Source organism: Streptomyces sp. NPDC017940 (assembly GCF_044328435.1).
In the GTDB taxonomy this organism is placed as follows: domain Bacteria; phylum Actinomycetota; class Actinomycetes; order Streptomycetales; family Streptomycetaceae; genus Streptomyces.
The window spans coordinates 356,965-414,635 of sequence record NZ_JBIRHJ010000003.1; the positions used below are offsets into that span (position 1 = coordinate 356,965).

The window sequence follows — 57,671 nt, forward strand, 5'->3', positions numbered from 1 at the left end:
CCCGGGCGGGGGAGACCGGACCCTCCCGCCCGCCGCCCCGCGGTCGGCCGGCGCGGGCCGGGCGCCGACCGGGCACCGGGGGGTACCCCCCGCGGGGCCCCGCCCGTTCCGCGTTCGGCTCCGGGGCCTAGCCCGGGTTCGTCTCGATCACGCCCACGCGCTCCGCGGGCGTCCTGCCCTGCAACGCCTTGCCCATCGCCTGGGCGACGTCCGTCGGCTGCACGGGGGTCTTCTTGCCGTTGGCGCGCTGCACGAGCACGCCGTCGAAGATGTTGCCGTACAGCTTCTTGAGCTCGACGAGGTCGTACGTCTGTGACAGCTTGCCGCCGCCCACGACCTTCACGCCGAGCACCTTCGGCAGCGACCTCGAGGGGCCGAACGGGATCTCCGCGCCGCCCGCCTTGATGGTGACGTTGGCGGACATCGCGGGCTTGGCGAAGCGCTTCATGAAGTCGTCGACCTCGGCGTCGGAGACGGTCGGCCTCCGGTCCGTGACGGGCACCGCGACGGTGCCCGCGCTGCCCGTCTCGACCTGCTTCTCGTACGCATCGGCGATCGCCGTCGCCGCCTTGTCGGCGTCGATGCCCTTGCCCGCCTTGCCGTAGACGGGGACGGCCTTGCCGGGCACGAACTTGACCGTGCCCTCCTTGGCCGTGCCGGAGCCGCCCGCGGAGCGCTCGAGGGCCGCCGCCAGCTTCTCCTCGTCCACCGGCATCTCGGGCTCGACGACGCGCTCGCCGCCGAAGAGGCTACCGATCACCGAGACCGGGTTGTAGTCGCTGCCCGCGGCGGCGCGCACGGTGGCCTGACTGTCCAGGGTGAGGCCCGCCTGGTCGGGCTTCAGGGTGACCTGGTCGCCGCCCACCGTCAGCTTCAGCGGCTTGTTCACGCGCTCGCCGAGGGCCGCGTCGAGCTTCTTCACGGCCTCGTCGCGGGTGCCGCCGCCGATGTCGACACCGAGGACGGTGGTGCCCTTCGGCACGTCGGCGTGGTTCATCAACAGGCCCGCGCCGTAGGCCCCGCAGCCGATGACGACGGCCACACCGGCCAGCAGGACCAGTTTGTTGCGGCCTTTCTTCTTCTTGGGCGCGGGGGCGGCAGCCACCTTCGGCTGTACGGGCTCGGGCAGCTTGGGCGGTGTGTGCGGGCCCGGCTCGTCCAGGTGCGTGCCCGGCGCGAACGGGGAGTTCTGCGCGGGCGGTACGACCGGGATGCCGCTGGTGAGCGTGTCACCGGAGACGTTTGTGCCGGGGCCGCCGGAGCCACCCGCCCCGGGACCGCCGGACGCGGGCGGGCGCACGCCGCCGGGGCCGGGCATCGGGCTCTGCGGGGTGAGGATGGCGGTGTCATCGCTCAGGCGGCCGGGGCCACCGGGGCCGCCCGGGCCGCCCGGACCGTGGGGACCGCCCGGACCACCGGGGACGCCGGGACCACCAGGACCGCCCGGACCGCCGGGACCGCCGGGACCACCCAGCGGGTCCACCTCGCCGGGATAGGTGCCCGAGCCGTCGCCGAAGCCCTCGGAGCCCTCGGGGTAGCCGCTCTGTCCCCCAGGTGCCCCGGGTCCTCCCGGGTTCCCGGGCCCGCCTTGAGGACCGGGCCCGCCCTGAGCCCCGGGCGGCGGCATCGGGCCGTCACCGGTCACCGGCCCCCCGGTGGGCCCCGCGGGCCCGGAGGAGCCGTACTCGCCCTCGCCGCCGGAGAAGTACGGCAGGTCACCGCGCTGCGGTTCCCCGCCGTGCGGCCCACCGGTACCGAGGGGCCCGGCGGCGACGGCACCCGACACGTCGTACGCGCCCGTGCCACCGCTTCCGCTGCCCGACGACGGGGCGCCCCCGCCCTTGGGCGCGGCGCCCTTGCGCGGCGCGAACCAGTCGCTGGTCGCCTCGTCGCCCTCGTCGCCCCCGGCCGAACCCTGCGGCGGCGCGGCGGAACCGGCGTCCGGTGCGGCGGGTGCCGAGGGCCTCGGCGCGGCGGAGCCGCCCGCGGCCGAAGGACCGGAGTAAGAGGTGCCCGCGCCGCCGATGCTGCTGCTCGGACCCGCGTTCCCGGCACCGTCCGCACGCCGGTCGTCGGCGTCTCTGTCGCCTCTCCCGCCGTCGGAGTCGCCCACCGGCGTGCGCATGACGACCGGCGGGATGGGCCGCGACCCGGGGATGTTGATCCGGATACGGGTCGTCAGCGTGGTCTCGGTCTTCGGTTCGCCGGACCGCTCGCCGCCGGCACCGGGGCCGGCGCCGTCCGGGCCGCCCTCGGGCGTGCCGCCCTGTGCGGGCGAGCCGTAGGGCGGCGTCCCCGAGGGGTACGCGGCTCCCGCGCGCCCCTGGGGACCGGAGGACGAACTGTCAGTTTCACGACTCAAGGCAGGTTCTCCTGGTTGGCTCCACCGCCCGTCTCGACCACTCGGGCGGCTCGGCGGCGCGCACCACCATACTGGCCGCCGCCCACGGACTTGCCGTGACCGGCGTCAAACCCGTGCGGGACACGGGTTCAAGTGGTACGTCACTTGCCAAGTCGGGCGTCGGACGCGCCCGGTTGCGGTGACTGCCCGAGGGTGGCACACATCACAGCGACGCCCATACCGCCCAGCAGGAAGACGTACGAGCCGACCCCGGCACCGAACACGAAGTCGCCCTCCGGGCGCGTCGCGGTCAGGAACATCACGGCGACGAGCCAGCCCGCGGCGGGCGCCACGGCTCCCCCGCGGGTGCCGGTGGCCCGCGAGCCGCCGTAGAAGGCCCCGGCGGAACCGGCGAGCGCGAGCAGCAACCCGCCGGGCGTCCAGGCCTGTTGGATGAGCGCCCCCGCCACCCCGACGACCGCGCCGAGCACGAACAGGCCCGCGTAGGCCGCGAGGCGGGCGGCGTTGAGGGGCTGCGCGAGGAAGCTTCCCGCGCCCGCGGGCGTACGGGTACCACCGGCGGGCGCAGCCGTACCACCCACCGCTCTGCCGGACTTCACCACCTTTTCGGACCTCTCAGCCTTCTGGTGCTTACCGGACTTTTCAATCTTTCCGGTCTTACCGGATGCTGCGGCGGGCGTTCCCCCGGACGTGGCTCGGTTTGGCCGAGAAGATCCCTTCGACTGCGCCGACGCCCTGGACCGCGCGCTCACTTCGCGCCCTCCGTCTCGACGCCCGCCATGTCGAGCCCGGCGCCCGGCCCTACGTCCAGACCCGCGAACAGATCCCTCTCGCGCCCACCGTCCACCGTGCCCGCCTCGCCTCTCACCAGTTCGTAGTACTCCACGTCGAAGATCGGCTGTGCCAGGCCGTTGGACAGCGCGAACAGCGGCTCGTGGACCTCGATCTGGGTCGCGTGGGCCCGCATCGCCGCCGCCTTGGCCGCGCCGTACGCCCGCCCGTCGATCTCCGTCGTGACGCGCGCGTCGTCGGTCAGACCCGGTACGTCGCCCACCGCGGCGGCGGCCGTGAACGGCGAGTCCGCCAGCGCGTCCGCGAGACGCAGGAAGGCCGCCTCGACCGCCGAGCGCGGCGCGCGGTTCCAGTAGACCTTGGCGACGGCGTGCGCCTCGCCGAGATCGGCGCCGAACCCCGGATCGGCCGCGAGGTCCACGGCGCGCATGGCGACCCGGTGGGCCTGGATGTGGTCGGGGTGGCCGTAGCCGCCGTCCGGGTCATAGGTGACCAGGACCTGCGGGCGCACCTCGCGGAGCACCGCGACGAGGTGCGCGGCCGCCTCGTCGATGTCGGCGGACCAGAAGGCCCCGCTCCTGCGGTTCTGCTCGGTGCCCATCATCCCGGAGTCGCGGTAGCGGCCGGGACCGCCGAGGAAGCGGTGGTCGGCGACGCCGAGCTCCCGCATGGCGGCGCCGAGCTCACCGACGCGGTGCGGGCCGAGCGCGTCCTCGCGGTCGGCGGCCAGGTGCGCGAGGGCGGGCGGGACGACCTCGCCCTCCTCGCCGAGCGTGCAGGTCACCACCGTGACTCGGGCGCCCTCGGCCGCGTACCTGGCCATGGTCGCGCCATTGTTGATCGACTCGTCGTCGGGGTGCGCGTGCACGAGCAGCAGGCGCCGGGCGGGCTGTTCCGTCATGGGAACAGCCTACGAGCCCGGCGCGCGTCTCCCGCCGGGCCGACGCCCCCGTACCACCCGCGCCCCCGTCTTCTCCCCTGCCGCTCCCCGGCGGCTCCTCGGTGCCGTCAGAAGTTGATGTCCTCGATGACCCCCGCGAGGTTCGTCGACAGTTCGTCGATGGTCGGCGCGAGCGACGAACTGGCGAGATAGAAACCGAGCAGCGCGCACACGATCGCGTGGATCGTCTTGAGCCCCTGTTTCCGCACCATCATGACCACGATGATCGCCAGCAGCAGCACCACCGATACCGAGACTGCCACGCGGTTCACCTCCCATTCCCATGACCCGACAACGTTCCGACCAACTGCCCCCGAGTCGCCCCGGGGCCGCCCCCTGCGTCCGGCCGACGGGACCCAACTCGCCGTGCCTGCAAGGTCATACCCACCAAGTGCTACGGATCATAACTATGTGTCGGGCCACATGAGTCGGAGCACCGCAGCACAAGGGGCGCATGAGCCATAGGCTCGGGGAATGACCACCGAGACCCCCGGAACCGACGGGCACCCCGAAGGCCCCGCGCAGCGGCTTTCCTTCCCGCGTCAGCACGCGAGGACACAGCGCTTCTCCCTGGGCGCGCCCCGCGCCTTCACCGCGGCCCCCGACGGCTCCCGAGTCGTTTTCGTACGCTCCGCGTCCGGCGCCGACAGGACCGGGGTGCTGTGGGTCCTCGACCTCACGGACGGGGGCGCGGTCGAACGTGTGGCCGCCGACCCGCGGACGCTTCTCGGCGGTGCCGTCGAGCGGCTCTCGGCGGCGGAGCGGGCGCGGCGCGAGCGCACCCGCGAGGGCGGCTCGGGCATCGTCGGCTACGCCACCGACGCGGCCGTCGAGCTGGCGGCCTTCGCTCTTTCCGGCAAGCTGTTCGCCGCGGAGCTGCGTGCGGGCACGGCGCGCGAACTGCCCGCGCCCGCCCCCGTGATAGATCCGCGCCCCTCTCCGGACGGCCGCCACATCGCGTACGTGTCCCGGGGCGCCCTGCGCGTCGTGGCCGCCGACGGCGGCGACGACCGGGCGCTCGCGGCACCGGACGCGGTGGAGGCGGACACGGTGACCTACGGCCTCGCGGAGTTCATCGCGGCCGAGGAGATGCACCGCACCCGGGGTTTCTGGTGGTCGCCCGAGTCCGACCGCCTCCTGGTCGCGCGGGTCGACGACGCCCCCGTACAGCGCTGGTGGATCGCGGATCCGGCGCATCCGGACCGGGAGCCGACACCGGTCGCCTACCCGGCCGCGGGCACCGCCAACGCGGACGTGCGGCTGTTCGTGGTGGGCCTGGACGGGGTGCGCACGGAGGTCGTGTGGGACCGGGCCAGATATCCGTATCTGGCGCGGGTGCACTGGTCCTCGAGCGGCGCTCCCCTGCTCCTGGTGCAGGCGAGGGACCAGCGCAGCGCGCTGTACCTGGCGGTGGACCCGGAGAACGGCTCGACGCGGATGGTGCACGCCGACGAGGACGACGACTGGCTGGAACTCCATCCCGGTGTGCCCTGCTGGTCGCCGAGCGGACGCCTCGTCCGGATCGCGGACGAGGGCGGCGCGCGGGTCCTCGCCTGGGGCGACCGGCCCCTGACGGGACCGCAGCTGCACCTGCGCGCGGTCCTCGACGTGACCGAGGACTCCGCGCTGATCTCGGCGTCCGCGGGTGCGGGCGCCGCCGATCCCGAACTCGGCGAGGTGCACGTCTACCGGGTCAACGAGCTGGGCGTGGAACGCGTCTCCCAGGAGCCCGGGGTGCACTCGGCGGTGCGCTCGGGTGACGTCACCGTGCTGGTTTCGGCCACTCTCGACGAGCCGGGCGCCCGTGTGTCCGTGCTGCGCGACGGCAAGCAGGTGGCGACCGTCGCCTCACACGCCCAGCGGCCGGGGCTCACCCCGCGCGTGACACTCACCGAAGGGGGCGCACGGCGGATTCCGTGCGCCGTGCTGCTCCCCACGGGGTACGACCCGCAGGTGTCGGGACCGCTTCCCGTACTCATGGATCCGTACGGCGGTCCGCACGGCCAGCGCGTGCTGCGTGCCCACAACGTCCATCTCACGTCGCAGTGGTTCGCCGACCAGGGCTTCGCCGTCGTCGTGGCCGACGGGCGCGGTACGCCGGGGCGCTCGCCCGCCTGGGAGAAGGCGGTCGCGGGTGACCTCACGCGCACGCTCGACGACCAGGTGGAGGCGCTGCACGCGCTCGCCGAGCGGTTCCCGCTCGACCTCGGCCGGGTGGCGATGCGCGGCTGGTCCTTCGGCGGGTATCTCTCCGCCATGGCCGTGCTGCGGCGGCCCGACGTCTTCCACGCCGCGGTGGTCGGCGCTCCCGTCACCGATCTCCGTCTCTACGACACCCACTACCAGGAGCGCTACCTGGGCGATCCGCGCACCTCCCCCGACGCCTACCGGAACAGTTCGCTCGTCTGCGACGACGGGCTCGTCGATCCCGGGGAGCCGCATCGGCCCATGATGATCGTCCACGGCCTCGCCGACGACAACGTGGTCGTCGCGCACGCCCTGCGACTGTCCTCCGCCCTCCTCGCCGCCGGCCGCCCGCACGAGGTCCTCCCCCTCTCCGGGGTCACCCACATGACCCCCCAGGAACAGGTCGCCGAGAACCTGCTCCTCCTCCAGGTCGACTTCCTGAAGCGGTCGTTGGGCTTGCCCTAGCGGGGGCTCCCCAACCCCGCCCCTTCACCGTAACCAGGGGCGCTGCGCCCCCTGGACCCCCGCTTTATCGGCGCTCCGCGCCTCGTCCTCAAACGCCGGACGGGCTGGATACTTCGCCGGGGCGGGCTGAATACTTCGCCGCACCAAACGACGTTGCCTCAGCGGCGAGAGTTTTTGAGCCCGTCCGGCGATTGAGGACGAGGCGCGGAGCGCCGACAACGGGGTCTGGGGCGGAGCCCCAGTTTCGGAGAAGGGGCGGGACTGGGGCGCCCCGCGCGGGCCTACGGCACCACGTGCCTCTCCTCCGCGAAATGGCACGCGGAATCATGCGCCGCAGGCCCCTCCACCCCCCGGAACTCCGCCGGAACGGCAAGCAGCGGCACCTCGAGGGCACACCGCTCCCGAGCCTTCCAGCACCGGGTGCGAAACCGGCACCCGGAGGGCGGATTGGCGGGCGAGGGCACATCCCCGCTCAGGATGATCCGTTCCCGGTGCTCCCGCGCCAGCGGATCCGGCACGGGCACGGCCGACAGCAGCGCCTGCGTGTAGGGGTGCGTCGGATGCTCGTAGATCTCCGCGTCGGTGCCGGTCTCGACGATCCGCCCGAGGTACATGACGCCGACCCGGTCGGAGATGTGCCGCACGATCGACAGGTCGTGGGCGATGAACACGTACGAGAGGTCGAACTCGCTCTGGAGCTTCTCCAGGAGGTTCACGACCTGCGCCTGCACGGACACGTCGAGCGCGGAGACGGGCTCGTCGGCGACGATGACCTCGGGCCGCAGCGCGAGCCCCCGCGCGATGCCGATGCGCTGCCGCTGCCCGCCGGAGAACTGGTGGGGGTAGCGGTTGATGTACTCGGGGTTCAGGCCCACCACGTCGAGGAGCTCCCGCACCCGCGCCCGCCGCGAACCCTTCGGCGCCACCTCGGGGTGGATCTCGTACGGCTCCCCGATGATGTCGCCGACCGTCATGCGCGGGTTCAGCGAGGTGTAGGGGTCCTGGAACACCATCTGGATGTTGCGGCGCACCGCCCGCAGCGCGCGCCCGGACAGCTTGGTGATGTCCTCGCCCCGGTAGTGGATCTGCCCGGCGGTCGGCCGTTCCAGGTTGACGAGCATCTTGGCGACCGTGGACTTCCCGCAGCCGGACTCGCCGACGATGCCGAGCGTCTCGCCGCGCCCGAGCGCGAAGTCCACGCCGTCGACGGCCTTGACCGCGCCGATCTGCCGTTTGATCACGATTCCCTGCGTGAGCGGATAGTGCTTCACGAGCCCCCGCACCTCCAGGACGGGCTCAGCCACGGAGGGTCTCCTTCCAGAAGTGGCAGGCGCTGCGGCGCTCCGCCGTGAGTCCCTCGTACGTGACGTGGAACAGGGGCGGGTCCTCGACCCGGCACACGTCCTTGGCCAGCGGGCAGCGCGGGTGGAAGGCGCAGCCGGGCGGGATGTCCATGAGGTTGGGCGGCAGGCCCTTGATGGCGAAGAGGTCCTGGCCCTTCTGGTCCAGGCGCGGGATGGATTCCAGGAGGCCCTTGGTGTACGGGTGGGCGGGGGCCCGGTAGATCTCGTGCACCGGTGCGCTCTCCACGATCCGGCCCGCGTACATCACGGCGATCCGGTCGGCGACGTCGGCGACCACCCCCAGGTCGTGGGTGATCAGGACGAGGCCCATGTTCAGCTCGCGCTGGAGTTCCGCGAGCAGGTCCATGACCTGGGCCTGGACCGTGACGTCCAGGGCCGTGGTCGGCTCGTCGGCGATGATCAGGGACGGTTCGAGCGCCATCGCCATGGCGATCATGATGCGCTGGCGCATGCCGCCGCTGAACTGGTGCGGGTACTGGGTGACGCGCTCCTTGGCGGCGGGGATGCGGACGCGGTCCATCAGTTCGACGGCCTTGGCGCGGGCGTCCTTGCGGGACATGCCGCGGTGCACGACGAACATCTCGCCGAGCTGGTCGCCGACGCTGAGCACGGGGTTCAGGGAGCTGAGCGCGTCCTGGAAGATCATGGCCATGTCCGCGCCGCGGATCCTGCGCCGCTCCTCCTCCCTGAGCTTCAGGAGGTCCTGGCCCCGGAAGAGGATCTCGCCGGCGGTGATACGTCCCGGTGGGACGTCGAGGATGCCCATGACGGCCTGGGCGGTGACGGACTTGCCGGAGCCGGACTCGCCGAGCACGGCGAGGGTCTCCCCCGCCGCCACCGCGTAGTCGACGCCGTTGACGGCGTCGGCGACCCCGTCGCGGGTCCGGAACTCCACGCGCAGGCCGCGCACGTCGAGCAGCGTGGACGCGGGGGGCGGCGCGGTCGCCGCGGATGCCCTGGACGCGGGTGTGGCCATGGCGCCTACCTCAGCTTGGGGTCGAGGGCGTCGCGGACCGCGTCGCCGAGCATGATGAACGCGAGCACGGTGACCGCGAGGGCGCCCGCGGGCCAGAGCAGCATGTGCGGCGCGTTGCGGATGTACTGGGACGCGGCGGAGATGTCGATGCCCCAGCTCACCGTGGGCGGCTTCAGGCCGACACCCAGGTACGACAGGGTCGCTTCCAGGGCGATGTACGTACCGAGCGCGATGGTGGCGACGACGATGACCGGGGCGACGGCGTTGGGCGCGATGTGGCGCAGGAGCATCCGCGAGTTGGAGGCGCCGAGGGCGCGGGCCGCCTGGACGTAGTCGTGTTGTTTGGCGGTGATGACGGAGCCGCGGGCGATGCGGGAGATCTGCGGCCAGCCGAGGAGCACCATGAAGCCGATCACCGGCCAGACGGTGTCGCTGGTGACCACGGAGAGCAGCACGAGGCCGCCGAGGACGACGGGGATGGCGAAGAAGATGTCGGTGATGCGGGAGAGGATCGCGTCCCACACCCCGCCGAAGAACCCGGCGAGCCCGCCGAGGACGCTGCCGAGGACCGCGACGCCGAGGGTGGCGCAGACGCCGACGGTGACGGAGGTGCGGGCGCCGTACACCGTCCTGGTGTAGACGTCGCAGCCCTGGCCGTTGTAGCCGAAGGGGTGGCCGGGTGACGAGCCCTTCTGGGCGTTGGCGAGGTCGCAGTCGAGGGGGTCGCCGGAGGCGATCGCCGAGGGCCACAGCGAGATGAGGACCAGAAACAGGATGATCAGGCCGGAGACGAGGAACACCGGGTTGCGGCGCAGGTCGCGCCAGGCGTCGGACCACAGGCTGCGGGCGGGGGCGGCGGGCCCGCCGCCGCTCCCGCCACCGGGCCCGCCGCCGGGTCCGGCCCCGGCCTCGCCCGACGCCAGCGTCGTCGCCTCGCTCGCCGCGAGTTCCATCGCGCCGCCCATGCCGGTGCCTGCGACGGCCCCCTCGGCGGGCTCGTGGGGTTCAGGCATAGCGGATCCTCGGGTCGAGTACGGCGTACAGCAGATCGACGATCAGGTTCGCCACCAGGAAGACCAGGACGAGCACCGTCACGAACCCGACCACGGTCTGGGTGCTCTGCCGCAGGATCCCCTGGTAGAGCTGGAAGCCGACGCCGTGGATGTTGAAGATCCGCTCGGTGACGATGGCGCCGCCCATCAGCGCGCCGACGTCCGTACCGATGAACGTGACCACCGGGATGAGTGAGTTCCGCAGCAGGTGCCGGGTGATGACACGCCGTCTCGGCAGTCCCTTGGCCACGGCGGTGCGTACGTAGTCGGCGCGCCGGTTCTCCGCGATGGAGGTCCGCGTGAGCCGGGTGACGTAGGCGAGCGAGACCGAGGCGAGCACAAGCCCCGGCACGATCAGTTCGTCGACGGTGGCCTCCGGGGACACCGACGGCTTGATGACCCCCCACTCCACGCCGAGGAGCAGCTGGAGGAGCAGTCCGGTCACGAAGGTCGGCACGGAGATGACCACGAGGGTCAGGACCAGCACCACCGTGTCGACCGGCCTGCCGCGCCGCAGCCCGGTGAGCACGCCGAGGGTGATGCCGATGACGATCTCGAAGACGATGGCGACGAGGGTGAGGCGGACGGTCACGGGGAACGCCGTGGACATCAGCTCGGTGACCTTCTGCCCGTTGAACGCGGTGCCGAAGTCGCCGGTGAACACGTTGCCCATGTAGGTCGCGTACTGCTGCCACACGGGCTTGTCGAGGCCGAACTCCTTCTTCAGCCGGGCGGCCGTCGCGGGGTCGCACCTGCGGTCCCCGCACAGGCCCGCGACGGGGTCGCCCATCACATTGACCATCAGGAAGATCAGCAGCGTGGCGCCGATGAACACCGGGATCATCTGCAACAGACGCCGGATCACATAACGACCCATGGCTCGCTCCGGTGAGTAGCTGGGTGGCCGGTGGCCGGGGTCAGTTGACCTTGATCTTTCCGTAGACGGGCACGCTGAACTGGTTCAGCGCGACGTCGGAGACGCGGTCGGAGTAGCCCGCGCTGCCGTTCTGGTACCAGAGCGGGATCGCGGCCATGTCCTTGGCGAGCACCTTCTCGGCGTCCCGGAAGGTGGTGACGGCCTTGGCGGCGTCGCTCTCGGCGTTGGCCCGGTCGACGAGCTTGTCGAACTCCTCGCTGGAGTACTTGCCGTCGTTGGAGGGCGCGTCGGTGTAGTACACGGGTGCGAGGAAGTTCTGGATCAGCGGGTAGTCCATCTGCCAGCCCGCCCGCCAGGCGCCGTCGAGCTTCTGCTGGGACGCCTTGCTGCGGTAGTCGGCGAACGTGCCGATGGGGTTGCCGACGCAGGCCTTGTCGTTGCCGAGGGCCCTGTTGATGGAGTTGCAGACGGCGTCCACCCACTCCTTGTGCGAGCCGGTGTCGGAGTTGTACGAGACCCTCAGGGTGCCGCCCGGGATGCCGCCGCCGTCCTCGACCAGCTTCTTGGCCCGTGCGGCGTCGTAGGTGCAGGCGTCGCCGCACACGCTGTCGCTGTAGCCGCCGTCGTCGCCGAGCACGGGCGAGGTCCAGTCCTTGGCGGGGGTGCGGGTCTTCTGGAAGATCGTGTCGGTGATCTGCTCGCGGTTGATCGCCATGGACAGGCCGCGGCGGACCTTGTCCATGCCCGCCTTGTTCCACTTGCTGTCGTAGAAGGGGAAGGCCAGCGTCTGGATGATGCCGGCGGGGGTGTTGATGTAGCGCTCCCCCAGATCGCTCTTGACGTTCTTGAGCTGGGAGGCGGGCACGTCGTCGACGAGGTCGAGATTGCCCGCCATGAGGTCGTTGTAGGCGGTGTTGTTGTCGGTGTAGACCTTGAGGTCCACGCCGCCGTTCTCCGCCTTGTCGTCCCCGCTGTAGCCGTCCCACTTCCTGAGCTCCATCTTGGAGCCCTTCTGGTACGACTTCACGGTGTACGGGCCGTTGCCGACCGGCTTGGCGAGCCAGGCGTCGTGGTTGTCGAAGAAGGCCCTGGGCAGCGGGGCGAAGGCCGGATAGCCGAGGGTGTCGGGCCAGGTGGAGAACTTCTGCGTGAGCTTGACCGTGAAGGTCCGCTCGTCCACGGCCCTCAGCCCGGACAGGGTGTCGGCGGTGGCGTCGCCCTTCTCCGGGTGGACCTTGTCGTACCCCTCGATGTACCCGAAGAAGTAGGAGTTCTTCTGGTTGTTCCTCAGGTGCGCGCCGTAGTTCCAGGCGTCGACGAACGACTTGGCGGTGACCTTCTCACCGTTGCTGAACTTCCATCCGTCCTTGATCCTGACGGTGAAGTTCCGCGCGTCCTCGGTCTTGATGGACTCGGCGATCATGTCCTTGGCCTCGCCCGTCTTCGGGTCGTACCGCTTGAGGCCGCGCACGATCATGTCGAGGACCTTGCCGCCCTGCACCTCGTTCGTGTTCGCGGGTTCCAGGGGGTTCTGCGGATCACCCCAGGAGGACCCCACGATCCCGGAGCCGTCGCCGCCGCTGCCCCCGCCCCCACAGGCCGTCGCCGTGAGCACGACGGCCACCGCACATGCGGCCCACCTGGCCTGCGTGGCTCCACGCATGGCTGCCTCCTTGGAGTGATCCCTGACACGTATCGCCAAATATCGCGTCAGAACGCTCCAACCGCACATTTGCCCCACCCGTATGGGCAACGCAGACCCGTATGAGCAACGCAAAAGAGTGGCCCTCCGGAAATCCTGGGATTTCCGGAGGGCCACTCCGTCCTGCGTCGAGTCCGTGCGCGCGTCAGGCCGCGTGCACGACGTCCTTCTCCTCCGCGAAGTGGCACGCCGACTCGTGGGCGGCGGGGGTGTCCCGGCCCACGAAGCGCTCCGGTATCGCGAGCAGCGGGACCTCCTCCGCGCACTTGTCCTGCGCCTTCCAGCAGCGGGTGCGGAAGCGGCAGCCCGACGGCGGGTTGGCGGGCGAGGGCACGTCACCGGTGAGGATGATGCGCTCGCGGCCCTCGCGCGCCTCCGGGTCCGGCACCGGCACCGCGGAGAGCAGCGCCTGTGTGTACGGGTGCGTCGGGTGGTCGTAGATCTGCTCGTCGGAGCCGATCTCCGCCATCTTGCCGAGGTACATCACGCCCACGCGGTCCGAGATGTGCCGGACGATCGACAGGTCGTGCGCGATGAAGAGGTAGGACAGGTTGAACTCGTCCTGGAGCTTCTCCATCAGGTTGATGACCTGGGCCTGGACGGACACGTCCAGGGCCGAGACCGGCTCGTCGCAGATGATGATCTCGGGGTTGAGCGCGAGGCCGCGCGCGATGCCGATGCGCTGGCGCTGGCCGCCCGAGAACTGGTGCGGGTAGCGGTTGATGTACTCGGGGTTGAGGCCGACGACGTCCAGGAGTTCCTGGACCTTGCGCCGCCGGTCGCCCTTCGGGGCCACCTCGGGGTGGATCTCGAACGGCTCCCCGATGATGTCGCCGACCGTCATGCGCGGGTTCAGCGAGGTGTAGGGGTCCTGGAACACCATCTGGATGTTCCGGCGGACCGCCTTCAGCGCGCGCCCGGACAGCTTGGTGATGTCCTGGCCCTTGTAGAAGACCTCGCCGGCCGTCGCCTGCTCCAGGGTCATGAGCAGCTTGGCCACCGTCGACTTGCCGCAGCCCGACTCGCCCACGATGCCGAGCGTCTCGCCCTGGTAGAGGTCGAAGGAGATCCCGTCGACCGCCTTCACCGCACCGATCTGGCGCTTGACGATGACGCCCTGCGTGAGCGGGAAGTGCTTCACCAGGTTGCGCACCTGGAGGATCGGCTCACCGCGCTCGGCGGGGGCCTCGATGGCGGCCACCGCCTCCTCGGGCGTCTCCGCGTCGACCGTTTCCACCTCGGAGACGTTCGGCGTGACGTCCGTCGGCTCGTCGTTCCTCGGGACCTCAGCCATGGATCGTCTCCTTCCAGAAGTGGCACGCGCTGCCGCGGCCCGCGAGGTCCGTGCCGTCCCGCTCCGTGACCGGGACCAGCGGCGGCACCTCGGTGCGGCAGATGTCCTGCGCCTTCGGGCAGCGCGGGTTGAACGCGCAGCCACCGGGGATCTTGAGCAGGTTGGGCGGCAGGCCCTTGATCGCGTAGAGCTCGGAGCCCTTCTGGTCCAGGCGCGGGATCGAGTCGAGCAGACCGCGCGTGTACGGGTGCGCGGGCCGCTTGTACAGCTCGTGCACCGGGGCCGTCTCCACGATCCGGCCCGCGTACATGACCGCGATCTTGTCGGCCACGTCCGCGACCACACCGAGGTCGTGGGTGATGAGGATCAGGCCCATGTTGTACTCGCGCTGGAGCTCCGCGAGCAGGTCCATGACCTGGGCCTGGACCGTCACGTCGAGGGCCGTGGTCGGCTCGTCGGCGATGATCAGGTCAGGCTCCAGGGCGAGCGCCATCGCGATCATGATGCGCTGGCGCATACCGCCGGAGAACTGGTGCGGGTAGTCGTTCACCCGCTCCTTGGCGGCCGGGATCTTCACCCGGTCCATCAGCTCGACGGCCTTGGCCTTGGCCTCCTTGCGGGACAGGCCCTCGTGCACCCGGAACATCTCGCCGAGCTGGTAGCCGACGGAGAGCACCGGGTTCAGGGACGAGAGCGCGTCCTGGAAGATCATCGCGATCTTGCGGCCGCGGATCTTCCTGCGCTCCTCGTTGGACATCTTCAGCATGTCCTGGCCCCGGAAGACGATCTCGCCCTGCGGGATCCTTCCGGGCGGCATGTCGAGGATGCCCATGATGGCCTGCGCGGTCACGGACTTGCCCGAGCCGGACTCGCCGAGCACGGCGAGCGTCTCGCCCGCGTCCACGCTGTAGTTGACGCCGTTGACGGCCTTGACCACACCGTCGCGGGTGTGGAACTCGACGTGCAGGTCCTTCACGTCGAGCAGCCGGCCGCTCTTCTCCTCGCCCGAGCGGGGGGCGGGGGCGTCCGCGGTCTTCTCTGTGATCGTCACGTACGCCTCCCTCAGCGCAGCTTCGGGTCGAGGGCTTCGCGTACCGCGTCGCCGAGCATGATGAACGCCAGCACGGTGATGCTGAGCATTCCGGCGGGAAAGATCAGCGTGTGCGGGTTGTTCCGGATGTCCTGCGTCGCGTCGGAGATGTCGGCACCCCAGGACACGGCGTCACTGCCGAAGCCGAGGCCCAGGTACGACAGCGTCGACTCCGCGACGATGTACGTGCCGAGGGCGATGGTCGCGACGACGATGACCGGGGCGATGGCGTTCGGCAGCACGTGGCGGAAGAGGATCCGCTTGGTGCCGGCGCCGAGGGCCTTGGCCGCCATCACGTAGTCCGCGTGCTTGGTCGTGATCACCGCGCCACGCATGACGCGTGCGATCTGCGTCCAGCCGAGGAACGCGAGCGCACCGGTGATCACCCACACGTCGCGGTCGGTGAAGGCGTTCAGGACGACCATCGCGCCGAGCAGGAACGGGATGCCGAAGAACACGTCGGTGATCCGGGAGAGCAGGCTGTCCCAGAAGCCACCGAAGTAGCCCGCCAGCATGCCGACCAGACCGCCGAAGACGGTGACGAGCAGCGTCACACCGAGGCCGACCATCACGGAGTTCCGGGCGCCGAAGACCACGCGGGCGTAGATGCTGCGGCCCTGCCGGTCGTACCCGAACCAGTCGTCCTGGAAGAAGTGGGTCAGGTTCGGCGAACCGAGGAAGTTCTTCGTCAGGTCGCCGCTGCCCGGGTCCGTGCTCGTGAACACGCCGGGGAAGGCCGACACCAGGAGCACCAGGAGGATCAGCAGGCCGGAGACGACGAACAGCGGCCTGCGGCGCAGGTCCCGCCAGGCGTCGCCCCAGAGGCTGCGGGCACCGCCCACCTCGCCGGCTTCGGCCGCCTTGCCGCTCGGCGCGGCGACCACCGCCTCCGGCTCTTCCGTGGCCGGGGTCTTCATCAGGTCAGGCATAACGGATCCTCGGGTCCAGGACCGCGTAGAGCAGGTCGACGAGCAGGCTGGCGAGGAGGTACACGATGACGAGGACGGTCACGATGCCCACGATGATCGCGCCTTCGCGCCGAGCGATTCCCGTGTACAGCAGGTTGCCCACGCCCGTCACGTTGAAGATGCCCTCGGTGATGACCGCGCCGCCCATCAGGGCGCCGATGTCCGTACCGAGGTAGGTGACCACAGGGATCAGGGAGTTGCGCAGCAGGTGCCGGGAGATGATGCGGCGTCTCGGCAGGCCCTTGGCGACGGCCGTGCGGATGTAGTCCGCGGACCGGTTCTCCTTGATGGAGGTACGGGTCAGCCGGGCCACATAGGCGAGGCCGACGAGGCCGAGCACGAGGGCCGGCAGCATCAGCTGCTGGAAGTTCTCCGAGTCCTGCACGGTCGGTTTCACCCAGCCGAGTTCGTTGCCGAAGATCAGCTGGAAGCCGAGGCCGAACACGAAGATCGGGACGGAGATCACGAGGAGCGTGAAGAACGTCACGGTGGTGTCGATGATCCGGCCGCGCCGCACACCGGCGATCACACCGAGGGTGATGCCGACGACCAGCTCGAATCCCCAGGCCATCGCGGCGAGTCGCATCGAGACGGGGAACGCCTGTGTGATCTCGTCCAGGATGGGCCGGTTACCGGCGATGGTCTTGCCGAAGTCGCCCTGGAACAGCCCCTTCATGTAGTGCAGGTACTGCTCCCACAGGGGCAGGTCCAGACCCCGGTCGTGCTTGATCTGCGCGACCTGTGCCGGGTCCGGCGGCTTGTCTCCCCACAGCGCCTTGACCGGGTCACCGGGGAGGGCGTTCACCATCAGGAAGATCAGCAGGGTTGTCCCGATGAAGACCGGGATCATCTGGAGCAGTCGCCTCGCGACGTAACGCCCCATAGTGGTGCCTCCGTCCATTGCGGAGCCGTCCGGAAGCGACGCCCGGGATCGCCGGGCGTCGCTTCGCGGTACGGAACTCCGGCGACTGCTACTTCTCGAAGACCTCGACGTCGGACAGGATCGGGTCGCCCGCCTGGTCGAACTCGATCTTCTTCACGTTGTTCGAGTAGGCGGAGAGCGTCTTGTTGTACCAGAGCGGGATGCCCGGGAAGCTGTTGACCAGCTCCTTTTCGGCCTTCTGGTACAGCTCGGCGGACTCGTCGATCGTCTTCGCCTTGTCGGCCTCAGCGGTCAGCTTGTCGAACTTCTTGTCCGAGAAGCCGCCCTTGTTGCCGTCGACGCCCGTGCCGTAGAGGTCGGCGAGGAAGTTGCCGTTGAACGGGTAGTCGAGCACCCAGCCGGAGCGGTACATCGACTTGACCTTCTTCTGGTCCCGGATCTCCGTGTCGGCCGCGAAGTCCGTCACCGCGTCGCCGGTGCACTTGACACCGGTCGCCTTGGTGATGGAGTTGCAGACCGCGACGACCCAGTCCTTGTGCGGCTGGTCGGCGTTGTACTGGATCTGGATCTTGTTGCCCGGGACACCGCCGCCGGCCTTGATCAGGTCCTTGGCGCCCTTCGGGTCGAACTTGCAGAACTTGCCGCAGGCGTCGTCCTGGTAGCCCTTGACGCCCTTGGCGACCCAGCCGGTCGCGGACTCACGGGTGCCGTAGAACACCGTCTTGGCGATGGTGTCGCGGTCGATCGCCATCGACAGGCCCTGGAGGACCTTGATGTCGGTCTTCTTCCACTGCGGCGTGTAGAAGGCGAAGTTGACCGTGTTCAGCGCCGAGTAGTCGGAGACGATCGCGCGGTCACCGAAGTCGTTCTTGAAGTTGGCGAGCTCGCTGTTCGGCACGATCGGCATCGTGTCGACGTTGTCCGACTTCAGGTCGGCGTAGGCCGCGGTGTCCTTGGTGTACGCCTTGAAGTCGATGCCGCCGTTCTTCGGCTTGTCCTCGCCCTTGTAGGCGGGCCAGGTGCGCACCGAGATCAGCTTCTTGCGGTCCCACTTGGCGAACTTGTAGGGACCGTTGCCGACCGGGGCCTCGCCGTACTTCTTCGGGTCCTTCAGGGCGGCCGCGGGCAGCGGGAAGAAGGGCTTGTAGACCAGCTTGTACTGGTAGTACGGGATGCCGTTCTTCAGCGTGATGGTGAAGGTGTTCTCATCGACGACCTTCAGACCGGACATGGCCTTCTTCTTGGCCTTGCCCTTGGCCGGGTGGACGTCGTCGTAGCCGACGATGTCGCGGTACCAGGCACTGTTCTGCTGGCCGTTCGCCGGGTCCGCCGCCCAGTTCCAGGCGTCCACGTAGGACTTGGCGTTGACGGGCGTGTCGTCGTGGAACTTCCAGCCCGGCTTCAGCTTGACGGTCCACACCTTGTTCGCCTTGTCGGGCGTGACCGACTCGGCGTTCTCATAGGTGATGTTGCCCTGCTTGTCGTAGTGGACAAGCCCCGTGAAGAGGGCGTCGATGACGACGCTGCCGTACGCCTCCATGGTGTTGGACGGCTGCAACAGGTTCTGCGGCTCACCGTTGGCGTAGCTGACGATCCCCTTCGGGTCGACCTTGCCGCTGCCCTTATCGTCGTCGCCGCCGCCACAGGCAGTAGCGGTCAGCGCCACAACGCCGGCTATGGCGACCCACTTGGCGCTCTTGGCACCACGCATGGGGTTCCTCCTCATGAGTCCACTTGTTCACTACAAGAGGGGGTACGAGAGATCGTGCCGACACCCCTGACGGCAGAGATCGAGTACCCCAGTGTGCTCGTGAGTCGGCGCTCCCCACAGCGCGTGACCCATTGACCCGAGCTATACGCGGTCAACTATTAGCCATGCGGTACGGCCCGACCACACCCTTTTGGTCTCGGTTCAATCACACCTGGCACGTACAACTTCCAAAATCCGGACAAACCGATCCTAGATAGATGGTTGCGAAACGGACGTGTTACACATCTAACGGTCAGTTGAGTCCGTATACCGGACAGATCGGCAGGGAAAACCGGTTGCCGCGAGGGCGTTGACGTCTCCCGGTGCCTGTGGGCCGACACTCACGGTAGCGGGCGGCGCACACGCGAGAGGCCGGATTCCCGCACTCCGGAGAGTGCGGGAATCCGGCCTCAGGGACCTCAGGAGGCCCGCGAGGGCCCTCAGGAGCCGCAGGGGCGTCGCTGAGGGCCCTCGGGGCCGCCGCGGGCTAGTTGTGCTTGGCGCGCGACGCGGCGCGGCCGCGCTCCTTCTGGTCCAGGACGACCTTGCGGATGCGGACGGCCTCCGGGGTCACCTCGACGCACTCGTCGTCGCGGCAGAACTCCAGGGACTGCTCCAGGGAGAGCTTGCGCGGGGGCACCACGTTCTCGGTGTTGTCCGCGGAAGCCGCACGCATGTTGGTGAGCTTCTTCTCCTTGGTGATGTTCACGTCCATGTCGTCGGCGCGCGAGTTCTCACCGACGATCATGCCCTCGTACACCTCGGTGCCGGGCTCGGTGAACAGCACACCGCGCTCCTGGAGGTTGATCATCGCGAACGGCGTGACCGAACCCGAGCGGTCGGCGACCAGGGAGCCGTTGTTCCGCGTCTGGAGGGTGCCGAACCACGGCTCGTGACCCTCGTGGATGGAGTGCGCGATGCCCGTGCCGCGGGTGTTCGTCAGGAACTCCGTACGGAAGCCGATGAGGCCGCGGGACGGGACGACGAACTCCATGCGCACCCAGCCGGAGCCGTGGTTGGACATGTTGTCCATGCGGCCCTTGCGGACGCCCATGAGCTGCGTGACGGCGCCCATGTGCTCCTCGGGCACGTCGATGGTCATGCGCTCGACCGGCTCGTGCGTCTTGCCGTCGATCTCCTGGGTGACCACCTGGGGCTTGCCGATGGTCAGCTCGAAGCCCTCGCGGCGCATCTGCTCGACCAGGATGGCGAGCGCCAGCTCACCGCGGCCCTGCACCTCCCAGGCGTCCGGGCGTCCGGTGTCCAGGACACGGAGGCTGACGTTACCGATCAGCTCGCGGTCCAGGCGGTCCTTGACCTGGCGGGCGGTGACCTTGCGGTCCTTGACGGCGGCCTTGGCGTCCGCGCCCTTGCCGGTGCCGCCGCGGCCGACCAGCGGCGAGGTGTTCGTACCGATGGTCATGGAGATCGCGGGCTCGTCGACCGTGATCAGCGGCAGCGCGATCGGGTTCTCCGGGTCCGCGAGCGTCTCGCCGATCATGATGTCGGGGATGCCGGCGACCGCGCAGATGTCGCCCGGGCCCGCCTTCTCGGCGGGCTTGCGGGTGAGCGCCTCGGTCATCATCAGCTCGGTGATGCGGACGTTGGAGATCGAGCCGTCCCGCTTGATCCAGGCGACGGTCTGGCCCTTGCGCAGCTCGCCCTGCTCGACGCGGAGCAGCGCGATGCGGCCGAGGAAGTTGTCGGCGTCCAGGTTGGTGACGTGGGCCTGGAGGGGCGCGCTCTCGTCGTACTCGGGCGCGGGGACGTGCTCGAGGAGCGTGGTGAAGAACGGCTCCAGGTTGGTGCTGTCGGCCGGGACGGTGCCGTCCTCCGGCTTGGTCAGCGAGGCCACGCCGTCACGGCCGCAGGCGTAGACGATCGGGAACTCGATCTGGTCCTCGTCGGCGTCCAGGTCGAGGAACAGGTCGTAGGTCTCGTTGACGACCTCGTCGATGCGCGAGTCGGGGCGGTCCGTCTTGTTGATGCACAGGATGACGGGCAGCCGCTGCTGAAGGGCCTTGCGCAGCACGAAGCGGGTCTGCGGCAGCGGCCCCTCGGAGGCGTCCACGAGGAGGACGACCGCGTCCACCATCGAGAGTCCGCGCTCGACCTCACCGCCGAAGTCGGCGTGGCCGGGGGTGTCGATGATGTTGATGGTGATGACGTCGCCGCCATCCTTCGGGTGGTACTTGACGGCCGTGTTCTTGGCCAGGATCGTGATGCCCTTCTCACGCTCCAGGTCGTTGCTGTCCATCATGCGGTCGTCGAGGGACTCGGCGGCGTGCGCGGCGAAGGCGCCCGCCTGCTTGAGCATGGCGTCGACGATGGTCGTCTTGCCGTGGTCGACGTGGGCGACGATGGCTACGTTACGAATGTCGTGGCGCGTGGGCATGCGAGGTGCGCTTCTCCCGGGAGGCTTGGAGGCGACGCGTACGTCCATTTCGTACGCGTGCACTGCCGGGCAGACGTGCCACGGCCTTACCCCATCCTACGGGTCCTCGCCGGGGGCGCACTGCGGGGTGTTCTGCGGTGTCTCCGGCGAGGGGGTCCGGGGTGGCCCGGGGGGCGTTCTTCGCGGCCTGCGGCCTGCTCGTCCTCAAACGCCGGACGGGCTTTTAGCGGCTGCTCGTTCTCAGTCGCCGGGCAGGCTTTTGTCGGGGTGCTCGTTCCCAGTCGCCGGGCAGGCTTTTGGCGGGCTTCCCTTCTCAGCCGTCGGACGGGCTCGCCGGTGCCTTCGCTCCTGCCCTCAGGAAGCCGATGTCCTGGTAGACGGGGGTCTCGAAGCCGAAGGCGCCCGCGTTGGCCAACTGGGGGCGGGCGGCCACCAGCTGGGGGCGCTGGTAAAGAGGGATGGAGCCCGCCGCCGCCCAGATCCGGGCGTCGGCCTTCTTCACCAGGGAACGGCTCTCGTTCTCGTCCAGCTCACCGAGAGCCTGATCGAACAGTTGATCGATATGGTCGGTGCCGACGCGGGTGTAGTTCTGCTCGACGTTCAAGGAGCCGTCCGCCGCGGGGACGGGCTTGGCGAAGATCGGGCGGGCGTCGGTGGCGGGGAAGGCGGAGGCGGGCCAGGAGTAGAGCGCCAGGTCGTACTGGCCGGACGCGATGTGGTCCTTGAAGTAGCTCTCGTCGGCGACCTTGGCGATCTCCGTACGGACCCCGATGCGCTGCAACATCCGTGAGATGCGGTCCGCGACACCGCGCAGCGGCTCCGAGCCCGGGCCGGACGGGAGCACGAAGCGGAGGGTCAGCGGCTTGCCGTCCTTCGCCAGGGGGCCCTGGGCGACAGCGGGCCCGGGGGCGGCGGTGCCCTTGGGGGCGTAGGCACCCGGGGCCCCGCCCTTGGCGTGCTTCTCGCCCTTCGCCTCAGCCTTGGCCTTGGACTTCTCGCCCGGTTCCTTCTTCTGCTCCTTGTCGGCTTCGCGCCGTGCGCCGAGGGCCTCGGCCTGACGGAGCAGGACGGACTCCTGGTAGGCGGCGGCACGGGCGGGAGACAGCACGGAGGTGGCGGTGCCGCCCGGCTTGTCATCATCTTCGCCGACGATGTACGTGCCGTCGTCGGAGCCGGAGCCCGAACGCCCCTCGCCCCGCGACTCGGAGCCGGAGTCGGAGCTGGAGCCGGACTCGGAGCCAGAGCCGGACTCGGAGTCGGAGTCGGAGTCGGACTCGCCTCCCGCTGTCTTCTTCTTCTCGCCCTGGCCCGCCTGCTCCTTCGCGGTGCCCTTCTCCTTCTGCTCCGGTACGGCGCCGGGGGTCCACCCGGCGTCGGCGAGGAGGGCGCGGGCCTCGGCGGCGTCCTGGTCGCCGAGGGCACCGCTGTTGTCGGCGTACGCGTCCTGCCCGGCGAGCGCGAGGTGGCTGCCGACGGGCTCGGCGGGCAGGCCGAGGGGCTTCAGCACCGTTTCCGCGAGTTCGTCGCGGTCCAGGGCCCGGGCGACGGCGCGGCGTACGCGGTCGTCGGCGAGGGGGCCTTCGGAGCCGTTGAGGGCGAGCTGGGTGTAGGCGGGTTCGAGCGACTTGCGGACCACGAAGCCGCGCAGGCCCTTCTGCTGCTCGGCGTAGCGGGCGACGGCCTTGCGGGTCTTCTTGCGGGCGCGCTGCTCGGTGTCCGCGGCCTCCTCGTCGGAGCCGTGCGCGACCGCCCAGGAGCGCAGGGCCCCCGCGGGCGTGAGCTGCGCGCCGGGTCCGTGCGCGAGCGCGCCCCGGGTGTCCTTGTTGTCACGGGCGGCGAGGGCGATGCGGTTCGCCTCGCCCGCGTCGATGTCGGCGAGGTCGACGCGGCCCTCGGCGAGGGCCGCGGCGCGCTGGCTGCGCGGTACGGAGCGCAGGATCAGCTTGTCGAGCTTGGCGGGGCGGCCCCACCAGCGCGGGTTGCGCTGGAGGGTGATCCGGCCCGCGGAGCGGTTGACGCCCTTCAGGGCGAAGGGGCCCGCGGTGACCTTGAGCTTGGTGCGCGCGCCGTCGTTGAAGGAGTCGGGGGTGCCCATGACCTCCTTCGGGTAGAGCGGCGAGAACAGGGACCGCCAGTCCGCGTAGGGCTTGTCGAAGGTGACGCGCACCTCCAGGTTGTTGGCGCCGCGCTCGATCTTGCCGATGCGGTCGTAGCCCGCGTTGCGGGCCGTCCAGTACGCGCTGTCCCTGCCGGACAGGGCGCGCCACTGGGCGGCGAAGTCGTCGGCGCCGATCTCGCGGCCGTTGCCCCAGACCGCCTGCTGGTTCAGCTTGTAGAGCACGACCTGGCGGGGCTCGCGCTCGACGACCTCCGCGGACTCCAGGAAGTCGGGGTTGCGCTGGGCCCTGCCCTGGGCGTCGATGCGGTACATCGCCGGGAGTACGGCGCCCGCGACGCGGGTGGTGGTGGCGTCGGCGTCCGACTGGAAGGCGTTGAAGGTCTCGGGGAGCGCGTCCACGGCCCACTTCATGGTGGCGCCGTCGGCGATCAGGTCCCGGGTCGCGGGGGCGATGTCCTGCCCGGCCGTCGGGGTGCTCGGCTCGTCGTCCGCGCCGCACCCGGTGAGGGCGGGCAGCGCGAGGACTCCGGCGGCGAGGAACACGGCGGAGCGGGCCGTGGCCGCCGGGCGGACCGGTCGCGGCCTGGCGCGGTCGTGGGGCATGACGGGTACCTCCGGGGTTGCCCGGGCGCGCATCGCCCTGCCGGGACGGATGAGGGGCGGGGGTGTGGCGGCCGGATCTACTGACGTTGCGCTGGTGCGCCTCGTACGGGTGCGCCTCGTTCGGGTGCGCCCTGTGCGGGGCGCCCTGCATTGGTGCGCCTTGTGCGTGTTTGGCGGTATTGCAAGCAAATATGGAGTTGATCACATCTAATGCCTCCACTGAAGGGGACGGGGTGGCGGAGGTGGGGGCGACACGGCGGCGGGGGCTTGGAAGCCACCCGTGCGGCGCAACTCCCCGGGGCGGGGTGGCTCTCCTGGCTGGGCTTCCCCCGGGGGTGGGGTGCCCTTCGGGCGGGGTCTCGGGGCGGGGGTCTTCCCGGTGGGCGCCCCGGGGTGGCGTACGCCCGTGAGGTGGCCGGAGCGTCCCGTGCCGTAGATCGCGCTGCGCGCTCGTCCTCAATCGCCGGACCGGCTCCAAATCACCGGCACGCTCGCCCTCCGTCACCGGAACGCCCCGCACCGCACATCGCGCTACGCGCTCGTCCTCAATCGCCGGACCGGCTCCAAATCACCGGCACGCTCGCCCTCCCGCACGGAGGACCTCTCAAGCACCCGCCCCCCGGCGGCCCCCCACCCGAAGGGGGCGAATCGGTGCGCATGGCTTCCCAAGCGGGATGTGACGCGCGACACTCGCAGGCGCATGAGCGTTTTGCGTGAGCGCAGCCACCGCACCCGCATCCGAAGCGAGGGCAAGTCATGGCTCTGCACGACGATCTGACGGCTATTCAGGACTGTGTGGACGAGCTGGTCCGCACGGTGGGCAGGGTCGAACAGCGGGCCGGCGTCGAGTTGGCCGGTGTCGACTTCCGCCGGGTCCGCATGGACACCGAGCATCTGCGCGAGAGCGTCGCCCTGCTGCGCGCCGCCGCCGGCACCGCCACCACGCCGCCAGTACCGACCGCGCCCCCGAAGGCCCGCCCCGACCTGGTCACCATCCCCGACACGCCGTACGACCGTTCGCTGTGGACGGACTCGGACGACGAGGGCCTCGGCGCCCGCGACCGGCACGCGCCCTAGCCCACCGCGCACCGCACGCCCCGCACCCCGCACGTCGACGAAGGAGTGGAGCCTCGTTGGCCACTGGCACGGAACCCCATCTGAAGAAGGGCACGGCCCCCGGCGGCGTACGGCACGGCACGCGCGCCGCGATCGCCGCTGCCCATTTGCGGACGGACCGCTGGTGGCTCCAGCCCGCCGCGACCGCCGCCGGACTGCTCGCCTTCGTCGTGTACTCGACGTGGCGGGCGTTCGCGAACGCCGACTACTACGAGGCGCCCTACGTCTCGCCGTTCTACTCGCCCTGTCTCGCGGACAATTGCGAGCCCATGCGGAACGGCCCCAACTGGGAGATTCTCGGTAGCTGGTGGGGACTCAGCCCCGCCCTGCTCATTCTCATCTTCCCGCTCGGATTCCGCCTCACCTGCTACTACTACCGCAAGGCCTACTACCGCGGCTTCTGGGCGTCACCGCCCGCGTGCGCGGTCGCCGAGCCGCACGCGAAGTACACGGGCGAGACGCGTTTCCCGCTGATCCTCCAGAACATCCACCGGTACTTCTTCTACGCGGCCGTACCGGTCGCGGGGATTCTGACGTACGACACCGTGCTCTCCTTCCGGAACGAGCACTACGAATGGGGGCACGCCGGGCTCGGCACCCTGGTGTTCCTCGTGAACATCACCCTGATCTGGGCGTACACCTTCTCCTGCCATTCCTGTCGGCACATCGTCGGCGGAAAGCTCAAGCACTTCTCGAAGCATCCGGTGCGCTATCGGATGTGGCGGTGGGTCGGCCGGCTGAACGGCCGGCACATGCTGCTCGCGTGGGCCTCGCTGATCAGCGTCGCGCTCGCGGACTTCTATGTGTATCTCATCGCGTCCGGCGCCTTCGACGACCCGACCCTCTTCTAGCGGAACAAAGGGTGCTTCTGATGTCTCAAGTGGAGCGACAGCAGTGGGACGTCGTCGTGGTGGGCGCCGGGGGTGCCGGACTGCGGGCCGCCATCGAGGCGCGTGAGCAGGGCGCGCGTACCGCGGTGATCTGCAAGTCGCTGTTCGGCAAGGCGCACACGGTGATGGCCGAGGGCGGCATCGCCGCGTCCATGGGCAATGTGAATTCCGGTGACAACTGGCAGGTGCACTTCCGCGACACCCTGCGCGGCGGGAAGTTCCTCAACCAGTGGCGCATGGCGGAACTGCACGCGCGCGAGGCCCCCGACCGGGTGTGGGAACTGGAGACGTGGGGCGCCCTCTTCGACCGCACCGAGGACGGCCGGATCTCGCAGCGGAACTTCGGCGGGCACGAATATCCGCGGCTCGCGCACGTCGGCGACCGTACCGGCCTGGAACTCATCCGTACGCTGCAACAGAAGATCGTGGCGTTGCAGCAGGAGGACGAGCGGGAGTTCGGGGACTACGAGGCCCGGTTGAAGGTGTTCCAGGAGTGCACCGTCACCCGCGTACTGAAGGACGAGGACGACGACGGCGGACGCGTCGCCGGTGCCTTCTGCTACGAACGTGAGAGCGGGCGGTTCTTCGTCGTAGAAGCGCCCAGCGTCGTACTCGCCACCGGCGGCATCGGGAAGTCCTTCAAGGTGACGTCGAATTCGTGGGAGTACACGGGCGACGGGCACGCGCTCGCGCTGCTCGCCGGAGCGCCGCTCCTGAACATGGAATTCGTACAGTTCCATCCGACGGGCATGGTCTGGCCGCCCTCGGTGAAGGGAATCCTGGTCACCGAGTCCGTCCGCGGCGACGGCGGGGTGCTGCGCAACTCCGAGGGCAAGCGCTTCATGTTCGACTACGTCCCGGACGTCTTCAAGGAGAAGTACGCCGAGTCGGAGGCGGAGGGCGACCGCTGGTACGAGGACCCGGACCACAACCGCCGCCCGCCCGAGCTGCTGCCCCGCGACGAGGTGGCGCGCGCCATCAACGCCGAGGTGAAGGCGGGCCGCGGCTCCCCGCACGGCGGGGTGTTCCTCGACGTGTCGACCCGGATGCCCGCCGACGTCGTCCGGCGCCGGCTGCCGTCGATGTACCACCAGTTCAAGGAACTCGCCGACGTCGACATCACCGCCGAGGCGATGGAGGTCGGCCCGACCTGCCACTACGTGATGGGCGGCATCGCCGTCGAGTCCGACACGGCGGCGGCGCGCGGCGTGCCGGGGCTCTTCGCCGCCGGTGAGGTCGCGGGCGGCATGCACGGCTCGAACCGGCTCGGCGGGAACTCCCTCTCGGACCTGCTGGTGTTCGGGCGGCGCGCCGGTCTCCACGCGGCCCGCCACGCCGCCGCGCCCGGCGCCGCCCGGGTGGTGGACGACGCCCAGGTGGACCTGGCGGCGGCGGAGGCCCTGCGGCCGTTCAGCGCCGAGGGCCCGCGGGACGGCACGGTCCCGGAGAACCCGTACACCCTGCACCAGGAACTCCAGCAGACCATGAACGACCTGGTGGGCATCATCCGCCGCGAGGGCGAGATGGCGGAGGCCCTGGAGCGGCTCGCGGATCTGCGGCGGCGCGCCCGGCGGGCCGGGGTCGAGGGCCACCGCCAGTTCAACCCGGGCTGGCACCTGGCCCTGGACCTGCGCAACATGCTGCTCGTCAGCGAGTGCGTGGCCCGGGCGGCCCTGGAGCGGACGGAGAGCCGCGGCGGGCACACGCGCGAGGACCACCCGGGGATGAACCGCGACTGGCGCCGCGTGAACCTGCTGTGCCGGCTCGCCGACCCGCCCGGCGAGCCGGTGGCGGCGGATCCGGGCCGCGGCCGGATCGCCCTCTCCCGGGTCACCACCGACCCCATCCGTCCCGACCTGCTCGCCCTCTTCGACAAGGAGGAGCTGGTCAAGTACCTCGCCGAAGAGGAGCTCTACGAGTGAGTACGCGTACGCCTTCCGAGACGGCTTCCGGCCCCGGCCCCGACGCGGGCGAAGGCGAGGACAAGGGCTCCGATGGGGGCGCCTACGACGCGCGCTTCCGGGTCTGGCGCGGCGACGTCGACGGCGGTGGCCTGAAGGACTTCACCGTCCGGGTCAACGACGGCGAGGTGGTCCTCGACATCGTCCACAGGATCCAGGCCACCCAGGCCCCCGACCTCGCGGTGCGCTGGAACTGCAAGGCCGGCAAGTGCGGTTCGTGCTCCGCCGAGATCAACGGCCGCCCCCGGCTGCTGTGCATGACCCGCATGTCGGTCTTCGGCCGCGACGAGGTGGTGACGGTGACGCCGCTGCGGGCGTTCCCCGTGGTGCGGGACCTGGTGACGGACGTGGGCTTCAACTACGACAAGGCCAGACAGGTGCCGTCGTTCGTACCGCCGAAGGACCTCGGCCCGGGCGAGTACCGCATGATGCAGGAGGACGTGGACCGCTCCCAGGAGTTCCGCAAGTGCATCGAGTGCTTCCTGTGCCAGGACACCTGCCATGTGGTGCGTGACCACGAGGAGAACAAGACGGCCTTCGCGGGGCCCCGCTTCCTGATGCGCGTGGCCGAACTCGACATGCACCCGCTGGACGCGGCGGCTGCCGACGGCCTCGACCGCAAGGCCACCGCCCAGGAGGAGCACGGCCTGGGCTACTGCAACATCACCAAGTGCTGCACGGAGGTGTGCCCCGAGGGCATCCACATCACCGACAACGCGCTCATCCCGCTCAAGGAGCGGGCGGTCGACCGCAAGTACGATCCGCTGGTCTGGCTCGGCAACAAGATCCGGCGTCGGCCTGCGTAGACAGCCGGGAGCCGGGGTGGGGGTGATCCCCCACCCCGGATCCTGTGGATCGCCTCCATGGTGGCGGGCGTACGGCGGCGCCAGCATGGAGGCATGGACCTCAGCGATCTTCGCAGCACCCGTTCCCGCAGGGCCGCCCTCGCCCTGGCCCTCGCAGTGGCGGCCGTGCCGGCCGCCGGGACCGCGGCGCCCGCGTCCGCGCACGGGGCGGCGGGGGCGCCCGCGCCGGACCGGCCGGGGGTGCGGGCCGTGCTGCCCGCGCCGACGGGACCGCACGCCGTCGGCACGTTCTCCACCCGCCTCGTGGACCGTTCGAGGCCCGACCCGTGGGTTCCCTCGCGGCCGCACCGGGAGCTGATGGTGAGCGTCTGGTACCCGGCGCGGGCCGCGGGCGGGCACTCCCTCGCGCCGTACATGGCCGCGGGGGCGGCGGCCCGCTGGGGCGCGGCGGAGCGGCACGGCATTCCCTTGGGCGCGGTCGACTGGGCGGGCATGCGGACGCACGCGCGGGAGGGCGCACCGCTCGAGGAGGCGGCCGCGGGGCCCGGGCACGGCGGGCGCCTGCCGGTGCTCGTGTACAGCGCGGGCGCGGGCGACCCGCGCACCTGGGGCACGTCCCTCACCGAGGAGATGGCGAGCCGCGGCTACGTCGTGGTGACCGTCGACCACACCTACGAGTCGCCGGGCGTGCAGTTCCCCGACGGCTCCGTGACGGACGACGAGCCCCTGCGGGACGCGCTCGCGCAGGCCGGGCCCGAGGGGATGCCGCAGCTTCTGGAGAAGGTGCTGGGCGTCCGTGTCGCCGACGACAAGTTCGTCCTCGACCGGCTCACCTCGCTGCCCCACGGCGTCGGCGATGCGGTCGACACCCGGCGCGTCGGCATGTTCGGGCAGTCAGCGGGCGGGATCGCCGCCGCCGGGACCATGTACGAGGACAAGCGCGTGCGGGCGGGCGTCAACATGGACGGCACCCTGGAGTACAACGGCGAACCCAACGGCACGAACCTCATGCCCGTCGCCCGGCACGGCCTCGACCGGCCGTTCCTCCTGATGGGCCGCGACGGCAGCGACCACACCACCGAGCCGTCCTGGGGCCCCTTCTGGAAGCACAGCACGGGCTGGAAGCGGGACCTGACGCTGCGCGGCGCGCGGCACCAGACGTACACCGACCTGGCGGCGGTCCTGCCGCAGGCCGGGGTGGGCCGCGACGTCGTCGAGCAGAACATCGGCACCGTCGACCCGGCCAGGGCCACCACCGCCCAGCGTGCCTACGTCACCGCGTTCTTCGACCGCTGGCTCCGCGGCCGCGACGGCCACCTCCTGGACGGCCCGTCGCCGCGCTTCCCCGAGGTCCGCTTCGTACGGCCGTAGCGCGGCGCCCGCACCCCGGAGCGCCCCCGGTCGCGGGCGGACAAAGCAGGTCATACGCTGACCGGTGTGACGCCGTCCCCCCGCGCCCCGTCGCACATATCCGCGCGGGCGGCGGCCGCCGTGCTGCTCGGCGCGTGCTGCTTCCCGCCGATGGCGACCACGGCGTCCGCGCAGCCCGCAGCGCCCACCGCCGCGCCCGCGGCACCCTTCGACGACCCGGTGCGCCTCGACCGTGACGGCCAGGTCACCGACAGGACGGACGCGCTCGGCGACCGCGGCCGGGCCGTCGCCGCGGCCCTCGACCGGCTGTACGACGAGCAGCGCGTGCAGTTGTTCGTCGTGTACGTACGCGACTTCTCCGGCCGCTCCGCGCAGGCCTGGGCCGACGCCACCGCCGACAGGAACGGCCTCGGTGACGACGACGTGCTGCTCGCGGTGGCCACCCACGACCGCCAGTACGCCTACACGGTCGCCGACGGGTCCCGGCTCACCGACGCGCAGCTGCGGGAGGTCGCGGGCACCGCCGTCGAACCCGCGCTGCGGCGCGGCGACTGGGCCGGGGCGGCGGTCGGCGCGGCCGACGGGTACGCGGCGGTGCTCGACGGGCGGCCCGTGCCGACGCCGACGGTCACCCCGGGCGAGGCCGACCCCGGCGGGGGCGTGCGGGCCGCCGACGACGGCGTCGCGGGCGACCTCGCGCTGCCGGTGGCCGCCGCCGGGGTCGCGGGCGCCGTCGCCTTCACCGCGTACCGGCGCAGGAGGCGGCGCTCCACCACCCGTACGACACCGGGCCCCGCGGCCGGGCCCCGGCCCGTGCCGCTGCCCGAACTCGACGCGAGGGCCGGGGCCCTCCTGGTGGAGACCGACGACGCCGTACGCACCAGCACCGAGGAACTGGGGTTCGCCACCGCCCAGTTCGGCGAGGAGGCCGCAGAGCCGTTCACCGCCGCCGTCGCCGCCGCGCGCGACGAGCTGACGGCCGCGTTCCGGCTCCGCCAGCGCCTGGACGACGCCCACCCCGAGGACGACGCGACGCGACGCCGCATGCTGGACGAGATCGTCGCCCGCTGCACGGAGGCGGGGCGGCGCCTGGACGCCGAGGCCGCCGCCTTCGACCGACTGCGCGCCCTGGAGCGCGGGGCGCCCGCGGCACTGGAGCACGCCGAGACGGCGTTCCGGCAGGTGGAGGCGCGTGCCGGTACCGCAGGGAGCACTCTCGCGCAGGCGCGCGCCGCGTACGCGCCCGGCGCCACCGAGGCGGTTCTCGGCCATGTCGCCCAGGCCGACGACCGGCTGGTGTTCGCGTCGGCCCAGCTGCACCGGGCCCGCGAGGCGGTGGGCGGGGGCGACCACGCCCGGGCCGCGGTCCATCTGCGCGCGGCCGAGGGCGCCGTCGACCAGGCGGGCACCTTCGTGACGGCCGTGGAGCGGCTCGCCGCCGAACTCGCCGAGGCCTCGCGCAGGTTGCCGGGCGCGCTCGCCGATGCGGAGGCCGACCTCGCGGAGGCACACGGACTCCTGGCGGGCACCGGTGACGGCGTGCCGACCGGTGAGCTGCGGGGCCGGACGGCCCGGGTGGAGGCCGTGGTCGCCGAGGTACGGCGGTCCCTGACGGCGGGCCGCCCCGACCCCGTCGACGCCCTGCGCCGCGTGGAGGAGGCGGACACGGCCCTGGACGCCGCGCTCCGTGGCGCGCGCGCCCGCGAGAGCGCCGACGAGCGCGCCCGCTCCCTGCTCGGCCGGGCGCTCCTCACCGCCCGCAGCGCCGTCGCGGCCGCCGCGGACTATGTGACGACGCACCGCGGCGCCGTCGGCAGCGAGGCCCGCACCCGGCTCGCGGAGGGGCAGCGGCACCTGGCACGGGCGGAGCAGCCCGGGGGCACCGGCGGGCCCGCGGCCGCCCTGGCCGACGCCCAGCGCGCGGACTCCCTGGCCCGCGAGGCACACGCGCTCGCCGAGCGGGACGTGCGGGCGTACGGCCATCCGTACGGCGGCCGGGGCGGCGGCACGGGCGGGGCCGTGCTCGGCGGGATCGTCCTCGGGCAGATCCTGGGCGGCGCGCGCCGCGGCGGGTCCGGTGGCGGTTTCGGCGGCGGGGGCGGGTCCGGCGGTTTCGGCGGGGGCGGTCCCGGGAGCTTCGGCGGGGGCGGGACGCGGGGGCGCCGGGGCGGAGGGGGCCGGTTCTGACCCTCGTACGCCCGCAGCACGCCCGTACCCGTACGCCTCGTACGCCTCGTACGCCTCGTACGCCTCGTACGCGGCCCAGGAAGCGACGCGGCCCAGGAAGCGGCCCAGGAAGAGGGAGACAGCCATGGTCAAGCAGACGGTCGTCGGGCGCGTCGCGCAGTTGGCGCGGGCCAATGTGCACGCGCTCATCGACCAGGCCGAGGACCCGCAGAAGATGCTGGACCAGCTGATCCGCGACTACACGGAGAACATCCGGGAGGCCGAGCAGGCCGTCGCGACCACGATCGGCGATCTGCGGTTGCAGGAGCAGGACCACAAGGAGGACCTGGAGGCCGCGGCCGAGTGGGGCGCGAAGGCGCTCGCCGCCAGCAGGAAGGCGGACCTGCTGCGGGCGGACGGGAACGCCGCGGAGGCGGACCGGTTCGACGGCCTTGCCAAGGTGGCGCTCGGGCGGCAGCTGCGGTCCGAGAAGGAGGCGCGGGACGCCGAGCCGTCCATCGCCGCGCAGACCGGCGTGGTCGGCAGGCTCAAGGACGGCCTGGACACCATGAGGATCCAGCTGACGGAGTTGCAGTCGAAGCGGAACCAACTGGTCGCGCGGGCCAAGTCCGCGCAGGCGCGGAACCGGATGCTGGACGCGGCACAGAGCGTCGACGTGCTCGACCCGACGAGCGAGCTGCACCGGTTCGAGGAGAAGGTGCAGCGGGAGGAGGCGCGGGCGCTCGGCCGCGAGGAACTCGCCGCGTCCTCGCTGGACGCGCAGTTCGAGCGCCTCGACAGCCTGAGCGACACCGCGGAGGTGGAGGCGCGGCTCGCCGCGATGAAGGCGACCACGTGAGGGCCCCCCGGGGGGCAGGGGCCGGAGCGGGCTCGGAGCGGGCTCAGAACAGGCTCATCAGCGCCTCCGCGGCGTCCATCGGCTGCGCGTCCCCGTCGGGCAGGGCCAGTTCGAACCAGACCGTCTTCCCGCGCGGCGTGCGGCGTGAGCCCCAGGCGGCGCTCAGCAGGCCGACGAGCTGGAGGCCGCGGCCGCCCTCGTCGGTGTCGCGGGCACGGCGGCGGCGCGGCTGGACGAGGCCCGCGTCCCACACCTCGCAGACCAGGGTCCGGTCCAGCAGCAGCCGCAGCCGGATCTCGCCCTCGCCGTAGCGCAGGGCGTTGGTGACGAGTTCGCTGACCAGGAGCTCGGCGGTGTCGACGAGCCCGTCCAGGTCCCACTCCCGCAGCCGCTCGCAGGCCAGCTCGCGGGCGCGGCCCACGGACTGCGGCTCGCGCGGCAGCGTCCAGTCGCCAACGTGCTCGGCGGGCAGCCCCCGCACGCGGGCCATGAGGAGGGCGATGTCGTCCTCGCCGTGGTGCGTGTCGAGGGTGTTCAGGACGTGGTCGCAGATGTCCTCGAGCGCTTGCGCGGGGTCGGTGAGCGCGCCGACGAAGGCGTTCAGGCCCTCGTCGAGGGGGTGGTCGCGGGACTCGACGAGGCCGTCCGTGTAGAGCGCGAGCAGCGCGTCGTCCGGCAGGTCGACCTCGACCTCCTCGAAGGGTTCGCCGCCGACGCCGAGCGGCATGCCCGGGGGCACGTCGAGCATGAGCGCGCTCTCGCCCGGCTCGACGAGCACGGGCGGCAGGTGCCCGGCGTTGGCGAAGGTGACGCGGCGGGTGACGGCGTCGTACACCGCGTACACGCAGGTCGCGAGGTAGACCTCGGCGAGGTCGTCGCCGTCGCCGCCGCGGGCGGACGCCGGGCGCCGGGCGTCCTTGGGGCCCTGCGGGCTGCCGAGGCCGCGGGCGATCTCGTCGAGCGCGGAGAGCACCTCGGCGGGCTCCAGGTCGAGCAGCGCGAGCGTGCGGACGGCGGAGCGCAGTTCGCCCATGGCGACGGCGGCGCGCAGGCCGCGCCCCATGACGTCGCCGACGACCAGGGCCGTGCGGTGTCCCGGCAGTTCGATGACGTCGAACCAGTCGCCGCCGACCTCGGTGGCGGCGTTCCCCGGCAGATAGCGGCAGGCGATGTCGAGCCCCGCGGCCTCGGGGTCGCCGGGCGGGAGCAGGGACCGCTGGAGGATCAGGGCGCGTTCGTGCTCGCGGCGGTAGAGGCGGGCGTTGTCGATGCAGACGGCGGCGCGGGCGGCGAGTTCCACGGCGAGCGCGCGGTCACGTTCGCCGAACGGCTCGCTGCCCTTCGTACGGGAGAACTGCGCGAGGCCCACGACGGTGTCGTGCGCGACCATCGGCACGGCGAGCGTGGACTGGATGAGCCCGCTGGTCAGCCGGCGTGCGGGCCCGCTGTCGTCGCTTGCGGCGACGAGCCGCGGACGGGCGGTGCGAAGCGCGTCGGCGCAGGGCGAGCTGAAGCCGAAGCGGTGTACGGAGCCGACCTCGACGGGTCCGGTGCCCTCGGGGAAGGGCGCGTCGGCGACGGCGCTGGCGAAGGCGACCCGGCGCAGCTCGGCACTGCCGTCGGCGAGGCTCTGCCGGACGTTCACGGCCTCGTCGCCGTCGAGGAGGCCTTGGTAGAGGTCGACGGATGCGAGGTCGCAGAAGCCGGGGACGGCGACGTCGAGCAGTTCGCGGGCGGTGGTCTCCAGGTCCAGGGAGTTGCCTATGCGGGCGCCCGCCTCGTTCAGGAGGGCGAGGTTGCGGCGGGCGTGCGCGGCCTCGCGGGCGGCGGCGTGCCGGCCGGTGACGTCGCTGCCCAGGAAGGCTATGCCGATGGGCCGGCCGGAGCCGCTGTGCACGCGGTAGAGGTTGACGGACCAGTGCCGGCGTTCGTTGCCGCCCGGGGCCGGGCCGACGATCTGCATGTCCGTGACGGCCTCGCCGGTCGCGAGGACGCGGTGCAGCGCGGCCTGTATGCGGTCGGCCTCGTGGCGGGGCAGATAGTCGTGGACGGTCCGGCCGCGGTGGTCGTCGACGGTGCCGCCGAAGACGTCGGCGAAGCGGCGGTTGGCGCGCTGCACCGTGAGGTCGGTACCGAACAGCAGGAAACCGAAGGGGGACTGCCCGAAGATCGCCTGCGACGCGGCGAGATCGCTCTCTATCTGCCGGAGCGCGCGGACGTCGACGACGATGCACACCGCGGAGCGCTCGCCGTCGGCCGTCCTGGCCGGCATGACATAGACCTCGGCGATGCCTTCCAGGCCGGGGGTGGCGGTTTCCGTGCCGGGGGCGGTTTCCGTGTGGGAGGCGGTCTCCGTGCCGGGGGCGGTCTCCGTGCCGGGGGCGGTCGGCGGCACCCGGAAGGGGACCGACCCGGTCCACTCCCGGCCGTCGAGGATCTCGGCCATCTTGCGGTGGCCGCTGCGGCGCAGATCGGGGGTGACGAACGCCTCGATCGGGTCCTTGCCGACGGCGTCCTGAGCGGCCACGCCGAACAGCCGCTCGGCGCGCACGCTCCACTGGTCGACCAGGCCGTCGGGACCGATCGAGAAGGACGCCACCTTGATGTAGTCGTAGATGGACCCCGGGGGGCTGGTCTGCCAGGCGATGTCGTCCAAGGGGAGGGGTCCGGTGTCGACCGGGGAGTACGCGGTGGCCGCACCGGGGCGACGCGCGTCGACACCGCCGTCCCGCCGCGGTACGCCCCCCGGCCGACCCGGGTGTGCCGACGCGGACGTGCCCGGGGCTACGCGACCCGCGTCACCGCGGTCGGCGGGGCCGGGCGTACCGGGGCCGGAGCCGGGCGGGCGTTCGGCGGGACCGGGCGTGCCGTAGTCGGAGCCGGGTGTGCCTTCGGCGGAGCCGGTCACGTCGCCGCCGGAGCCGGGCGTGCCACGGGCAGAGCCGGAGGCACCGCTGCCGACACCGGGCGGGCCTACCGCAGAGCCGTAGGCACCGCTGCCAGAGCCGTAGGCACCGCTGCCAGAGCCGTAGGCACCGCCACCGACACCGGGCGTGCCGTAAGCAGAGCCGGACGTGCCCCCGGCGGGACCGGGTGTGCCGTGGGCGGAACCGGGCGTGCCCTGCGCAGGGCCTGGCGTGCCGAAGCCGGAGGCGCGCGCACCCTCGGCGGAGCCGGGCGCGTCCTCGGCCGTGGAGTCCTCGGGGGTGTCTCCCGGCCCGGGGCCCGCGGCACCCGCGGGCTCCGCCGAGCGAGGTGTCCCCCCGGCTCCGGGCAGACCCGGCACCGGCCGGGTGGGCAGGGCACCGCCCGCCCGCGCCACAGGCCGCTCCGCACCCGTCGCCTTCGCTGGTATCTCGCTCACGCGAACCGTCCCCTCCAGCTCACCGCGTCCGGCACCGGTCACCGGATGTGGCTGCCCGCAGTATCCAGCACTACGGTGCCGGGCCACACGCCGTTCACGATCACAGCACGGACTCAACGCTTTTTGGCCCGTGTCCGCCTTGTGCTCGTCCCCCGCACTTGTACGTACCGGCGCCACCTGTCTTCTATCCGGGCAGCACCAGCTCGAACCACACCGTCTTCCCCGCACTGCCCGTACGCCCCGGTCGGGTACCCCAGCGCCGGGACGATCGTGCCACCAGCTGGATGCCTCGTCCGCCCTCGTCGTCGGGGGCGGCGGCGCGTTCCCTCGGCGGGTCCGGAAGCGGATCGGAGACTTCCACGAGCAGGACGCCCCCCGCTCCCGGCGGGCGCACCAGACGCACGCCGATGGGGCCCGAGGCATACAGCAGGGAATTGGTCACCAATTCGCTGACGAGCAGCACGGCGACATCGCCGAGAGCGCCGAGACCCCAGTCGCCGAGTTGCCCGCGGACCACGGCGCGGGCCGTGCGCACGGCGCCGGGGTCCGCGGGGAAAGCCCACTCGGCGCAGTCGCCTTCGGTGTCGAGCACGCCGATCACTTCCCGGGCCAGCGGCGGACCTTTGTCCGGTTTCATGGGGTTAATGGGCACATACCCGATATCCCGGCCGGACTACCGTGTTCACGGGGTCGCAGTGACACGAACGGCGTAGGGGGCGCTTGAGCTGTCCCCCCATCACCTCGCGCGCCCCCTTGCCCGGGTGTCACGGAATGTTATATGGCACCGCGGACCGCAGGGGTTCCGTATCCGGAGGGGAGTCGATCAGCGCCCGGATCGCCGGGACGTCGCCGGGCAGCCAGTCCACCGTCCACAGTTCCCCGGGGCGCAGCCAGCGCAGTTCGTCGTGGTCCTCAAGGGGCCGGGGCTCGCCCGCGAGCAGCCGGGCCCGCCACACCCGCATCACATGACCGCGCCCGAGGTCGAACTCCCCCGGCACCCGCGCGAGCGGCTCCGCCTCGACCCCGAGCTCTTCCCGCAGCTCGCGCACCAGCGCGTCCTCGTCCCGCTCCCCGGGCTCGACCTTGCCGCCCGGCAGCTCCCAGCGCCCGGCCAGTTCCGCGGGCGCGCTCCGGCGGGCGGCGAGCAGTCGCCCCTCGTCGTACAGCGCGGCACCCACCACCGCGATCAGCTCAGTCATGCGGCGGAGCCTACGGCTTCACCGTCCGCCGTTCGGACTCAGCCGCTCCACCCAGTAGAGCTTCTCCTTGCCGCGAACACCGAGGCTGTCCGCCATCTTCTGGGCCTCGGCCTTGGTCGCGTACCTGCCGACGCGGTAGCGGTTGCCGTTGTCGTCCTGCCGTATCACGAGCCAGGGAAGTATGACCGTTCCGTCGTTCATGCCGTCCCTCCGCTCCCCGCCCCCGGCGCGCCCCACGTCTCGATCTGTAAGGAAACCGCACTCCGCATATGCCCGAGCTTACGCCCGACCTTTACGCAGCGAATACGAGTTTGCACAAAGAGATACGCAATCGGCCAGCGTCCAGGGGGCGCATTTTCCTGGACGCGCCCCCCTCAACGATCCCGCACGGCCCCCACGAGCCGTAACTCTTCCTGCTTTACGGTTTGTTGACTTGCCCTCGGACGACGTGCGCCCCGCCCACGCCGACCGCACGGAGGTCCACCGTCGGTCCGGGCCGCCCCGGGCCGCCCGGCGCCCCCGCGAGGACCGGGATCCCCGGCGACGGCCGGGCACGAGAAAGGCCGGATACCACCGCCACCGCACTCGCTCCCGCGCCCGGCGCCCCGGCCGGTCCCGCCGCGCGTCGGCGGTCAGCGCACCGGCAGGTGGTAGGCGACCCGATAGCGGTCCGCGGGCACCACGATGTCGGCGGTCTCCACGGGGCGTCCCGAGGCGTAGTAGGTCCGGCGGATGACGAGGACGACGTGGCCGGGCACACCGCCGAGGGCGAGCAACTCCTCGGCGAGGCCGGGACGGGCGCTGACGTCCTCCGCGACGTTGTCCACGATCACGTCGATGGCGGCCATGCGGTCCACCACCCCGCAGCCGCCGAGGGGCCCCTCCTCCGGGAGCATCACCGGCGTCCGGCCGGTGACGGCGAGGGGCTCCCAGGACGTGGAGAGCATCATGACCTCGCCCGCGTCCCGGAAGACGTACCTCGTGCACATGACCCGGTCGCCGGCACGGATGTCGAGGCGCTCGGCGACCGCCGTGCTCGCCTCCACCTGCTCGCTGCGGGACTCCCAGGTGCCGCGGGCGCTCTCGGCCGCCTGCTCCTGCCGGAAGGGGGTGGAGACGCCGGGACCGCGGAAGCCCGTACGCGCGATGCGGCGGGGGTCGGGGCGCTCGCGCACATACGTGCCGGAACCGGAGCGGCCCTCGACCAGGCCCTCGGCCATGAGCACCTTGCGGGCCTCGAGAGCGACCGTGTCCGAGACCCCGTACTCCTCGCGGATTCTGGCCTGCGAGGGGAGCCGGGTGCGCGGAGGCAGCGAACCGTCGACGATCTTCTTGCGGAGATCACCCGCGACGCGCAGATACGCCGGCTGCTCACCGAAGGTCACTGGCCACTCCCATCAGGTTGACAGACAGCAACAGCCTGGCAACCGTGGGTTGTTGGTCGCAACCCTAGGCCAAGGAATCACTCGAAGTGATGATTTCCTGCTGTGCAGGGCTTTACGCAGGGCCTTTGAAGCGTTATAGACATCAACTAACCTTCCCGCAAGCGCGGTTGGCACTCCCGTACGCAAACATGACCCCGCCCCCGCGGTCGGCCGGGTCCGGGGACCCGGGGCCGTTCCACGGGGGCGAAGTCGCCTACTGGTACCGCTCGGTGCCGCCGGGAGGCGGCGTCAGAATTGCAGCCCCCACGAGTCGAGGGTGCCGACGTCCTGGGCCGCGTTGTCCGTCACGCGCAGCTTCCAGGTGCCGTTGGCCGTCTCCGACGAGGCGTCGACGGTGTACGAGGTGTTGATGTCGTCCGCGCTGCCGCCCGTGCCGAAGTTCTTCAGGACGTAGGCAGTGCCGTCGGGGGCGACCAGCTCGACCTTGAGGTCACCGACGTAGGTGTGCTTGATGGCGACCGGGACGGCGAGCGCCGCGGGGGCGTTGCCGGTGACGCCGGTGACCGTCACCGGCGACTCGACGGTGGCGTTGTCCGCGATGGCGAAGTCCGCGCCGTTCTCGAACTTCGATCCGGGCGGGTTGGTGCCGCCGCCGCCCACGTACAGGAGGCGGTTGGGCGAGCCCGTGCCGGGGCTGCCGACGACGTTCGGCGTCGCGGCCGTGGTCAGGGCGGTGGACACCTGGGCCGGGGTGGCCGTCGGGTTCTCGGCGACGTACAGGGCCGCGGCGCCCGCGACGTGCGGCGACGCCATCGACGTACCCGAGATGGTGCTGGTCGCCGTGTCGTTGGTGTTCCACGCCGAGGTGATGTTGGAGCCCGGGGCGAACAGGTCGAGGACCGTACCGAAGTTCGAGTAGCTCGCCTTGGCGTCGGTGTTGGTGGTGGCACCGACGGTGATGGCCTCGGTGACGCGCGCGGGTGAGCGCGTCGAGGCGTTGGTGGACTCGTTCCCCGCGGCGACGGCGTAGGTGATGCCGGCGGCGATGGAGTTGCGTACGGCGGTGTCGATCGCGCTGTCGGCCGGGCCGCCGAGGCTCATGTTGGCGACGGCGGGCTTGGTGGCGTTGCGCGTCACCCAGTCGATGCCCGCGACGACCTGCGCCGTGGTGCCCGACCCCGAGTTGTTGAGCACGCGGACGCCGACGATCCTGGCCTTCTTGGCGACGCCGTACGCGGTTCCGCCGACGGTGCCGGCGACGTGCGTCCCGTGGCCGTGGCCGTCCTGGGCGACGTTGTCGTTGTCGATGGCGTCGTAGCCGTCGACGGCACGGCCGCCGAAGTCCTGGTGCGTCTTGCGGACACCGGTGTCGATGACGTAGACGGTGGCGCCCTCACCGGCCCTGTCCGGGTAGGTGTACTTCTGGTCCAGCGGGAGGTTGCGCTGGTCGATGCGGTCCAGACCCCATGACGGCGGGTTGTTCTGGGTGGCGGCGACCGTGTACGTCCGGTTCTGCACGACGGAGGTGACGGCCGGGTCGGCGGCGAACCTCTTCGCCTCGGACTCGGAGGCCTGCACCTCGTAGCCGTTCAGGACCTTCTTGAACGTACGCTCGATCTCGGCCCCGTGCTTCTCGGCCAGTGCCCTGCCGGCCGGGGAGTCGGCCTTCGCGGCGTCCGCGTCGAGCGTGACGATGTAGCTGTTCGCGATCGCGCCGGGGGCACCGGCGTACTGGATCCGGCCTTCGGCGGCCTGCGGCTGCGCGCTCGCGGGGAGCGCGGACACGACACCGAGGGCGACGGCCGTGGCGGCGGTCAGGGAGAGGGTGCCTATGCCGGCCAGTCTTCGGCGGGGGTGACGCATCACTGCCATCTGAGGGGTCCTCCTCAATCGGTGGTGCGTTGGTGGGGGATGCGACAAGGGCATGACAATGTTTGGGAGACGGGTCACGCCAAGTTGATCAGTGTTCAACTCTCTGTCGCCGTCGAAAGATTGACCGATCCATAGGAAACCCACAAGGGCAGTGTTCGGACGTAACACGACTGCCATGCCCCCGCCATGACATGGCGGCAGCAATCCGTGCATTTCGTCCGGGACGCGGGAGATAACGCCTGGTCCGGGCGGCGACACCGGGCCCTGGCCGCCGTGGCGCGGAGCGTTGCGGAGGGCTGTGGTGGCGGGATTTCAGCCACCGTGGCCACTCCACGCTTCTGCGCCGCGGGCTTCTCGCGCGGATGTCCGCGCCCCACCGGCCACGAGAGCCACTCCCGCCACCGGCCCCTCCCGGGGCTCGCGCCGCCCCTCGCCTCCCCCGGGACCCGGGTCTCCACCCGCCTCCCCCGGGGCCCGCGCCGCCACCCGTCAGGTGATCGACGTGTCGCCGTGCAGCTCCAGGAACGTACGCAGGACGACGACGGCCCGCTCCCTCTCCGCGGGGTCGATGCCGCTGAGGATCCGGGCGTGGTTGCGCAGATGACCGGTCATCAGGACCTCCGTGAGCCGCTTCCCCCGCTCGGTGAGCCTGATCTTGACGGTTCGCCGGTCGGCGCCGTCCCGCACGCGCTCGACCAGGCCCTTGACCTCCATCCGGTCGATGCGGTTGGTGATCGCGCCGGAGGTCACCATGGCGGCCTTGAGGAAGGCGCCCGCGGTCAGGGCGTACGGCGGCCCCGAGCGGTACAGCGTGGTCAGGACGTCGAACTCGCCCACCTCCACGCCGTGCTCGGCGCAGAAGGCCTTCAGCTCCCGCTCGACGATGCGGTTCGCCCGCTGCACCCGGGCGATCAGCTGGACGGGCCAGAGGTCGCCCGCCAGCTCGGGCCGCTCCTTCTCCCACTGCCCGATGATCGCGTCCACGGCGTCGCTCATGGCTGCCTCCTCCTCGTTCCGCGGCCGCGGCGCGCTCCACACTCCCACCGCGCGCCGCACTATCTCAATGTTAAGACACTTGACGCTGAACAAAACTCGGTGCTTTTATCTCAACGTTCAGATTTTCAGCCTTCAGAAAACGAAGGCGAAGACGAAGTTGTAGGCGTCGGCGATTTCGCCGTACCGAGATCGAGGAGCACCACCGTGTCGAGCACCACTGCTTCCAGCACCACTGCGCCGAGCACCACTGCTTCCAGCACCGATGCGTCGAGCCCCACTGCGCCGAGCACTACGGCACCCGCGACGCCCCTCCTGGCCCTCGCCCCCGCCGCCCAGGACCTGCTCTTCCGCGAGGCCCGCACGGCGAACGCCTTCACCGCGGAACCGGTCACGGACGCACAGGTCCAGGCGATCTACGACCTCGTCAAGTACGGCCCGACCGCCTTCAACTAGTCCCCCCTGCGCGTGCTGCTCATCCGCTCCCCCGAGGCCCGCGAGCGCCTGGTCGGGCACATGGACGAGGGCAACCGCGCCAAGACCGCCTCGGCTCCGCTGGTCGCGGTCCTCGCCACGGACCACGAGTTCCACGAGGAGCTGCCCCGCCTCGTGCCGCACGCCCCGCGGGCGGGTGAGCTGTACTTCTCCGACCGCGCGGTCCGCGAACAGTCCGCCCTGCTCAACGGCGCGCTCCAGGCCGCGTACTTCCTCATCGGCGTCCGGGCGGCGGGCCTGGCCGCGGGCCCGATGACCGGATACGACGCCGAGGGCCTGCGCGCGGAGTTCCTGGACGCCGACCACGAGCCCCTGATGGTGGTCAACATCGGCAGGCCGGGCGACGACGCGTGGTTCCCGCGGCTGCCGCGGCTCGGGTACGGGGATGTCGTGACGGCGCTCTGAGGGCGGGGGCGGCCCGGGCGACGCTCGCCGTCGCGCACCGCGCCCCGCCCCGCGCACCCGGCGGAACCCGCCACCGCACCTGACCGCGCAGCCGCGCCCCTCCCTCACCTCCACCGTGCTCAGCCCGTCCCGCTCCAGGGGGTCACCATGTCCAGCACCACCGCACCCACCGCTCCCGCAGCAGCCGCCACACGCGTAGCAGCGACAACCGCCACACCCGCCGCACCCGCAGCAGTCACCGCACCCTCCTCACCATCGGCACCCGCGCCAAAGGGCACGAGCGCCCCCGGAAGGGAACGCGCACCCGGGCAAGTCCCCGTCATATGGCTGGCGTTGCTGGCGGCTCCGGTGGCGGCGGGGGCCAACGCCCCCGTGCTGATCCTGCCGGACATGGCGCGCTCCCTGGGGGTCGGGACGGCCACGGCGACATGGATGGTGACCGCTTTCGCCTGGGGGATGGCGGCGGGTACGCCGCTGCTTGCGGCGCTGCTGCGGCGGTACGGTTTCCAGCCGCTGCTGCGCCTGAGCACGGCGCTGGTGCTCGGCGGCACGGCGCTGGTGGCGGTCGCGCCGTGGCTGCCGGTGGCGCTGGCGGGCCGGGTGGCGCAGTCGCTGGGCGGCGCGGGCCTGGTGGCGGCGGCGATGAACCTGGCGGGGAACGCACGCAGGATGGGCGTGATCAGCTCCGGTTTCGGTGTCCTCGGGGCGGCGGGGCCGCTGCTGGGGGCGACGCTGACGGACGCGGTGTCGTGGCGGCCGGCGTTCGGGGTGTCGGCGGTGGCGGTCCTCGCCGTACCGGTGGTGGCGCGGTACACGCGGGGGACGAAGCCGGGCGGAGGCGGCTTCGACGCGCGCGGGGCGGCACTGCTCATCGCGCTGGCGACGTCGCTGATCCTGCTGCCGACGGCACCGCTTGCGGCGCTGGTGGGCGCGCTCCTGACCGGCGCCCTCCTGGCCCTGCACATCCGCCGCCGCCCGGAGGGCTTCGTCTCGGTCCAGCTCCTGCGCTCGCCGCTGTTCCTCATCTCCGCGGTGCTTGGCGGTGCGCTGTCGACCACGTACTTCACCCTGCTCTTCACCGTGCCGAGCCTGCTGCGGGACCGCGCGGACTGGTCGAAGGGGGCGATCGGCACGGGCCAGCTGGTGACCCTCCTGACGGCGTCCGCACTGTCGTGGCTGCTGGCGGCGAACGCGGCGCGGATGGGCAGGGCGGCGGTGCGCGGGGTGCTGGTCACGGTGGCCGCGGCAGCGATCCTCACCGCCGTCTTCGCGACGTCCGGCCCCCTGCTGCTGCTCGCGGCCGGCGCGACGGCGTTCACGGCGACCGGCGCCAACGCCACCCTCTCCATACACGCCGCCACTGCCACGACCGACACCCAGCGCCCCACAGCCATCGGCCTCTTCGCCCTCAGCTACCAACTGGGCGGCGCCTTCGGCCCGGGCATCGCGACCTTGCTGGTCCTTGGCTGAGGCCGACTGGCCGGACGTTGGGCAACGGCGGGGGGCGGGCCATTCGAGCCCGCTCCCCCGCCGCCGTTTCCGTACGGTGAAGACCGCCAACCCCGCACCGGAGGCACACACCCTTGGCGAACATCTCGCCGCCGTGCCGCGCCACCGGGCCTGAGCTGCGACCGACGTGAAGTAACCAATGTGGCAACTGAGGCAGGCAAAGGTGGAGGAGCTGCATCCAACTGATCACATGCATATCCGATCAGAAGGCACGTCACATGCAGCTATCCACAGATAAGCGACGTCTGATGCCGGTGCTCGCGCTGGGCTTCGTCGCCGGGCTCGCCCCCGGTCTCACCGCCGGGTCGGCTTCCGCCGCCGACGGGACGGCCCGTCCCGCGAGTGCGCCCACGGCGCGACCCGACGGCCTTGCGCCCTATGTCCAGCAGAAACTCACCTGGAAGCGGTGCGCGCCGGACAAGCCCGCCGCTTTCCGATGCGCGACGTTGAAGGTGCCCCTCGACTACCGGGCGCCCGAGGGCAAGCGGATCGACGTGGCGATATCGCGGATGGAGACGAGTGTGCCCGGCAAGCGCCGCGGCGTGCTGACGTTCAATCCGGGAGGGCCGGGCGATCCGGGGCTGGACCTGCCCCTGGATGTCGGCCAGAAGCTGCCGAGGGCCGTCCGTGACCAGTACGACATGGTCGGCTTCGACACGCGCGGCGTCGGCAGGAGCACCCCCGTCCGGTGCGGGCTCACCGCCGCCGAACAGCACTACCCGCGTGCCACCCGCACCACCGGTGACGCCGCCGCGAACGAGGCCTGGGCCAGGACCTTCGCCGCCAAGTGCCGGGCGGCCGCCGGTGACCGGCTGCCGCACATGACCACCCGCAACACCGCCCGCGACATGAACCTCCTGCGCGCCGTCCTCGGCGAGAAGAAGCTCAACTACTTCGGCGTCTCGTACGGCACCGCCCTCGGCGCCGTCTACATGCAGCTCTTCCCGCACCGCGCCGACCGCTTCGTGCTCGACAGCGCCGTCGACCCCAAGCGGATGTGGCGCGGCACCTTCCAGAGCTGGGCGAGCGAGTCCGAGCCCGCCTTCGAACGCTGGGCGAAGTGGACCGCCGAACGGGACGGCACCTACCACCTCGGCACCTCCCCGGCCGCCGTCACGCGGACCGTCTGGAAACTCGTCGCCCGCGCCGACGCCACCCCGATCGCCACCGCCGACGGGAAGCTGGACGGCGCCGGCGTGCGCGAGGCCCTGCGTCCCGCCTTCTTCAGCGTCCGCCAGGGCGCCGAAGCCGTCGTGCAACTGAAACGCGCCGCCAAGGGACACGGGACGCTGCACCTGCCCGCCACCGCACAGCCCGACGACAACGCGACCGCCAGCCAGCACGCCGTGTTCTGCGCCGACGCCGCCTGGCCCCGCGACCCCAAGACCTACCACCGCGACGCCTTCCGCGACGGCGCCCGCTACCCGCTGTACGGCGACTTCGCCTCCACCATCATCCCCTGCGCCTTCCTGCCGCGCGGTACGGAGCCCGTCACCGAGGTCGACAACCGGAACAAGGCCCTGATCGTGCAGAACGAATGGGACGCGGCCACTCCGCTCACCGTCGGGCGCGGAATGCACCGGGCCCTCAAGGGATCCCGGATGGTCACCGTCGACGAGGGCGAGGGACACGGGGTGGTGTTCGGCGAGGTCACCAACTCCTGCGCCGCGAACGTGGCCATGGGCTACCTGGCCACCGGTACGCTGCCGCCCCGCGACGTCACGTGCCACGCCACACCGGACCGAAGCCCGGCCCAGACCGCGCCACGCCCCTTCACCGGACGGTAGGCACCCTTCCACGGGGCGGTTCCCTGCGCGGCGGTCCCTCGGGAAGCGCTCGCCGCGGGGGCGCCCCGGCCCGCCTCGCCCCGATCCTGGCCACGGATACGCGAACGGGGCCGACCCGGTCCCGGGCCGACCCCGTCCGACCCAGCCGTCTGGTCCGCGGTGCCGCGTGGGTCACACGTTGAACCGAAACTCCACCACATCCCCGTCCTGCATCACATACTCCTTGCCCTCCATACGAGCCTTCCCCGCCGCGCGGGCCTCGGCGACCGAACCCGTGGCGACGAGGTCGTCGAAGGAGATGACCTCGGCCTTGATGAAGCCCTTCTGGAAGTCGGTGTGGATGACACCGGCTGCCTCGGGGGCCGTGGCGGCCTTCTTGATGGTCCAGGCGCGGGATTCCTTCGGGCCTGCCGTCAGGTAGGTCTGGAGGCCCAGGGTGCGGAAACCGACGTGGGCGAGGGTGGCGAGGCCTGGCTCCTCCTGGCCGACGGACTGGAGGAGTTCGAGGGCCTCGTCGTCGTCCAGCTCCGCGAGGTCGGCCTCCAGCTTCGCGTTGAGGAAGATCGCCTCGGCGGGGGCGACCAGGGCGCGCTGCTCCGCCTTGAAGTCGTCGTCCGTCAGCTCGTCCTCGTCGACGTTGAAGACGTAGAGGAACGGCTTGGTGGTGAGCAGGTGCAGGTCGTGCAGGAGTTCGGAGCGGTCCGAGCCCTGGACGATGCCCTGCGAGAAGAGCGTGTCGCCCTTCTCCAGGATCTCCTTGGCCTCCTCGACCGCCTTGACCTTCGGGGCGATGTCCTTCTTGATGCGCGACTCCTTCTGGAGGCGCGGCAGGACCTTCTCGATGGTCTGGAGGTCGGCGAGGATCAGCTCGGTGTTGATCGTCTCGATGTCGTCCTTGGGCGAGACCTTGCCGTCGACGTGGACGACGTTCTCGTCCTTGAAGGCCCGGATGACCTGGCAGATCGCGTCGGACTCGCGGATGTTCGCGAGGAACTTGTTGCCGAGGCCCTCACCCTCGCTGGCGCCGCGCACGATGCCCGCGATGTCGACGAAGTCGACCGTCGCGGGCAGCACCCGCGCCGAACCGAAGATCTCGGCCAGCTTCGTCAGGCGCGGGTCGGGGACGCCGACCACGCCCACGTTCGGCTCGATCGTCGCGAACGGGTAGTTGGCCGCAAGGACGTCGTTCTTGGTCAGGGCGTTGAACAGGGTCGACTTGCCGACGTTGGGCAGACCGACGATTCCGATCGTGAGCGACACGTTGCGACTTCCCGTACGTGAGGGGCTGGTGACTGCCGGGTGGGCGGCCGGATGGCGGAGGGTGCTGCGCACCGCCCTGTTCGTCCGAGCGCTCCAGGCGATCCACCAGTCTACGGCGTGTCGTGTGCCGCCCCGCCCCGCCGTCGGGCGCCCGGCGGCCCCGCGGTACGGGGCCGCCGGGCCCGTACCGTACCGCCGCTCTGTCGAACGCTCGGCCAAGCTCGGCCGAAACGCGTGTCCCAATCCGGATTATCGGTACGGCCGGACCTAGGTTGGTCCGGTGGAGCAACACAGGACTCGTCCGCCGGGCGCCAGGCCGCGCCGGAACGCGCCGCTGCCCGAACAAGGCAGCCCCATGGAGCCCCCCGTCCCCTCGACCCCGCCGCGCCCCCGCGGGCCCGCGTCACCGCTCGCCCGCGCCCTGCGCAGAAGCCCGCTGTACCGCAGGATCAGCCGCGTACCGCTGTACCGGGCACTGCGCAGGATGCCGAACCCGCGCCTCACCGGGCTCGGCAGCGGCCTCTTCGCCGCCGCCGTGATGTTCCTGCTCGCGTGCCTGCTGCGGCTGCTCTTCGGCGGCTCGCTCGTCGCGTACGGCGTGCTGTTCCTGCCCGTGAGCGCCCTCACCGCCCTGTGGGTGCGGCCCGCCGACCTGGTGAGCGCGCCCGTCGCGGTGCCGATCGCGTTCGCCGCCGGGATCCTGCCGATCTGCGGCGGCTCCGACGGCTTCGGCGGGCAGGTCATAGGGCTGCTCACCGCGCTCGCGATGCACGCGGGCTGGCTGTACGGCGGCACGCTGGTCGCCGGTGTCATCGCGACCACCCGCAAGATCAAGCTGATGACGCGCCGCCGCCAGCAGCGCCTGTGGCAGCAGCGGCACGGCCAGGGCCCGGGACAGGGCCCGGGACAGATGCGGCCCCCACAGCGGCGCGTGCCCGCTTCCTGAGGCAGCGGCGGCGGCAGCAGCGGCGGGCCGTCCTGGCCCCCCCGGTGGATGGGCCGGACGGGCCAGGGACCCGCGCCGATGGAGGGGTAGGGTGCCGCGCCAGTGGAGGGGCGAGGGTGCCCCCTCCGGTGGATGGGTCAGAGACCACGCTGGAGGAGGGGCCAGGGTGCCCCTCCGGTGGATGGGCCAGAGGCCGCGCCGGTGGAAGAGCCAGGGTGCCCCTCCGGTGGATGGGCCAGTGACCGCGCCGCTCTCAGGCGCCCTGCGCCTGAGCCCGCGCCGCCATAGCCGCACCCACGATCCCCGCGTTGTTCTGCAACTCCGCCGGGACGATCTCGGCCTCGATGCCCTCGATCAGGGGCAGGAACTTGTGGGCCTTGCGGCTGACGCCGCCGCCGATGACGAACAGCTCGGGCGAGAACAGCATCTCCACGTGCGCCAGGTACTTCCGCAGGCGTCCCGCCCAGTGCTCCCAGCTCAGGTCCTCGTCCTCGCGGGCCTTGGAGGAGGCGCGCTTCTCGGCGTCGTGGCCGTGCAGCTCCAGATGGCCGAGCTCGGTGTTCGCCACCAGGCGGCCGTCGGTGAACAGGGCGCTGCCGATGCCCGTGCCCAGGGTCAGGACGATGACCGTGCCGGTGCGGCCGCGGCCCGCGCCGAAGTGCATCTCGGCGACGCCCGCCGCGTCCGCGTCGTTCAGGACGGTCACCGGCGCGCCCCCGATGCGCTCGGAGACCAGGCGGCTGATGTCCGTACCGATCCAGCTCTTGTCGACGTTCGCCGCCGAGCGTGCCGTGCCGTGCGTGATCACGCCGGGGAAGGTCACGCCGACCGGGCCCGTCCACTCGAAGTGCTCGACGACCTCGCGCACGCAGTCGACCACGCCGTGGGGCGTGGCCGGATGCGGTGTCAGCACCTTGTGCCGCTCCTGCGCCAGGTCGCCGCGCTCCAGGTCCACGGGCGCGCCCTTGATCCCTGATCCGCCGATGTCCACACCGAAGATCTGCATGGGTCCCACGTTACGGTGCCGGGCGCCCCGGGGTGCGGAGCACCCTGCGGTACGAAGCGCCCGCTCACTGCCCCGCGGACAGCTCCGCGGCCTCCGCGCGCAGGTCCCTGCGCAGCTCCTTGGGCAGCGAGAACGTGATCGACTCGTCGGCCGTCTTCACCGTCTCCACGTCCGCGTACCCGCGCTCGGCCAGCCACTCGATGACGCCGTCCACCAGGACGTCGGGGACGGAGGCGCCCGAGGTCAGGCCGACGGTGGTGACACCTTCGAGCCAGGCCTCGTCGATCTCGCCGGCGTTGTCCACCAGGTGCGACGCGGGGGTGCCCGCCTCCAGGGCGACCTCGACCATGCGGATCGAGTTCGAGGAGTTCTTGGAGCCGACGACGATGACGAGCTCGGCGTCCTCCGCGAGCTTCTTGACCGCGATCTGGCGGTTCTGCGTGGCGTAGCAGATGTCGTCGCTCGGCGGCGAGAGCAGATTCGGGAACTTGTTCTGGAGTGCCCCCACCGTCTCCATGGTCTCGTCGACGGAGAGCGTGGTCTGGGAGAGCCAGACGACCTTGTCGGGGTCGCGGACCTCGACGTTCGCCACGTCGTCGGGGCCGTCGACCAGCGTGATGTGGTCGGGGGCCTCGCCGGAGGTGCCGATGACCTCCTCGTGCCCCTCGTGGCCGATCAGGAGGATGTCGAAGTCCTCCTTGGCGAACCGCACCGCTTCTTTGTGGACCTTGGTCACCAGCGGGCAGGTCGCGTCGATCGTGGCGAGCTTGCGCTCGGCGGCCTCCGCGTGGACGGTCGGGGCGACGCCGTGCGCCGAGAACATCACGATGGAGCCCTCGGGCACCTCCTCGACCTGGTCGACGAAGACGGCGCCCTTCTTCTCCAGAGTCTGCACGACGTACTTGTTGTGGACGATCTCGTGGCGGACGTAGATCGGGGACCCGTACTGCTCCAGGGCCTTCTCGACGGCGATCACGGCACGGTCCACGCCCGCGCAGTAGCCACGGGGAGCGGCGAGCAGGACACGGCGGGTGCCAGGCGTTGCAGTCATACCGACCATCGTAAGGCCGCGTACGACAGGTCAAAGATCGCCCGAGTGGGGAGACTGGGAGCCAGTTCGCGACCAGCGGAGGCACCCCGGAGGCCCGATGTCCCCCCACTCGACGAATGCGCCCCTCCCACCGGACGGGGAGGTACCCCCTGACGGGACCGGTACGGACGGTACGGCTGATGCGACCGGTACGCCCGGCGCGACCGGTACGCCCGGCGCCGCCGGAGGCAAGGACGGTCTCAGACGGAGTCTCGGGTTCCGGGACCTCGTCGTCTACGGTCTCCTCTTCATCGCCCCGATGGCCCCCGTAGGAGTCTTCGGGACGCTCGACGCCAAGTCGCACGGCGCGGTGGCGCTGGTCTACGTCATCGCGACGATCGCGATGGCGTTCACCGCCTTCAGCTACGCGCAGATGGTCAAGGTGGTCCCCCAGGCGGGCTCGGTGTTCGCCTACGCGCGCGTGGGCCTCGGCAACGGGCCCGGCTTCGTCGCGGGCTGGATGGCGATGCTGGACTATCTGCTGATCCCCGCCGTCGCCTATCTGTTCTCCGGGATCGCCATGCACGAGCTGGTGCCGTCGGTGTCCCGATGGGTGTGGACGGCGATCGCGGTGGCCCTGACGACGGCCCTGAACCTGTGGGGGGTGCGGCCCGCCGCCCGGGTGGGGTTCGCGGTGCTCGCCCTGGAGATCGTGGTGCTGCTGGTGTTCGTGGTGGCGGCGGTCGTGGTGCTCGCGCGGGACGGGGCCGAGCGGGGCTGGCTCTCGCCCCTCACGGGTGACGGCACGCAGGGTGCGTTCGCCCTGTCGGCGGTGGTCGGCGCCGTGTCGGTGGCGGTCCTTTCGTACCTCGGCTTCGACGCGATCGCCTCGTTCGCCGAGGAGGTGACGGGGGGCTCGGCGAAGGTGGCGCGGGCGGTGCTGTTCTGCCTGGTCCTGACGGGTGTGCTGTTCGTGGCGCAGACGTATCTGGTGGCCCTCCTTACGCCGGTGTCGTCCGCGGACCTCGCCGCCGAGCCCGGTGACCAGGGGTCCGCCTTCTACTCGGCGGTGGACGCCTCCGTCGGGGACTGGCTGCACGACCTGGTGGCGGTCAGCAAGGCGATCGGCGCGGCCTTCGCGGCGCTGGCGGGGCAGGCGGCCGCGGGGCGGCTGCTGTTCGCGATGGGCAGGGACCGGCGGCTGCCGCGGGCCCTGTCGAAGACCGAGTCGGGTACGCCGCGGGTCGCGCTGCTGTTCGCGGCCGTCGTCACGCTGGTGGCGGCCGTGTGGGCGGCGCGGCGCGACGACGGGATGGACCATCTGGTGTCGGTCGTCGACATCGGGGCGCTGACCGCCTTCTTCCTGCTGCACGCGAGCGTGGTGGGGTGGTTCGCGGTCCGGCGCCGGGGCGGCCCCGTGAGCTGGTGGCGGCACGTCCTGGTGCCGGTGCTCGGGGCGGCGATCGTGGTGGCCGTGATCGTCGAGGCCTCCGGGTCCGCGCAGGTGGTGGGGGCCGTCTGGCTGGGGGTGGGGTTGGTGATCCTGGGGGTGCAGGGGGTCCGGCGGGGGGAGGCGTAGCCGCGGCACACCGGTGTACGGGGTCCGGGTGCGGGACGGGCGGGTGGTTCCGCGCCGGGCCGGGACCCCGGCGGGCCGGGGGCTGTCGGTGGGGGCCGATACGCTCGCGGGATGGCTCTCAACACGTCCCCGGACGCACCCCTGCCCGTCGGGGAGGTGTCCCGGCTCATCGGAGGCTGGATCGACCGGCTCGGTGCGGTCTGGGTCGAGGGACAGATCACGCAGCTGTCCCGCCGCCCCGGCGCCGGGGTCGTCTTCCTGACGCTGCGCGACCCGTCGCACGACATCTCCGTGAGCGTCACGTGCTACCGCCAGGTGTTCGACGCCGTCGCGGACGTCGTGTCCGAGGGCGCCCGCGTCGTCGTCCACGCGAAGCCCGAGTGGTACGCGCCGCGGGGCCAGCTCTCCCTGCGGGCCGCGCAGATAAAGCCGGTGGGCGTCGGCGAGCTGCTCGCACGCCTGGAGCAGCTGAAGAAGTCCCTGGCCGCCGAGGGCCTGTTCGCGCCGGAGCGCAAGAAGCCGCTGCCGTTCCTGCCGCAGCTCGTCGGCCTGGTCTGCGGGCGGGCATCGGCCGCGGAGCGCGACGTCCTGGAGAACGCCAGGCACCGCTGGCCGGCCGTCCGCTTCGAGGTGCGCAACGTCGCGGTGCAGGGCGTGCACGCCGTCCCGCAGGTGGTGCAGGCGGTGCGGGAGCTCGACGCGCTCGCCGAGGTCGACGTGATCGTCGTGGCGCGCGGCGGCGGCAGCGTGGAGGACCTGCTGCCGTTCTCGGACGAGCAGCTGGTGCGCACGGTGGCCTCGTGCCGTACGCCCGTGGTGTCCGCGATCGGGCACGAGCCGGACAACCCCCTGCTCGACCATGTCGCGGACGTGCGGGCGTCGACGCCGACGGACGCCGCGAAGCGGGTCGTGCCGGACGTCGGTGAGGAGTACGAGCGCGTGGCGTTCCTGCGGGACCGCGCGCGCCGCAGCGTGACGGCGTTCCTGGACCGCGAGGAGCGCGGCCTCGCGCACGCCCTGGCCCGCCCCTGCATGGAGCACCCGCACCGCATGGTCGAGGAGCGCGAGGACCAGGTCACGGCGTACGTGGACCGCGCGCGGCGTATGCTCGGCCACCTCCTGGACCGCGCGCAGTCGGAGCTGACGCACACGCACGCGCGCGTGGTCGCCCTCTCCCCCGCCGCCACGCTCCAGCGCGGGTACGCGGTGCTCCAGAAGAAGGCGGACGGCGGCGCGGTGGTCCGGGCGGCGGACGAGGTGACCTCCGGCGAGGAGCTGCGGGCCCGGGTCGCCGACGGCGAGTTCACGGTACGAGTCGACAATTAGGGTGGGCGCATGACCAGCGGTACGGACACGGAAGCCTCGGCGCTCGGGTACGAGCAGGCCAGGGACGAGCTCATCGACGTGGTGCGCCGCCTGGAGGCCGGGGGCACCACGCTCGAGGAGTCCCTGGCGCTCTGGGAGCGCGGCGAGGAGCTGGCCGCCGTGTGCCGCCGCTGGCTCGACGGTGCCCGCGCCCGCCTCGACGCGGCCCTGGCCGACGGCGAGGACGAGCCCCGCACCGGTGCGGGCGCCGGGACCGGGGACGACGCGGGCTGAACCCGCCGCTCTCCTGTGAAGCAGATCACCACGCCCCAGTTTTAGTTGAAGATTGAACCTCAATGGCGTACTGTCGATCTCACCGGCCGGCGCCCGTGACCCGCACCCCCACGTGCTCCCCGCACCCCCGGCCGGAGCCCTCAGCTACGTATCGAGAAGGTTGAAAGATGTCCCTCGTTCTTGACCCCGCCGCCCAGGACCTGCTCTTCCGCGAGGCCCGCACCGCCAACACCTTCACCGACGAGCCCGTCACCGACGAGCAGGTCCAGGCGATCTACGACCTGGTCAAGTACGGCCCGACGGCGTTCAACCAGTCCCCGCTCCGCGTGACCCTGGTCCGCTCCCCCGAGGCCCGCGAGCGCCTGGTGCGGCACATGGCCGAGGGCAACCGGCCGAAGACCGCCACGGCGCCGCTCGTCGCGATCCTGGCCGCCGACAACGAGTTCCACGAGGAGCTGCCGCAGCTCTTCCCGCACTTCCCGCAGGCCAAGGACGCGTTCTTCTCCGAGCGCACCGCCCGTGAGCAGGCCGCCGCGCTGAACGCCTCCCTCCAGGCCGCCTACTTCATCGTGGGCGTCCGCGCCGCGGGCCTGGCCGCCGGCCCGATGACCGGGTTCGACTTCGCCGGTGTGCAGAAGGAGTTCCTCGACGACGACCACACCCCGCTGATGGTCGTCAACATCGGCAAGCCGGGCGATGACGCCTGGTTCCCGCGCTCCCCGCGCCTGGCCTTCGACGACGTCATCACGACCGTCTGAACCACACCGGCACGCGTACGCGAAGAGGCCCCCGGCAACCGCCGGGGGCCTCTTCGCGTCACCTGGCGCCCGAAGGCGTCACGCGTCCGTGCGGACCGGCGTCCGCTTCATCTCGAGGGACTCCGCCATCGCCGTCAGCTGCGTGAACGGCGCCGTGCCGAGCACCACCGTGGTCGCGCCCTCGTCCCGCAGGACGAGCGCGTCGTAGCGGTCGCCCTCGTAGCGCTGCCAGGTCCTGCCCGCGATCTTCTCCGTGCGGTCGGTCCTCTTGGCGCTCTGGGTGGCCGAGTCGATGAACCGGGCGGGCTTGCCCGTGGACTGCTTGATCGCCACGTACTCGCCCGCCGGGTCGAGGAAGCCCAGGTGCCAGCTGTCGTGGTCCGCGCCGTTGTAGCGCACCGTCGTCGGCTTCCACGACTTCGGCAGGCCCTTGGGCGCCGCCACCGGGTAGGCCGCGGCCCGCCGTGCCGTGAGGAGCTCGACGCGGTAGTCGACCCGCTTGACGGGTTCCTCGGTGTCGTCGTGCGGGACGAAGACGTAGATGACCGCTGCGACGATGCCGATGACGGCCATCGAGAGCAGCATGTTCCGCACGGTCTGCTTGCCATTTCTGCCTGCCACACCCCCATCGTCGCAGGTCCCCGTGGCGGCCCCGGCTCCGCCCCACCCCCGCTCAGGTGTAGGGCGCCCTGCTCATTCTTTCGACCTGCGGATAGAGTCGACCCATCACCCTCATCCGGCCGCCCGCCCGTCTCCCGCCGCCGCCCTTCCGCGGACGCCCCACGGGCGCAGTCCTTATCTCGTATCAGAAAGGTGCGCCTCGATGACCGAGCATCACTCCCTGCCGTCCGAGCTCGAGGTCTCCCCGGAGGCCCCCGACCGCAACCTCGCCCTGGAACTCGTCCGGGTCACCGAAGCCGCCGCCATGGCCGCGGGCCGCTGGGTCGGCCGCGGCGACAAGAACGGCGCGGACGGTGCCGCCGTCAGGGCCATGCGGACCCTCGTCCACACCGTGTCGATGAACGGCGTCGTCGTCATCGGGGAGGGCGAGAAGGACGAGGCGCCGATGCTCTTCAACGGCGAGCGCATCGGCGACGGCACCGGCGCCGAGGTCGACATCGCCGTCGACCCGATCGACGGCACCACGCTCACCGCCAAGGGCATGCCGAACGCGATCGCGGTGCTCGCCGCCGCCGACCGCGGCGCCATGTTCGACCCGTCCGCCGTCTTCTACATGGACAAGCTGGTCACCGGCCCCGAGGCCGCCGACTACGTGGACATCGACGCCCCGGTCTCGGTCAACATCCGTCGCGTCGCCAAGGCCAAGAGGTCCGCCCCCGAGGACGTCACCGTCGTCATCCTGGACCGGCCGCGGCACGAGGGCATCGTCAAGGAGATCCGCGAGACCGGCGCGCGCATCCGGTTCATCTCGGACGGCGACGTGGCCGGTTCGATCATGGCCGTGCGCGAGGGCACCGGCGTCGACCTCCTGATGGGCATCGGCGGCACCCCCGAGGGCATCATCAGCGCCTGCGCCATCAAGTGCCTGGGCGGTGTCATCCAGGGCAAGCTGTGGCCCAAGGACGAGGAGGAGCGGCAGCGGGCCCTCGACGCCGGTCACGACCTGGACCGCACCCTGACCACCGACGACCTGGTCAGCGGCGACAACGTCTTCTTCGTCGCGACCGGCATCACCGACGGCGAGCTGCTGCGCGGCGTGCGCTACGGCGCGGAGAGCGCGTCCACGTCGTCCCTGGTGATGCGCTCCAAGTCGGGCACCATCCGCAAGATCGACTCCGACCACCGGCTCGCCAAGCTGCGCGCCTACAGCGCCATCGACTTCGACCGCGCCAAGTAGCCGGGCGGTTCACGGCGACGGGGCTCACGGCGACGGGGGCGCTCCGTGCGGGGAGCGCCCCCGTCGTCGTGCGAGGAACAGTCGCCGTACGAGGAACAGTCGCCGTACGAAGAACAGTCGAGCAGCGGCCGGCGGGCCCGCGGCCGTCCTAGCCCGCGGCCGCGATCGTGCCCGCCGTCGCGTGGGAGGTCTTCAGCTCCAGGTCGCGCCGGCGGCGGCGGGCCAGGACCACCCGGCGCTCGGCGGCGGTGAGGCCGCCCCAGACGCCGTACGGCTCGGGCTGGAGGAGGGCGTGCTCACGGCACTCCACCAGGACGGGACAGCGGGCACACACCCGCTTGGCGGCCTCCTCGCGGGAGAGCCGCGCCGCCGTGGGCTCCTTGGAGGGGGCGAAGAAAAGACCGGCCTCGTCCCGGCGGCACACCGCGTCGGAGTGCCATGGGTTGTCCTGGTCCCGCTCGCGCACTGGCACAGGTCCCCGCTGAGCCGGAACAGCGACCTGCAGGGACTGATGCGTCGGTTGCAGCACGGTCTACTCCTGACGACGGCTTCGCGAGCGAGAGACGATGCACGAAGCTCTACCCGCTGTGTGCGGGCCTATGCACTGAGTTCCGGCGTACGGAAGCTCAGGTTCCTGCTGTGCGGCGCTCGTGGCCGGATCGTGTCGTCGCAAAAGGCCGCGCACACCGTGGGCGGCGCTCAGCCCTCCAGCCGTTTGCGCAGATATCCGCGCAGGTCACGGATGATCTTCCCGTATCTGGGGCGGGCCTTGACGTCCCCGCAGAGGGCGAGGCCCTCGACGAAGACGACCGGCGCCTCCTTGTCCTCGGCGTCCAGCATGTCCACTTCGAAGGTGCCGAAGATCCCGGAGCCGCGCCCGCGCAGCGAGATGTTCTCCGGCACCCGCACGCGGACGTCGCCGAACAGCGCGAAGCCCTTGATCACGACCTGCCGGTGCTCGAAGACCGCCTCGCTGAGGTCGATCAGGACGTCACCGAAGACGGCGTACGCGTGCGTGCGCCGGCCGACGCGCCAGCGGCCCGTGCGCACCGCGTCCCCGAAGACCCCGTACAGGGTCTCGTCGGCGGTGTCGGGGACGGCGCCGGGCGAGGGGCGGGAGGGGACCTTCTCGAACGCCGCCCCCTTGGGGCCCGGCTTCTCGCCGGGGTCAGGCAGGTCCTCGACGAAGGGTTCGAGGTCGGCGAGGGTCTTGGCGCGGTAGACCCCGTCGAGGCGTTCGCTGTGCTCCTGCGGGTCGAGGCGGCCCACGGCGAGCGCGTCGGCCAGGATGTCGGCGGTCCGGTCGCGGTCGGCGTCGGAGGCCCGCAGCCGCCCGGACGGCCGGGGCGGGGTCGGGGAACGCTTCTCTGGGTCCACGCAACGCAGCGTACCCAAACGCGATAGATCGCGACTACCCCCCGTCCGGGGCGCGCTCGGGGCATCGGGGCATCAGGGCATCGGGGCATCAGGGCAACTGAGCCTTACCTCACAAGAAGCGCGCGGCAGGGGCGCTCTACGCTGGTCGGGCGCCACCAATGGAGGTCGCGCCGCTGTCTGCCGAGTGAGGAATTGGGCGTCATGCCAGAGTTTGCGTACTCCGATCTGCTCCCGCTGGGAGAGGACACCACCCCCTACCGG

The 57,671-nt window shown here is 71.5% G+C and carries 46 protein-coding genes and 1 pseudogene (1 of these 47 running past the window's edge); 18 read left to right on the forward strand and 29 right to left on the reverse strand.

What is annotated here, in order from left to right; genetic code table 11:
* Positions 1–127 precede the first annotated feature (127 nt).
* The 4 genes from ACH4DX_RS11735 to ACH4DX_RS11750 form a co-directional block, all read right to left on the reverse strand.
* On the reverse strand, positions 128–2,362 hold the full coding sequence (locus ACH4DX_RS11735) for a hypothetical protein (protein ID WP_398154949.1): 2,235 nt from the start codon (positions 2,360–2,362) through the stop codon (positions 128–130).
* Positions 2,363–2,502: 140 nt separating this feature from the next.
* A complete protein-coding gene (locus ACH4DX_RS11740; RefSeq protein ID WP_398155256.1) occupies positions 2,503–2,943 on the reverse strand; it encodes a DUF6113 family protein in 441 nt (146 codons plus the stop codon).
* 167 nt (positions 2,944–3,110) lie between these two features.
* Positions 3,111–4,055 (reverse strand): N-acetyl-1-D-myo-inositol-2-amino-2-deoxy-alpha-D-glucopyranoside deacetylase, encoded by a 945-nt coding sequence (gene mshB, locus ACH4DX_RS11745; RefSeq protein WP_398154950.1) that lies wholly within the window; start codon positions 4,053–4,055, stop codon positions 3,111–3,113.
* Between the two features lie 107 nt (positions 4,056–4,162).
* Positions 4,163–4,357, reverse strand: a complete 195-nt coding sequence (locus ACH4DX_RS11750) for a hypothetical protein (protein WP_030562584.1) — start codon at positions 4,355–4,357, stop codon at positions 4,163–4,165.
* Positions 4,358–4,568: 211 nt separating this feature from the next.
* On the opposite strand from ACH4DX_RS11750, the gene ACH4DX_RS11755 reads away from it, so the two are divergent.
* Positions 4,569–6,746: a prolyl oligopeptidase family serine peptidase gene (locus ACH4DX_RS11755; protein WP_398154951.1), complete on the forward strand. Its 2,178-nt coding sequence runs from the start codon at positions 4,569–4,571 to the stop codon at positions 6,744–6,746.
* Positions 6,747–7,027: 281 nt separating this feature from the next.
* Here the strand turns inward: ACH4DX_RS11755 and ACH4DX_RS11760 are convergent, their stop codons facing one another.
* The 12 genes from ACH4DX_RS11760 to ACH4DX_RS11815 form a co-directional block, all read right to left on the reverse strand.
* On the reverse strand, positions 7,028–8,050 hold the full coding sequence (locus ACH4DX_RS11760; RefSeq protein ID WP_398154952.1) for an ABC transporter ATP-binding protein: 1,023 nt from the start codon (positions 8,048–8,050) through the stop codon (positions 7,028–7,030).
* On the reverse strand, positions 8,043–9,086 hold the full coding sequence (locus tag ACH4DX_RS11765) for an ABC transporter ATP-binding protein (protein ID WP_398154953.1): 1,044 nt from the start codon (positions 9,084–9,086) through the stop codon (positions 8,043–8,045). Before ACH4DX_RS11765 ends, ACH4DX_RS11760 begins: the two co-directional genes overlap by 8 nt.
* A 5-nt stretch (positions 9,087–9,091) precedes the next feature.
* The gene (locus tag ACH4DX_RS11770) at positions 9,092–10,099 is read right to left on the reverse strand and encodes an ABC transporter permease (RefSeq protein ID WP_398154954.1); all 1,008 of its coding nucleotides are present in this window, start codon (positions 10,097–10,099) and stop codon (positions 9,092–9,094) included.
* Entirely contained in the window at positions 10,092–11,015 is a 924-nt protein-coding gene (locus tag ACH4DX_RS11775) for an ABC transporter permease (protein WP_398120268.1), read from the reverse strand. Before ACH4DX_RS11775 ends, ACH4DX_RS11770 begins: the two co-directional genes overlap by 8 nt.
* A 40-nt stretch (positions 11,016–11,055) precedes the next feature.
* A complete protein-coding gene (locus ACH4DX_RS11780) occupies positions 11,056–12,678 on the reverse strand; it encodes an ABC transporter substrate-binding protein (protein WP_398154955.1) in 1,623 nt (540 codons plus the stop codon).
* A gap of 184 nt (positions 12,679–12,862) precedes the next feature.
* On the reverse strand, positions 12,863–14,011 hold the full coding sequence (locus tag ACH4DX_RS11785; protein WP_398120264.1) for an ABC transporter ATP-binding protein: 1,149 nt from the start codon (positions 14,009–14,011) through the stop codon (positions 12,863–12,865).
* Positions 14,004–15,062, reverse strand: coding sequence for an ABC transporter ATP-binding protein (locus tag ACH4DX_RS11790; RefSeq protein WP_398120262.1), 1,059 nt, complete (start codon positions 15,060–15,062; stop codon positions 14,004–14,006). The genes ACH4DX_RS11785 and ACH4DX_RS11790 overlap by 8 nt, the downstream gene beginning before the upstream one ends.
* 11 nt (positions 15,063–15,073) lie before the next feature.
* Positions 15,074–16,030 carry an ABC transporter permease gene (locus tag ACH4DX_RS11795; protein WP_398120260.1) on the reverse strand — a complete coding sequence of 319 codons (957 nt, stop codon included), beginning with the start codon at positions 16,028–16,030 and terminating at the stop codon, positions 15,074–15,076.
* Positions 16,023–16,952, reverse strand: coding sequence for an ABC transporter permease (locus ACH4DX_RS11800; protein ID WP_398120258.1), 930 nt, complete (start codon positions 16,950–16,952; stop codon positions 16,023–16,025). Before ACH4DX_RS11800 ends, ACH4DX_RS11795 begins: the two co-directional genes overlap by 8 nt.
* 88 nt (positions 16,953–17,040) lie before the next feature.
* A complete protein-coding gene (locus ACH4DX_RS11805) occupies positions 17,041–18,663 on the reverse strand; it encodes an ABC transporter substrate-binding protein (protein WP_398120256.1) in 1,623 nt (540 codons plus the stop codon).
* A 526-nt stretch (positions 18,664–19,189) separates the two neighbouring features.
* Entirely contained in the window at positions 19,190–21,097 is a 1,908-nt protein-coding gene (gene typA, locus ACH4DX_RS11810; RefSeq protein ID WP_398120254.1) for a translational GTPase TypA, read from the reverse strand.
* A 313-nt stretch (positions 21,098–21,410) separates the two neighbouring features.
* Positions 21,411–23,819, reverse strand: a complete 2,409-nt coding sequence (locus ACH4DX_RS11815; protein WP_398154956.1) for an ABC transporter family substrate-binding protein — start codon at positions 23,817–23,819, stop codon at positions 21,411–21,413.
* Between the two features lie 756 nt (positions 23,820–24,575).
* On the opposite strand from ACH4DX_RS11815, the gene ACH4DX_RS11820 reads away from it, so the two are divergent.
* The 7 genes from ACH4DX_RS11820 (at position 24,576) to ACH4DX_RS11850 (ending at position 32,988) form a co-directional block, all read left to right on the forward strand.
* The gene (locus ACH4DX_RS11820) at positions 24,576–24,896 is read left to right on the forward strand and encodes a hypothetical protein (RefSeq protein ID WP_398154957.1); all 321 of its coding nucleotides are present in this window, start codon (positions 24,576–24,578) and stop codon (positions 24,894–24,896) included.
* Between the two features lie 56 nt (positions 24,897–24,952).
* Complete coding sequence (locus ACH4DX_RS11825) at positions 24,953–25,786, forward strand: hypothetical protein (protein WP_398154958.1); 834 nt, start codon at positions 24,953–24,955, stop codon at positions 25,784–25,786.
* A 20-nt stretch (positions 25,787–25,806) separates the two neighbouring features.
* Entirely contained in the window at positions 25,807–27,747 is a 1,941-nt protein-coding gene (locus ACH4DX_RS11830; RefSeq protein ID WP_398154959.1) for a fumarate reductase/succinate dehydrogenase flavoprotein subunit, read from the forward strand.
* Positions 27,744–28,592 carry a succinate dehydrogenase/fumarate reductase iron-sulfur subunit gene (locus tag ACH4DX_RS11835; RefSeq protein ID WP_398154960.1) on the forward strand — a complete coding sequence of 283 codons (849 nt, stop codon included), beginning with the start codon at positions 27,744–27,746 and terminating at the stop codon, positions 28,590–28,592. Before ACH4DX_RS11830 ends, ACH4DX_RS11835 begins: the two co-directional genes overlap by 4 nt.
* 93 nt (positions 28,593–28,685) lie before the next feature.
* Positions 28,686–29,963: an alpha/beta hydrolase family protein gene (locus tag ACH4DX_RS11840; protein WP_398154961.1), complete on the forward strand. Its 1,278-nt coding sequence runs from the start codon at positions 28,686–28,688 to the stop codon at positions 29,961–29,963.
* 150 nt (positions 29,964–30,113) lie between these two features.
* On the forward strand, positions 30,114–32,150 hold the full coding sequence (locus ACH4DX_RS11845; RefSeq protein WP_398155257.1) for a TPM domain-containing protein: 2,037 nt from the start codon (positions 30,114–30,116) through the stop codon (positions 32,148–32,150).
* 124 nt (positions 32,151–32,274) lie between these two features.
* Complete coding sequence (locus ACH4DX_RS11850) at positions 32,275–32,988, forward strand: PspA/IM30 family protein (protein ID WP_398154962.1); 714 nt, start codon at positions 32,275–32,277, stop codon at positions 32,986–32,988.
* Positions 32,989–33,031: 43 nt separating this feature from the next.
* Here the strand turns inward: ACH4DX_RS11850 and ACH4DX_RS11855 are convergent, their stop codons facing one another.
* The 7 genes from ACH4DX_RS11855 to ACH4DX_RS11885 form a co-directional block, all read right to left on the reverse strand.
* The gene (locus tag ACH4DX_RS11855; protein WP_398155258.1) at positions 33,032–35,644 is read right to left on the reverse strand and encodes a SpoIIE family protein phosphatase; all 2,613 of its coding nucleotides are present in this window, start codon (positions 35,642–35,644) and stop codon (positions 33,032–33,034) included.
* Between the two features lie 892 nt (positions 35,645–36,536).
* A complete protein-coding gene (locus tag ACH4DX_RS11860) occupies positions 36,537–36,989 on the reverse strand; it encodes an ATP-binding protein (RefSeq protein WP_398120240.1) in 453 nt (150 codons plus the stop codon).
* Between the two features lie 127 nt (positions 36,990–37,116).
* A complete protein-coding gene (locus tag ACH4DX_RS11865; RefSeq protein WP_398154963.1) occupies positions 37,117–37,551 on the reverse strand; it encodes a (deoxy)nucleoside triphosphate pyrophosphohydrolase in 435 nt (144 codons plus the stop codon).
* 18 nt (positions 37,552–37,569) lie between these two features.
* Entirely contained in the window at positions 37,570–37,752 is a 183-nt protein-coding gene (locus ACH4DX_RS11870) for an SPOR domain-containing protein (protein ID WP_030562631.1), read from the reverse strand.
* Positions 37,753–38,183: 431 nt separating this feature from the next.
* Positions 38,184–38,936 carry a GntR family transcriptional regulator gene (locus tag ACH4DX_RS11875; protein WP_398120236.1) on the reverse strand — a complete coding sequence of 251 codons (753 nt, stop codon included), beginning with the start codon at positions 38,934–38,936 and terminating at the stop codon, positions 38,184–38,186.
* 288 nt (positions 38,937–39,224) lie between these two features.
* A complete protein-coding gene (locus ACH4DX_RS11880) occupies positions 39,225–40,808 on the reverse strand; it encodes a S8 family peptidase (RefSeq protein ID WP_398154964.1) in 1,584 nt (527 codons plus the stop codon).
* 489 nt (positions 40,809–41,297) lie between these two features.
* Positions 41,298–41,804 (reverse strand): MarR family winged helix-turn-helix transcriptional regulator, encoded by a 507-nt coding sequence (locus ACH4DX_RS11885; protein WP_398120232.1) that lies wholly within the window; start codon positions 41,802–41,804, stop codon positions 41,298–41,300.
* Positions 41,805–42,116: 312 nt separating this feature from the next.
* Here ACH4DX_RS11885 and ACH4DX_RS11890 point away from each other — a divergent pair.
* The 3 genes and pseudogenes from ACH4DX_RS11890 to ACH4DX_RS11900 all read left to right on the forward strand — a co-directional run bounded on the left by ACH4DX_RS11890 (position 42,117) and on the right by ACH4DX_RS11900 (position 45,997).
* Positions 42,117–42,701, forward strand: a pseudogene (locus tag ACH4DX_RS11890) (malonic semialdehyde reductase).
* Between the two features lie 147 nt (positions 42,702–42,848).
* Positions 42,849–44,171 (forward strand): MFS transporter, encoded by a 1,323-nt coding sequence (locus tag ACH4DX_RS11895; RefSeq protein ID WP_398154965.1) that lies wholly within the window; start codon positions 42,849–42,851, stop codon positions 44,169–44,171.
* A gap of 257 nt (positions 44,172–44,428) precedes the next feature.
* Entirely contained in the window at positions 44,429–45,997 is a 1,569-nt protein-coding gene (locus tag ACH4DX_RS11900) for an alpha/beta hydrolase (RefSeq protein ID WP_398154966.1), read from the forward strand.
* Positions 45,998–46,168: 171 nt separating this feature from the next.
* Here ACH4DX_RS11900 and ychF read toward each other — a convergent pair whose 3' ends face one another.
* Positions 46,169–47,257 carry a redox-regulated ATPase YchF gene (gene ychF / locus ACH4DX_RS11905; protein WP_398120222.1) on the reverse strand — a complete coding sequence of 363 codons (1,089 nt, stop codon included), beginning with the start codon at positions 47,255–47,257 and terminating at the stop codon, positions 46,169–46,171.
* Positions 47,258–47,612: 355 nt separating this feature from the next.
* Between ychF and ACH4DX_RS11910 the strand changes: the two genes are divergently transcribed.
* Positions 47,613–48,203, forward strand: a complete 591-nt coding sequence (locus ACH4DX_RS11910) for a DUF6542 domain-containing protein (RefSeq protein ID WP_398120220.1) — start codon at positions 47,613–47,615, stop codon at positions 48,201–48,203.
* Positions 48,204–48,456: 253 nt separating this feature from the next.
* Here ACH4DX_RS11910 and ppgK read toward each other — a convergent pair whose 3' ends face one another.
* Together ppgK and ACH4DX_RS11920 are read right to left on the reverse strand one after the other, a co-directional pair.
* Entirely contained in the window at positions 48,457–49,209 is a 753-nt protein-coding gene (gene ppgK, locus ACH4DX_RS11915) for a polyphosphate--glucose phosphotransferase (protein ID WP_398120218.1), read from the reverse strand.
* A gap of 64 nt (positions 49,210–49,273) precedes the next feature.
* On the reverse strand, positions 49,274–50,260 hold the full coding sequence (locus ACH4DX_RS11920; RefSeq protein WP_398120216.1) for a 4-hydroxy-3-methylbut-2-enyl diphosphate reductase: 987 nt from the start codon (positions 50,258–50,260) through the stop codon (positions 49,274–49,276).
* Positions 50,261–50,357: 97 nt separating this feature from the next.
* On the opposite strand from ACH4DX_RS11920, the gene ACH4DX_RS11925 reads away from it, so the two are divergent.
* From ACH4DX_RS11925 to ACH4DX_RS11940, 4 genes are all read left to right on the forward strand, one after another.
* On the forward strand, positions 50,358–51,818 hold the full coding sequence (locus tag ACH4DX_RS11925) for an APC family permease (RefSeq protein ID WP_398154967.1): 1,461 nt from the start codon (positions 50,358–50,360) through the stop codon (positions 51,816–51,818).
* 111 nt (positions 51,819–51,929) lie between these two features.
* Positions 51,930–53,144, forward strand: coding sequence for an exodeoxyribonuclease VII large subunit (gene xseA / locus ACH4DX_RS11930; protein WP_398154968.1), 1,215 nt, complete (start codon positions 51,930–51,932; stop codon positions 53,142–53,144).
* 9 nt (positions 53,145–53,153) lie between these two features.
* On the forward strand, positions 53,154–53,417 hold the full coding sequence (locus ACH4DX_RS11935) for an exodeoxyribonuclease VII small subunit (protein WP_398154969.1): 264 nt from the start codon (positions 53,154–53,156) through the stop codon (positions 53,415–53,417).
* 167 nt (positions 53,418–53,584) lie between these two features.
* Positions 53,585–54,175, forward strand: coding sequence for a malonic semialdehyde reductase (locus tag ACH4DX_RS11940; protein ID WP_398154970.1), 591 nt, complete (start codon positions 53,585–53,587; stop codon positions 54,173–54,175).
* Positions 54,176–54,253: 78 nt separating this feature from the next.
* Here the strand turns inward: ACH4DX_RS11940 and ACH4DX_RS11945 are convergent, their stop codons facing one another.
* On the reverse strand, positions 54,254–54,796 hold the full coding sequence (locus ACH4DX_RS11945) for a DUF4245 domain-containing protein (protein WP_398120206.1): 543 nt from the start codon (positions 54,794–54,796) through the stop codon (positions 54,254–54,256).
* 202 nt (positions 54,797–54,998) lie between these two features.
* On the opposite strand from ACH4DX_RS11945, the gene glpX reads away from it, so the two are divergent.
* On the forward strand, positions 54,999–56,033 hold the full coding sequence (glpX, locus tag ACH4DX_RS11950; protein ID WP_398120204.1) for a class II fructose-bisphosphatase: 1,035 nt from the start codon (positions 54,999–55,001) through the stop codon (positions 56,031–56,033).
* Between the two features lie 148 nt (positions 56,034–56,181).
* Here the strand turns inward: glpX and ACH4DX_RS11955 are convergent, their stop codons facing one another.
* Complete coding sequence (locus ACH4DX_RS11955; RefSeq protein WP_398120202.1) at positions 56,182–56,562, reverse strand: WhiB family transcriptional regulator; 381 nt, start codon at positions 56,560–56,562, stop codon at positions 56,182–56,184.
* A 170-nt stretch (positions 56,563–56,732) separates the two neighbouring features.
* Positions 56,733–57,410, reverse strand: coding sequence for a DUF1707 domain-containing protein (locus ACH4DX_RS11960; protein WP_398120200.1), 678 nt, complete (start codon positions 57,408–57,410; stop codon positions 56,733–56,735).
* A 201-nt stretch (positions 57,411–57,611) separates the two neighbouring features.
* Between ACH4DX_RS11960 and ACH4DX_RS11965 the strand changes: the two genes are divergently transcribed.
* Positions 57,612–57,671, forward strand: partial view of a fumarate hydratase gene (locus ACH4DX_RS11965; RefSeq protein WP_398120198.1) — the 5' end (the start) only. The gene runs 1,608 nt beyond the window's last position; 60 of the gene's 1,668 nt are visible here — the first part of the coding sequence; its start codon is at positions 57,612–57,614; the stop codon falls past the right edge of the window.

What these genes read in the sequence shown, in the direction of transcription:
- mshB (WP_398154950.1), bottom strand. Translation starts at nt 4,055, where the DNA reads ATGACGGAACAGCCCGCCCGGCGCCTGCTGCTCGTGCACGCGCACCCC.
- ACH4DX_RS11755 (WP_398154951.1), top strand. Translation starts at nt 4,569, where the DNA reads ATGACCACCGAGACCCCCGGAACCGACGGGCACCCCGAAGGCCCCGCG.
- ACH4DX_RS11765 (WP_398154953.1), bottom strand. Translation starts at nt 9,086, where the DNA reads ATGGCCACACCCGCGTCCAGGGCATCCGCGGCGACCGCGCCGCCCCCC.
- ACH4DX_RS11770 (WP_398154954.1), bottom strand. Translation starts at nt 10,099, where the DNA reads ATGCCTGAACCCCACGAGCCCGCCGAGGGGGCCGTCGCAGGCACCGGC.
- ACH4DX_RS11775 (WP_398120268.1), bottom strand. Translation starts at nt 11,015, where the DNA reads ATGGGTCGTTATGTGATCCGGCGTCTGTTGCAGATGATCCCGGTGTTC.
- ACH4DX_RS11780 (WP_398154955.1), bottom strand. Translation starts at nt 12,678, where the DNA reads ATGCGTGGAGCCACGCAGGCCAGGTGGGCCGCATGTGCGGTGGCCGTC.
- ACH4DX_RS11785 (WP_398120264.1), bottom strand. Translation starts at nt 14,011, where the DNA reads ATGGCTGAGGTCCCGAGGAACGACGAGCCGACGGACGTCACGCCGAAC.
- ACH4DX_RS11795 (WP_398120260.1), bottom strand. Translation starts at nt 16,030, where the DNA reads ATGCCTGACCTGATGAAGACCCCGGCCACGGAAGAGCCGGAGGCGGTG.
- ACH4DX_RS11800 (WP_398120258.1), bottom strand. Translation starts at nt 16,952, where the DNA reads ATGGGGCGTTACGTCGCGAGGCGACTGCTCCAGATGATCCCGGTCTTC.
- ACH4DX_RS11805 (WP_398120256.1), bottom strand. Translation starts at nt 18,663, where the DNA reads ATGCGTGGTGCCAAGAGCGCCAAGTGGGTCGCCATAGCCGGCGTTGTG.
- typA (WP_398120254.1), bottom strand. Translation starts at nt 21,097, where the DNA reads ATGCCCACGCGCCACGACATTCGTAACGTAGCCATCGTCGCCCACGTC.
- ACH4DX_RS11815 (WP_398154956.1), bottom strand. Translation starts at nt 23,819, where the DNA reads ATGCCCCACGACCGCGCCAGGCCGCGACCGGTCCGCCCGGCGGCCACG.
- ACH4DX_RS11820 (WP_398154957.1), top strand. Translation starts at nt 24,576, where the DNA reads ATGGCTCTGCACGACGATCTGACGGCTATTCAGGACTGTGTGGACGAG.
- ACH4DX_RS11830 (WP_398154959.1), top strand. Translation starts at nt 25,807, where the DNA reads ATGTCTCAAGTGGAGCGACAGCAGTGGGACGTCGTCGTGGTGGGCGCC.
- ACH4DX_RS11840 (WP_398154961.1), top strand. Translation starts at nt 28,686, where the DNA reads ATGGACCTCAGCGATCTTCGCAGCACCCGTTCCCGCAGGGCCGCCCTC.
- ACH4DX_RS11845 (WP_398155257.1), top strand. Translation starts at nt 30,114, where the DNA reads ATGGCGACCACGGCGTCCGCGCAGCCCGCAGCGCCCACCGCCGCGCCC.
- ACH4DX_RS11850 (WP_398154962.1), top strand. Translation starts at nt 32,275, where the DNA reads ATGGTCAAGCAGACGGTCGTCGGGCGCGTCGCGCAGTTGGCGCGGGCC.
- ACH4DX_RS11860 (WP_398120240.1), bottom strand. Translation starts at nt 36,989, where the DNA reads ATGAAACCGGACAAAGGTCCGCCGCTGGCCCGGGAAGTGATCGGCGTG.
- ACH4DX_RS11865 (WP_398154963.1), bottom strand. Translation starts at nt 37,551, where the DNA reads ATGACTGAGCTGATCGCGGTGGTGGGTGCCGCGCTGTACGACGAGGGG.
- ACH4DX_RS11870 (WP_030562631.1), bottom strand. Translation starts at nt 37,752, where the DNA reads ATGAACGACGGAACGGTCATACTTCCCTGGCTCGTGATACGGCAGGAC.
- ACH4DX_RS11880 (WP_398154964.1), bottom strand. Translation starts at nt 40,808, where the DNA reads ATGGCAGTGATGCGTCACCCCCGCCGAAGACTGGCCGGCATAGGCACC.
- ACH4DX_RS11885 (WP_398120232.1), bottom strand. Translation starts at nt 41,804, where the DNA reads ATGAGCGACGCCGTGGACGCGATCATCGGGCAGTGGGAGAAGGAGCGG.
- ACH4DX_RS11895 (WP_398154965.1), top strand. Translation starts at nt 42,849, where the DNA reads ATGTCCAGCACCACCGCACCCACCGCTCCCGCAGCAGCCGCCACACGC.
- ACH4DX_RS11900 (WP_398154966.1), top strand. Translation starts at nt 44,429, where the DNA reads ATGCAGCTATCCACAGATAAGCGACGTCTGATGCCGGTGCTCGCGCTG.
- ACH4DX_RS11910 (WP_398120220.1), top strand. Translation starts at nt 47,613, where the DNA reads ATGGAGCCCCCCGTCCCCTCGACCCCGCCGCGCCCCCGCGGGCCCGCG.
- ppgK (WP_398120218.1), bottom strand. Translation starts at nt 49,209, where the DNA reads ATGCAGATCTTCGGTGTGGACATCGGCGGATCAGGGATCAAGGGCGCG.
- ACH4DX_RS11920 (WP_398120216.1), bottom strand. Translation starts at nt 50,260, where the DNA reads ATGACTGCAACGCCTGGCACCCGCCGTGTCCTGCTCGCCGCTCCCCGT.
- ACH4DX_RS11925 (WP_398154967.1), top strand. Translation starts at nt 50,358, where the DNA reads ATGTCCCCCCACTCGACGAATGCGCCCCTCCCACCGGACGGGGAGGTA.
- xseA (WP_398154968.1), top strand. Translation starts at nt 51,930, where the DNA reads ATGGCTCTCAACACGTCCCCGGACGCACCCCTGCCCGTCGGGGAGGTG.
- ACH4DX_RS11935 (WP_398154969.1), top strand. Translation starts at nt 53,154, where the DNA reads ATGACCAGCGGTACGGACACGGAAGCCTCGGCGCTCGGGTACGAGCAG.
- ACH4DX_RS11940 (WP_398154970.1), top strand. Translation starts at nt 53,585, where the DNA reads ATGTCCCTCGTTCTTGACCCCGCCGCCCAGGACCTGCTCTTCCGCGAG.
- glpX (WP_398120204.1), top strand. Translation starts at nt 54,999, where the DNA reads ATGACCGAGCATCACTCCCTGCCGTCCGAGCTCGAGGTCTCCCCGGAG.